The organism is Aequorivita xiaoshiensis (assembly GCF_022008395.1).
GTDB classification, from domain to species: domain Bacteria; phylum Bacteroidota; class Bacteroidia; order Flavobacteriales; family Flavobacteriaceae; genus Aequorivita; species Aequorivita xiaoshiensis.
Genome location: NZ_JAIRBB010000003.1, coordinates 230687 through 274101, shown reverse-complemented (window position 1 = coordinate 274101; position 43415 = coordinate 230687). Strand labels below are relative to the sequence as shown.

The window sequence follows — 43415 nt, the reverse complement described above, 5'->3', positions numbered from 1 at the left end:
GTCTTCTTACTTAGTAGCGGGAACTGGACTTACTTCGACTGCGCTCAGCATAAACTTCTCGTCCTGTTCTGAAAAGATATATTCAAAAAAAAAAAAGACCTCACATTTATAGTGAAGTCTTCTTACTTAGTAGCGGGAACTGGACTCGAACCAGTGACCTTCGGGTTATGAGTTTAGATAACTTTATAACTACAATTTTTCAAGACTGACATTCAGCAACTTAGATTACTTGAATTTACTTAAATATTAAAATCTAGGTACGGTTCTAGGTACTGTTTCAAAGTGTCGAAATTTAAAAATTCTCCAATTAGATGGTTATGATTAAGTGGTCTTGTAATGTTACTTTTCTGCTAATTCAATTTTAATAATATTTAAATTCAATTCCTAGTTATAAATTTTTCACCTTAACAGGCTCCACAAATCATAATTCAACTATCTGACATTACTGTATAACTCTCAAATTTATCAAAATATTTCCTAAATATAATTCCCTCAGCTTGAAAAGGTTTACTAGTTATATCGTTGTAATACCTTTAGAATTTAATTATTCACCTCATATAAATTGTTGTTAAAGTCTTCGAGTATAAAAATTTTGTCAAATTCAGATTTCACACTATATTTTATATTTTTGTCAATTAAATAGGAGCTCCTATGAGAATTGTTTTTGGAATGCTTACCAACAATACAAAACTTCATAATATTAAGCTAGTAGATTATAATGGAGGAGCAATTCCTAACGAACAATTTAGTTATACGTATTATGACGAATTGGGAAGAATAAAAGAAACAGGTGAAGTTTTACCACCTTATCAGGAATTTAATATAACAGAAGAAGGCCGATTACACAAACAAGGTCTTGCTGTTAATGGCTTCCCTGAAACATATTCAAGAAGAGAAGTAACACGCACTCATTATGATAAATATCCATTTTTCAATCCAAACGACCTCTTTTTGGATCATAACCTACTTACTTTAAGAAATCGCGTAAGTGCAATACTGTATTATAATTTAATGGGAGCGTCAGGTGGAGCAGTAGTTTATCCCCTTGACAATGCAATATTTTATAATTATGATATCCATGGAAATGTAAAAGAGTTGGTAAATTATTATGCTGATCTTTATAGTCCAAATAATGATAATAAACATTTAAAAAGGGTAAGTTATGATTATGATCTTATAAGTGGAAACGTTAAAAAAGTCACATTTCAAAAAGATAAAGCAGATCAATTTATACATCGTTATAATTATGATGCAGATAACAGAATAACCGCTGTACAAACATCTAAAGATGGCAACATTTGGGAAAATGACGCATCCTATCAATACTATGAACACGGTCCTTTGTCAAGGATTGAAATTGGCGATAAGAAAGTTCAGGGTATGGATTACGTTTATACCCTTCAAGGATGGTTAAAGTCTGTAAATGGCGAACAAATTAAAAACCCATTAAACGATTTTGGAAAAGATGGTATATCCAGTTCTCTTGTAGCTAGGGACGCTTTTGGATACTCATTGGGATATTTTGAAAACGACTATAAGGCCATAAGTAATAATGTAAATGGAAATTTTCCCATCTCAAATGCAAACCCGTACGGTAAAAACTTATACAATGGTAATATAAAGCAAATGGTCACAGACTTGCGTATTTCTGAAAACTCTATGGCTCGCTCTCAGATTAACAATTATCAGTATGATCAATTGAATAGGATTAAACGAATGACATCCAAGTCACTGGCAAACGAATTTTCAGACCCAAACCAGTCTATACCTAGCTATGCATCAAGTTATAGCTATGATAAAAATAGAAATTTATTACATCTTTCAAGAGATGTTTTAAGTGGAACTGCCCTCGCTCGAATGGATTCATTAGCCTACAACTATAAAGCCATAAATAATCAACTTACTTTAGTTAATGATGATATTTCTAGTAACACATACGCTGTAGATATTGATGATCAAGAAGCTGCGCTTGGTATAAGTTATGATGAAATGAATGAATTAACCCATAACTATATATATGATGAAATTGGACAATTAATAGAAGACAAAACAGAAAACATACGCATCTCTTGGAGAGTAGACGGTAAAGTTAAAAAAATTGAGAAATACGCTCCAACTTCGCAAGATGCATCAGTGGAGACTATCACATTTAATTATGATGGCTTAGGAAATAGAGTTTCTAAAAGTGTTAAGGTTAATGCTTCATCTGAAATTGTCACAACTCGTTATGCTCGTGATGCACAGGGAAATGTACTTAGTGTTTTTGAAACTAAAGCCAACCGAGAACAATATGAAAACAACCGCTTTTATAGTTATCTTACCAAAGAACACCATATTTACGGTAGTAGTAGGTTAGGTATTGAAGAGAAAATAAATCCGAGCTTTGTCCAGGATGCTACATCCTCTCCTGTGGTGCAAACCCCGGCAAATGAATTAGCATTGGAATTAGGAAATAATAAATATGGCGAATGGTCTGTGGGTAGCATTACAGACGAATTTTCTCATACTCCTGTTAATTATGATGTGTCAATGAAAATAAAATTAACAGAGGCTTTAAGTGTTAATGACTCTATAATGGTAAGTCAAATTGCCTTTGTTAATACCGTTGATGATCCTGTAGGACACAGCAATCGTTTAAATAAACTAAAAACATATATAAAAAATCAAGGTGGTAACTATTATCTTTCTTTCTTTTTAAGTAGTATCATCCCAAATGAATCGGAAGAACAAATTAAGATTGATATTGATTCAGGTAATGGTATAAGTCAATCTATAATGAATTCAGAGGGTTTAAATTTACGATTTAATACTGCATTTACACCGTCTGCAGATAATACTTTTATCACAGTAAATGATTCTGTCTTTGATGTATCAAGTGGTGTGAACATTGCACGAACAAACCCCACGCCACCACCTTCGATTGATTTAAATACCCCTTCCATTATAGGTGGAACTTATAGTAAAAGATTTCAATTAAAAGATTTTTCATATAAATTAACTACAAGTCAAAATACCATTGAAGATACTTTTTCAATGCAAGAAGGAACTGGCAACCCAATCTCTAAAGATAGTATTACAATGCCATTAACGGTAAATGAAAATCCTTGGGTTGTTAATGTATTAGATGATGCTTCCATCTCCAGAACTCATTACAGAGATATAGGTAATAGACGTTATGAGTTAACCAATCATCTAGGAAATGTTCTAAGTGTGGTGAGTGACAAAAAAATTCCTATCTTAGCAGGAGGTTCATTAAGTTATTTTAATGCGGACATTAAAGCTTATAACGATTACTACCCCTTCGGCATGTTGCTGCCAGGGCGGCATGCGAACACTGGGGGTTACCGGTATGGATTCAATGGAAAGGAAGCTGATAATGAAATAAAGGGTGAAGGAAACAGTTATGATTTTGGAGCAAGAATGCAAGACCCCAGGAGCGGTAGATGGTTCAGTTTGGACAAGCAGCCTAAAGCTGACCAATCAAATTATGTTTTTTCAAGAAACAACCCTATTATTTTCAAAGATCCTGATGGGAAAGATGACTATTATTTCGATATTTTGACCAAAGCAATTTATATAATTAGAAATGGAGAACCTAACAGATATTTCCTTACAGATTATATATACCAAAGTTTTCCAGGTTCACCCTTATTATTTGGTACTCCTGTTACAACCCAGCATAGTATTAATTCTAAAGAGATTAGGAGCAAAACAATAAATGGGAATAGTGTGTTTATAGATGCACTGAATCATTCTGCAAGCTCAGAGCACCGTAAGAATACATACGATTCATACCAAAGTTTTGACCCAGGCAATGTACTGGTGGGCACCTTGGCAGTTCCCGCGGTCATTATCGGTGCCGCAGTAGCAGCCCCAGCCGTTGTTGGGGAGCTTGCCCTAGTTGCTGAATCGGCCACAATTTGGCAGAGTGCGTTAAGTAGTGGTTTTACAATTAATTCTACCAGCGCAGCCGTAGTAGGTGGTACCTCAAGCTTTTTCGGACAATATATAGGGCACGACTTTAGTCTTGATAATATAGATTATGGAGATGTTGGTTTAAGTACAATATCCGGCGGTTGGGCATCGATTTTTGCGCAAGCCTATACCAATTTTACACTTGAGAATGGACCTACAACAAATAGTGTTCAAACAACTGCTTTAGAAATCACCTTGGGGTCAACTAGAGTTGGCCTTAGCAAAGAACTTAATAATGCCGGAAGTGATTTATTTAATCTATCCCCATCTTTAGGTACTTTTATGGAATCATTAGGCAATACCGCTTTAGAAGCAGGAACTAACGTAGTAGGGCAAGGGATTGAAAATACAAGTGATAACAAAGATGATAGGCCATAATGAATTTGAAATCAGGTAGCCAAAAATACGTAGTGCTAATAGTTTTATTACTGTTTGGGATACTTATGGTTTATAGATATAATTATGTAAATGAAATTAATAAAAACCCTGTAGCAGTTGTAGGTAAAGTTTATAAAATCTCGATCTCAAAATATACTGTTCATAATGTAAAATATATATATTATTATAAAAACCATTCATATGAAGGCTCAAGTAAGGTCGATTCTGAGGGGAATGAAAGATATATAGGTAATTTTTACGAAGTAACAATTTCAAAAGAAGACCCAAAAAAAAATCAAATCAACTTAAATAAACAAATATTCGATACTACAGAAATAACTAAATCAGGTTTTAATGTCAAAAGATAAGCTTAGAAACGAGATAATCGTAGCAATAATTTTAGGAATAGTGATCTATATGATATTGTCATTAGCTTTTAAATAAAACCTGTTAAAAACCTAATCTATCTCGTTTAGCACCCCCATTAGGGTGGCCTTGAACCTGCGTTTTGAGATAAAAGAATCGAGGATGGCAAAGATGGTAGCTTTATCTTTTTCATCAACCTAAAATTTTTCTTGATAAAACCTTACTTTTAACCCCACGTTCTTTCACATAAAAAACACGCTCCCTTCGGCATGTTACAGCCGGGGCGGCATGCGAACACATCTGACTATCGTTATGGGTTTCAGGGGCAGGAGATGGATGATGAGGTAAAGGGAGAAGGAAATTCACTTAATTATACCTATAGAATGCATGATTCGAGGGTTGGAAGGTTCTTTGCTGTTGATCCTTTGTTTAAGGAATATCCTTGGAATTCATCATATGCATTTTCAGAAAACAGAGTAATTGATGGTATAGATTTAGAAGGTTTAGAATTTTATTTCACTTCTAAAGGACAGAAATTAGGAAAATTTGGAAATGATAACACTATAAAGGTTTTAAACGATCATTATGTAGAAAAAAAAGGAATAGATAATATTAGAATGAATATCCAAAAGGATGGTAAGCCTGGTTCTAATTTAAACTACATGCTGGATTTTGAAAGTAAATCATTAATGCTAAACGATAATGAAACAGTATCAAAAGTAGCTACTTCTATATATAAAAAGGAAGGATTAGGAAATAAAATTAAACTATATAATGATCAAATAAGTGTTGAAAGCGAAGTTAAAAATATAGATCATTATAATTATTCTGATAATATGAAGGTAAAAATAGCAAAAAAACCTCATACTGCTCAAGCTTTTGGTGAAATGAATAGTAATACTGGTGCAGTGGGAATTACGAAATATTATAAATATAATAACTATTATGATCTTTTAAGTGATTTATTTCACGAAAATCGTCATCTCGAATATAATGCGAATGGTTATCAAACTTCAGGAGTAAATGAGATAAGTGTTTATATGGATCAGTTTAAACATGATTCTTGGGGAAAAACTACATCAAGTTTTAAATATATTACAAAAAAATCTTTTATATCCTATATTAATATGGGTACAAATTTTATCCAAAGCGCAGATTATATTAATACAATGAAAGGACAATATGAGAAATTATTTGATACGAAATTAGAATTCAATAAGGATTCAGGCAATTGGAATGATCCTAATAATATTCCAGAATGAGAATTTTAAAATATTTTTTTTTACTTATCTTGATAATCTCCTGTGTAGAGAAGGAAAATAAATTAGACTATAGTTTATCTTTACAGTCTTTAGATATTTTTCTATATAACGAAGATTGCAATTTGGCTCATCCTAATCCACTTTTACTTTCATCTTATAGTTTTAACATCAAAGTACTAAATATTACTATGGACTCAATAATTGTAAGTTTTAATAATCCTATAGCTAAATTAATAAACAGTAATAACAATGTCTATGATTTAGAACTTTTTAAAAAAGATAATAATATTGTCATTTATGAAAAAGTGAATAACAGTTTTATTATACCTCCAAATGGATATACAATTCTGCATCTACGAGATAAAAATTCATCAAATTTTAGCTTTATTAAATTTGAAGAAGAAATCAAAAGGAAAAAGATTTTCAAGTCTAAAATTGTATTCAATGAAATTGTTGAGGACAGAGATACGACTTCTGTTTTAAAAGTATCCAATCATTTAAAGATAAATTATTTTATTGATGACTCTCAAGCTTCTAAAAATGATACGATTAAATTTTGCGATTACGCTAAGCATCCTCCAGTTTCTAATAATGATATAAATTAACCTCAACTAAAAAAATAAACTTTAAGAACGTTCTTTCACATAAACACCCCATTCCTTCGGCATGTTACAGCCAGGGCGGCATGCGAACACATCTGACTATCGTTATGGGTTTCAGGGGCAGGAGATGGATGATGAGGTAAAAGGTGAAGGAAATAGCTTAAATTATACTTTTAGGATGCACGGTCCGAGAGTTGGAAGGTTCTTTGCTGTTGACCCACTGGCACACGAATATCCTTGGAATAGTTCCTATGCCTTTAGCGAGAATAGAGTTATTGATGGCGTGGAATTGGAAGGTTTGGAGTTTAAAGTAGTTAAAGAGCAAATACCAGGAACATATAAACACAAAATATCTGTTGTATACGACAAAACAATTGAATTTGGTGTAATAAGAACTTCTGTTTCTAATATGAAAGCTCTCAATTTTGGAGGCTCAACAACGGAACAGTTTGCTTTTAGATTTAATCCTAACAAGAAAGAATCTCAAGTTATGGTTGGACAGTTGTCATCACCATTATTACATAACGGAGTAAATCTAATAAATCCAACAGCATTAAGTGGGGCTTTAAAAACTAGCATAAATAATAAAATGGGTGAGATTTCTGCTGATTTAGATAAAGAAGTAGGAGTTTTAAAAACAAATATAAAAGAAGAGACTATATCAGCTAGAGGTAAAAAAGGAATACTTGGTATGGATTTTTCTGCTACTGTTGAAGTTAAAAATCAAGAGATGCTTGAAAGTTATTCTTTTGAGGTTATAGTAACTATTGAAGCGGAAAACATTGATACTGATTTTATTAATGATTTAGTAGAAAAACTACCTTCAAATTATAAAGTTGATTATATTCAAAACGCACCCGAACAGACTTTAGGGACTTTTAAAGTCGATAGGGAGAATAATCCAAGTGGCATAAAAATTGATTATGATGTTCAACCAGTTAAAAAAGTCAATATAGTTAAATCTGAAAGGACTTTAAAATCTGTGACAGATGAGACCAATGATGTGACTGTTGAAAAACCAAAGGAATAATGATAAGTAATATTAAATTAATTTGTTTTTTGTTTTTATTGAGTTTTGGTAATGCTAGTTGTCAAAATTCAATGAATGGTGATGAGATGGCAGGATTTAATAGTTACTTTAAATCATTAAAAAAACCTTTACTCATAGATGATATTGCCGTTAAGTACTCAAAAAATAAGGTAATAGCGTATAGCGTATTAAAGAAATATATAAAAGATTCTAGTGGCCAACCACTTATTACGATTGATAATGAGAAATATCATCTTTTTCAAGCAATAGGAACAAAAAAAATTAACGATAGTATTAGTTGCTATTTCTTTTCTCATAGAACTAACGTGAATAATGATTACGATGCTTATATTGCCGTTTTCAATAAGAACAATCTAACAGATTTTAGGAGTGTATATTCTAATTCCACGGATGGTTTTGGGTCAATTTTTATCGATACAAAATATTCTTTATTCAAAGCTAACGATTCAACTTTTTATGATTACTATAAAATAAATAATCAAGGGTTTATATTTGAAGATGAAAAAAAAACAAAAGTTGAAAACATTGATTTTGTAAGAGAAAACCCTTATATTTTAAAGTTAAATGCCAAGTTTTACAGAGACGGTAAAGTGCTTTTAAAGGTCAACCAAATTAAAGGTGAAAAAACTAAACAAGCTTTAAGAAATATTGCAGAAAAAGACTTGATATTAAAGCAAAGTTTTTTTATTGATAGTACTTGGAAGGATGAAGTAACGGAATTAATCTACTTAAATTTATTGAGTTCCAAAGACGAAATAAGTTTTAAGAATGTATATGAAGTTATCGAGGATAAGTACAGTAATAATAAGTGGATAGAGAATATACCTCTTTCAGAATATTTTATAATGCCAAATGGCAAAGAGGTTGTAAAGGAATATACTCTAAAAAATTAGTTTTTTCTTAAAAACCAAAACTTCTAAATATTATTGGATTGACAAGAATGGATAAAACGTTGATGAAATTAAAAAAAAGCTACCGTAAAAAGTAGCTTTTTTTGCGTTCAGGAGTTCACAAGATTCTGCGAATTATCCTTCATTTTCTTCTTTGAGACAAGCGAATCAATAAGTATATAATTGACTTCTTCTCGTTATTGCTTAGTCCATCCATCCCCTGGCAGTTATGCAAAGCGAGCTTATTTTTTCATCTTAATTAAAAAAATCATATCTTTCAGTCAAGTTCTTTCACATAAAAACACACTCCCTTCGGCATGTAACAGCCAGGGCGGCATGCGAACACTCCGGACTACCGCTACGGCTTCCAGGGACAGGAGATGGACGATGAGATCAAGGGGGAGGGGAACAGCCTGAACTATACCTTTAGGATGCACGATCCGAGGGTGGGGAGGTTCTTATCAATAGACCCTTTAGACTCAAGCTATCCTTGGAACAGTCCTTATGCTTTTTCTGAAAATAGAGTTATTGACGGTATTGATTTAGAGGGCAGAGAATTTTATTTTACTGCGGACGGTGTCTTGATAGGTCGAGTAAACAAGTCTTCGGAAATGAGAGTTATTGAATCATATTATTTGGAAGAAAAAATGATTTCAAAAGTTAGAGATGAAATTGATCAAGTTAATGCTGGAGCTGATGATGGTCAATTGTATTTTTATGGATCATATTCTACACAGAGAGCATCAGATGAAGTTTTTGGAAATATTGCCACAACGGTTTATACCCAGAATCAAACTTTAAATTTAGGATCGCAACTACCGCCTCTTTTTAATAATAAGATATCAGTAAATGGTAATAATGTTTACGAAGGTTATAAAGCCCAGGGAGCAGCAGTTGCAGAAGCTAGTCTTTATGAAGACAAGAATGGAAACAAATCAACATTTATAAATTTTTATGATAAAACCGGAAACTATTATGAACTATACAATACCCTTCTTCATGAACGAACCCATCCTCTTGATAAATTGAAAGGAATAGAAACAGGAAGTGCGATTAGACATTTTGAAATTCATAAAATGGAAGTGCTTGATAAAAGTTGGAAACATACATCAGAGGGCTATAAATTGAATTCAAAATCCGCTTTATTAAAATACATCAATTATATGTCAGAAAATGTAACTGGGGAATATGCTAATCATTATCGTAAAATCCAAAATGAATCAATTGATTGGTATGAAAGTTTCTTTGACACAAATTTAGAGTTTGATTCAACTTCATTGAATTATAAAGAAGAAGAATGATGAAAACATATGCTCTCCTTTTTCTTTTAATATGTGTTCAGTGCAAAAATAAAAATGATTGTAAGGAAGGAATTGGTAATAAATCATTTGAGATCTCTAAAATATATTTTATAAGGGATAGTATTTTTGTTGATAATGATTCAAAAATCAAATTTATTTTATCCACAAAAAATGATTTCTTAAACGAATATGTTAAAAACAATAGTCCTTTAAGAATTAATATTGTTCTATCAGGAAAAAAACTCGAACTTAACCAATTAGGAAGAATTCGGTACAGCGAGAACGACGGATATATAGAAATAGTTACGACTGCACCTCTTTATCGAAAAAACAATGATGATTTCTTTTCAGATAATAAAAAAATATTTCAATCTATAGAATGTCTTAGTTTTATTATGGGAACCAAGAACTATCCGTTAAGAAGAGTAAAATCAATGGAATATTTGAATTTTGAACAAGGAATAGAAAGAGATAAGAAATCAAATTAAAGGTTTTTTATTTTGATAATCTCCTAGTGAAGAAGTATAAAAAGAGATTATCATACCGGGTGGGCGACCGCGCTATGAATTGAGCATCCACTTGGGCAATATCTGAGCGTGTAAGCGATAAAAAAATCCCTACCTTAGCCTTAGTTCTTTGAGTTATTTTAATGCGGATATTAAGGCGTATAATGATTATTACCCCTTCGGAATGCTTCTGCCGGGGCGGCATGCAAACACTCCCGATTACCGCTACGGCTTCCAAGGGCAGGAGATGGATGATGAGATTAAAGGTGTTCCGGGAAGCTCTTTAAACTATACTTTTAGGATGCACGATCCTAGGGTAGGGAGGTTTTTAAGCCTAGATCCTTTATCTGCGCAATATCCTTATAATAGTCCATTTGCCTTTGCAGAAAATAGGGTTATTGACGGGACAGAACTTGAAGGTCTTGAATTTTATGATTCTGATGAAGCGCTAGTTGAAATTAAGTATGGAATAAATCAGATAAGAGTTCAAAATCTTTCTGGGTCTGGAAGATTGATGTTGTCCGATCCTGTATACGATAAACAAGGCATTCCTACAGGTGAAAGAACATGGAAAGGTGATGTTATTCTGGGAAATAGTATTTCAATAAGTACACAATCAACAGACTCTTATAATAGTTTACTTGCATCAAATCAACTCCGTAAGACTTTTGCTGGTTTGCAGCCAGGATCTCAGTCGTCGGATTTACGCTCAATAGCAGCAAGTACCAATATGCCAGATTTGAGACAAACCACAAGGAAGAATGTTGGTGGCGGACTTCAGACTGGTGGTTCTGCTAAAGGCGCAGTAGCTGTATTAATAGTTGAAGCTACAAATTTCACTTTACAGAAACTAAATAATTACTATGCTCAGAATGATTTAGATTTAATTAAATTACATCATGAAACTCTAATGGATAAGGTTTTGCCAGCAATCAAAGCTGCTCTTAGTAAAGAAAATCAAACATACATTGCGCCACATTTAGTAAATATATCTGATTTATCTAAAATTGCTAATGTTATATTGTTTGGAGGAGATGGTACTTTTGAAGAAGATGAAATAATGCAAGCAGGAATGAGAATATACTATGAACTTACAGAAGAAGGACAGCGGGATAAAATGAAACTGGATAATTTAAAAAATAAGGCTCCTATCAATGAAATTGAAAATGGAAACAAGGAAAAAGATAATACCAACATAGAAAATGAAAAACCTTAATAGTATTTTGATGAAATCGACATTTATTTTATTAATCTTTATCTTATTAGTTGGGTGTAGTAGTAATAAAAGAAATTTAACGAATAAATTTTATGGTCAGTGGGCAATTGAGGATATGATTTATAATAACAATAGTTTTAAGGAAAAATTAAATATAAATTTCATGGTATTTAATAAAGAAAATAAAATATCACTTCCAGAATCCGAGAAAGGAAAAAAAGATACAAATTCCAAATGGTCTATAATTGAGAAAGACCAAACAAGAAATATGTTGCTCATAGAAACTGGTAATAAACCTTTTCAAGGATTATATAAAGTAAATTTTATTAAGGATAAAAAAAAGAAACTTGTCGGTATCGAATTAATCTCGGATAGTACATATATTAAAGCATTTAAGTTTTTTCAAAATTTTGATGAAGTTGAAAGGAATTGGTGATAAATAGAGTTCTTACTTTACTCTCTCAAAATTTTCAAATTATATTCTTGATTTATTTTTTTTTATTTCGATCATTGACATAAAATGCTATCCCTTCGGCATGCTCCTGCCTGGAAGGCATGCGAACACTGGGGATTACCGTTACGGCTTTCAGGGGCAGGAGATGGATGATGAGATAAAAGGCGAGGGAAATTCCCTGAACTATACCTTTAGGATGCACGACCCACGTGTGGGCAGGTTTTTTGCTACAGATCCATTGGCTAAAATGTATTCATTTAACAGTCCATATGCATTTAGCGAGAACTCTACAATTGCCTATTTAGAATTGGAAGGATTGGAGAAGATTAGCTATACTGCCTATAAGATACAGAGTGGGGACACATTTATTGGCTTAGAAAATGAGTATTCATTACCAAGTGGTTTATTGTCAGAAATCAATCCTAACTTAAACCCCTCCTATCTTCAGGTTGGTCAAACAATAGAATTCGGCACTAATATGGGGAGTATGGTTATGGTCGGTAATAATACCCCAATTAGTGAGGGGAGTTTGGCACCACCACCAAGAGAGACAAATAATATTCGAGAAATAAGACAATTACAAGCGGAGGCATTTTCGGCTGAATTTGATTTAGGGGCTCAATCGATAGCTCCAGGAAGCACTAGTGACTTTTGGCTCAACGATGCACCATTGACTATGGCTTTTCCAATGATAGCTTCAAATCCAGGAGGTGTAATATATAGCTCTCAGAGTCTTTGGGCAATAGGAGGAAAAAGTGTGATTAGTGGTGCAGCCCAAGCTGTTTTTAATGATGGTACAATAAATACTTATTCACTTCTTGGAGATGCTCTGATGACACCTGGTGCGGGTTCTTTATTTGGGAGCTCCTTTGAATCTAATTACAGTCTGTCAGAGTTTGAATATTTAGGGGGGAGAAGTATTTTAGATGGTTCTAAATCATTAGACCAAGTCAGCAGAGAAACACTTACGGGCACTCTTTTCGGGAGCAAAACGAATCTTTTCTCAAAATATTTATCAGATCCCACTAGCAAGACTTTAGGGGAAATGACTCTTGAGTTTTCAAATCAAATGGGAAGTTATGGTTCCCAAAAAGCCTTAAACGAGAATGCGGAAAAACAATAATATATATAAGATAATTATTCTAATGGTTATTGTTAGTGTTTTGCTCTACTATTTTATAGGCGCAAATCTTCGACAAAATAGTTTGAAAGCTGAAAATGTTAATTTTACAATTGCAGAAATAAAAGATGTTGAATATGGAGCTCGTGTAGCGCCTTGGTTTAATTTTCAATTTTATGCAAATGATAATAAAATTATTGAAGGCAAATATCACTTATCTAAGAACAAACAATTGAGTGTTCAGGATTATGATTCTTTAAAAAGATACATAGGAAAGAAGTATATCGTTAAATACAGCAAAAAAAACCCGTCTTTTAATGAAATATACCTACAGAAACAAGTGCCGGATAGTCTATATAATTGTGTAGGGTGTCAATGGGATAAGATGCCTTATTAGCTAATGCAGTTTTTTAAATTTCCCGTTTTATCATTCGTAGAGCTAACACAAAAACTGTCTTAAAGAATGGTGTTTGCTATTTAAGAAGCATATGCCTTCTGTGTCTTATAATCCCTTACATAAGCATCAATAACCTTTAGCAGAGCTTGTTTTACAGTATCAGGCATACTGTCAATATCCTTAAAGTATTTTAGCAGCATCATCCTTAAAGGCGTTGCTGCCCTCCCCGTCCAAAAGAAAGTCGGTAGAGACCATCAAAGTATTTACAATCTTGGAATCGGTTTAAAAAAAATTATATCACTTCAATTTATTTAGGAACTTTTATTTATAAGTCCTTACCTTTAACCCACGTTCTTTCACATAATAACACGCTCCCTTCGGCATGTTGCAGCCCGGGCGGCATGCGAACACCTCTGACTATCGCTATGGCTTCCAGGGCCAGGAGATGGATGATGAGATAAAGGGTGATGGGAATTCCCTGAACTATACATTCAGGATGCACGACCCGAGGGTGGGTAGGTTTTTTGCGGTTGATCCATTGACAAAGAAGTATCCTGATTATTCCCCATATAGTTTTAGTGGTAACAAGGTTATTGCATATACTGAACTTGAAGGGGAAGAAGAAGTGTCCTATGTAGAAAAACTTGACTATAACGGAGATGCTTTTGATTACTTAATTGCCGTACCAAATGCAGCCATAACAATAAATAATTCAGTAAACGTTATTTGGAACAGTGGGGTCGCGACGGTCAAGAAGATCTATCACGATGGGATTTTTGGTTATGGGGAAGCTGTTGTACAAGAAGCTGTAGCTACTGGGGAAGGTATTACTGATTCTACAGGGATACTGTACGACTATACCGTAAACACGCCAGCCAAACAACAATTGAAGGATTTAGGAGAAAAAGTTTCAAGCCCTGAATTTTTTGAAGGTAGTCTGGCCTTTATAGGAGAGGCCTATGTGGGATCCAAATTTATCGGTCCAAAATTGCCCGTAAAGAACACGTCCCCTGAGATTTCTTCGATTGATGACATCCCTCAGATTATTAAAAATAAGTCTGCTGGTGATGCAGCTAGAGATAATATAGCAAAGCGATATCCGGGGAGTAAAATAGAACAATTTAGACCTACAAATGATGGGGCAAGATTTTTTGATGTCCTTACACCCGATGGTATTGCAATTGAGTCCAAAGTGGGCAGAACTGGTTTGACCACGGGTAAAGATGGCACATTGAGACAGTTGCTAAAAGACAAAGAACTTTTGGATACCGGTATAGTTCCAGAGGTTTGGTGGAAATTTTCTAGGAGCTCAACCACTGGTAAAATTGGACCAACTCCTAAATTGAAAGTTGCCTTAGAAGACGCAGGTATAAAAATAGTGATAAATGAATAGTAGATTTTTTGATAATTACGAAATTTTTGACCCTAAGATAAATGCACCTTTAGAAACCCTAAGTCGTAGGGAAGCCGAATGTCATTTCAAGCTTTACGTAGAGAGTTGGCAAAGTCGATTAGTAGAATTACAAAAGGTTTTAAACCATTTTAGTATTAATTTAGATTATAGTCTTAGATCTATTGAAGAAATAGACAAAGTTTTTGCAAGCTTGATAGCTGTAGATGATTTGACTGGTAATTCTATAACACCCGAATCTTTTTCCATTTGTAATGATTTAAGTCTTTATTTTGCAGGTTTTTTGCTAAAAAATTGTAATAAGTTGAAGTGGGAACTAAATACTGATTTAAAGGACTGGTCATATCACAGACCCGTTTTAAGGGGTTTTAATGTAAAGAATAAAAAATACTATATTGACTTCGATCTTATGCTTTGTCAGTATGCACATTACTTAATTAAAAACGGAATAAAGAAGGGACAGATTTTAAGAATGGTAGAATCTGCCTTGAATAATTGTAATTAAGTATATATAAAAATAACTCAACTATTGGGAAAGAAAACAAAAAAGGGAAAGGCTGATAGGCTTTTTTATTGCGCCAGTTTTTGCGTAAGGTCAGCTTTGAGGACAAAGGCAGAAAGGAAATCCTTAACGGTTTCCTTTTGTTTTTTAGAGAGTTTTTGAGCCTTGTTGAACAAGGTAAGCAAGTCCGTATCTTAAAATGGCATCTAGAGTATTTCATTTTGCCAATAACCAATCTGTCCAGAGAAATCTTCAGCACTTCCGCCATACGCTTGGCAACTTCAAGGGGCGGAATCGAAAGATTGCGCTCGTACTTGGAAAGGTTGGTAACATGGACAGAAATCTTACCTGCAAATATTTTCTACGCAAAACCTTTTTCACTTTTTAATATAGAACCGAAATCGCTCATAGTTATTAAACTTGTTAACACGTCCAAAAATGATTAAACGCCGTACAAATTACAAATTTTAGCGATTGCATTGTTTTTTCCGTTTTTTTTGGTAGTACTTACTTTGTTGTCATATTACCCAAATTTTAGATTAAACAATATTTGAGCAGAAACCAAACGGAAGATAAAATTTTGGCTCAAAAGTAAACGAAATAAATAGAGAGGACGAACGGTTTAAGCCGTAGTCTTTTTATAGGAATATTTTACGATTTTATATTTCGGTAATATTGTATGATAATAAACTCTCTATTACGCAAAACTGATGACTATAACTTCTTAAAATTTATTAAAACGATTAAAATAATAGGGGTTAAAATCAGATGTAGGTAATCTTCATCAATTAAAATGAAATTTTTAAAATCAAACTATTCTGTACTTATTCTGTACTATACTAAACAAAAAAGCCCTCACATTTCTGTGAAGGCTTGTCTTTACTAGTAGCGGGAACAGGACTCGAACCTGTGACCTTCGGGTTATGAGCCCGACGAGCTACCTACTGCTCTATCCCGCGATATGGGTTTTCAATATTTCATCTTTAGCTTTTAACTTTCGGTTCATAATGCCGACTGAAATATTGGACTGCAAAGATACAAACCTTTTACTAGTTTGCAAATAAAATTCCGAAGAAAATTAAAGTATTTTACATCCGCCTGCTAAATAGCTTATTTTGACTGGTGTTGACGAATAAAATCAGGAATAAAATAAGAAAGAGGGATTATCGCGAAGCTAAAAGCATCCCAATACACCCACTGCTCCCCAACAGCAGGTGTAATCGGTAGCTTAATTATGGTAAAAAAACCAAAATCTAAACGTTAACAAGTTAAAATATTATCAACTATATAATGACATTGCAAATATAGCGTCAATATTTTATTGATTTCGACCTAATGTATAAACGTATCTAAAAATTGGATAAACGTAGAATCAGAGAAAAAGAGTGACAGTTGTCCCAGACTCTGTATGCTCTATTTTGAGATCAGAATCTAAATTATAATTTAAAAAGTGTAATCGTTCTTTAATAAGTGAAATACCTTTTGAAGAACGTTGTGTAGGATTAGATACCTTTTTACTCCCTATTCCATTATCAGAAATTACACATTTTAGTTTATTGTCGTGCATTTGACTAATAGTAAGCGATAGTGTTGGGTTTTTTATAATGTTAGGAAATGCGTGAACAAAAGCATTTTCTAAGAAAGGTTGCAGAATTAAATTTGGAACTTCTGTATCACCAATATCAATTTTCGGATCCACTATAAAGTTTATAGTAATACGATTATCGTGACGTTCATTCTCTATCTCACAATACGTTCTTAGATAGTCTAATTCCTCTTTTAGGCTTATAAACGTACGACTAGAATTGTTTAAATTGGCTCTTACCAATTTTGAAAACTTAATCAAATAGGCCGAAGCCTTATCGTTTTCACCTATAACTACTAAATGTTGAATACTGTTTAAAGCATTGAATATGAAATGCGGATTCATTCGCGCTAATAAGGCTTCAGCTTTTAGTCTTTCAATGCGTTTATTAGTTGCAATTTCTTTTGCTGTTATTATTTGATGTTGTTTTCTTTTACGATTAAAATAAAGTGAAGTAACAAAGACTATTGCAGTAGCCACCAATAACCTAAACCACCACTGTTCATAAAAAGGAGGACTAATCGTAAATTCTAAAACAGACTTTTCAAACCACTGTCCAGTATATGTGTCATTAACTCGTACTCTTAGGTTATATTTTGCAGGCTCTAGAAAACTTAAATTTATCTCTGGCAAATCCAATTTTGTCCAATCTGAGTTATCTTTCATTTTATAACAAAACTCTAGCTTATTAGGGTATGGGTGAGAATTGGTTGAAACACTAATTTCAAGATTATTTTGTTTTGAATTTAAGACAACAGGTTGTTTCCCATATGCATAAAGAGTATTATTAACCTTTATTTGTTCTACAAATAAATCATTAATCCTGTTTCTAGAATTAACCAGATTTTTCATATCCACTTGATATTCTCCTCCATCAGAACCAAGATACAGCACATCATTATGCACATTTATTGCATGAATATTCTTTGTTATCCCCTGATCTTCATTGATAAATATTTGCTTTTCATCATTATAAAAAAGAACTCCTCCTTCCGTTACAATTATTAGCCAATCCTTGTAGGAATCTAACAACAAAATCGAATTTCCTTTAATTTCGGATCTATCAATCTTTTTTATTATTTCAAATCCCTTCTTGAAATCTACTATAAAAACATCCCCAAATTCATTTCCTATAGCTACATAATCGTTAAAAATAGCATGGTGTCTTAGTTTTTTTTCTTTCCAAATCCCGGTATCTAAAAACGACTTAAAACTTTTATCATAAGAAAAAAGACCGCTAAAAACTGAAAGAAAATAAGTGGTTGAATCTCTTCTAAATGTTCCAACAATATTTGTAGGAGTACTGGGTAGTTCTTCGTTGTAATATCTATACCTTAACGGATATTCACTTTCATAAACTCTTACTCCACGATAGGGATTAGTTTCAATTAAGTTATTATCCGATGTAAAATCAAACTCTAGCGTGTGTAAAGGCAAATACGATTCAAAGGCTCCATTTGGACGAAACTTATACAACCCAATATTTGTGTTAATCCACACGTGAGTCTGTGATTTTTTAATAGTGTAAAAAATTATATCAGTTTCAGGAGTATCATAATTTAACTCATAAAAAAAATCTTCGTGTTTAGGCAAATTGTTTTTATTGGCTTTCACAAAGGCAACTTCCTGTTGTTTAAAAAAGCTAGCATCGTAATGTTTGTTTGCTATATCTACACCATCATTGTATAAACTAATTTTATTTTGATTAAAATAATCTATTGCAATAGTTTTTTTATGACTAGATGGATAATATTGAACCATTGGATTTATGGATATCTGAAATAGTCCATTGTCTAAAGTTCCTGCGTATAATAATTCTAAAATTGGATTGTACTCGAGCACAACAAGATTTTTACTGTCTACACCATGAACCTTTTCATAAGAATTCCCATCTTCAGAAAACTTTAATAATCCTCCGTTTTCTTCAAAAACTCCCCAGGCAGCACCATAAACAGTTTTATCATTAGTAACAGCATAATCCCAAATTATAGGAAAGCCTTCCCTTTTCTTACCCACAGGTACCTGTTCGTTCAGCAAATCGGGTATAGCAAATACAGAAACGGCTCCCTTATTACTGGCAAACAAGGAGTCACCAATTCTCTCTGAATCGTAAATAAATTTATGATCACTTATTTTTTCAAGAAAGTACTCGTCATTTTCATTTGAAATTTTATAAATCCCAGTATTATAGGTAGTAGTAAACACTGTGTTATTAAACTCGAAGAATCCTGAAATACGCATTAAGGAACTTTCCTCATGGTTTAATGAAGCAACAACAGATTTTTCAGCAATATTAATTACAGAAACCCCACCACTTGTACCTACATATAAAAAGTTTCCGAATACATTTAAATGAGTAATATAGTTATTAATTAACCCTTCATCGGTATTAATAATTGTAAAATTAGATCCGTCGAAATGCGCAATTCCATTCCCATAACTTCCTACCCAAATATCTCTATTTGCATCTTCGGTTATTGCCCATATATTATTAAGTGGTAATCCGTCCTCCTCAAAATAGGTTGTTATTTTGTTATTGAGTTTTTTTACTAAACCATTATCTGTACCAACCCATAAAACACCATTTTTAGAAAGATGCAGACTTCTTACTGTATTATGGGGTAAAAAGTTTTTTGTGGAAAAATGCGTAACCGGTGGTGTTTGCGCATTACACACTAATAAATTCGTTATCAAATAAATGATAAATAAGCTATACTTTTTCAAGAACTTTATTTAAAAAATCATTTTCACGCCTATAGGAGACTTCAAGCGTGCTTCCATCGGTTAGTTTTACGGTTTTTTCTTTTTTATCATAGCTTATAACTGCGGTAAGTGCAACTATATAACTTTTATGAGTTCTAAAAAATAATGATTGTGGCAAGCGTTTCTCTACAGTCCTTAACGATTGAGAAACAACTATTTTTTTATCACCCTCAATATGAACTTCACTGTAATTTCCATCGGCTTTGATAAAGAGAATATCATTTACATATGTTAACTCAAAACCTGTAAGAGTATTGAAAAATATTCTTTTCTTCCCTTCTTCTGCCTGATCAACATAACTTCTAAGTAATGCTATTTGCTCTTTCAGAGCATTAGAATTTGATTTCTCTACAAGGTACCTCTGCATGGTTTCATACAATACCGACTCGTCTATAGGTTTTAATATATAATCGAATGCGCTATATTTAAAAGCTTGTATTGCATACCTATCATAGGCTGTGGTAAAAATAACATCGAATGTGGGGGTGGCGAAATAATTAAATAAGGCAAACCCATTTTCTTCAGGCATGTGAATGTCTAAAAAAACGAGATCTATTGAGTTATTAACAATTAAACTACATGCTTCTTTTATAGATTGAGCCGTGCCTACTACTGTAATGACATTAGAGAATTCTTTCTCAATCAATACTTTAAGTAATGAATTTGCGTGAGGCTCATCGTCTACGAGGATAATTTTTATCATAAATTCAATTTATATCTCCGAAAATATCTTTTACAAATAATCCAAAAGAAATTCGAACTTTCCTTATCTTTAGAAAAATGAATAAGGCCTTAAAGTACACAATATACGTCATTCTTGCTATTGGAGCTATAGTATTAGCATCAAATATTTATGTAAATCACTTTTTAAAAAATAAACTTCAAGATTTTATTGAAGAGCGATTACCAGAAAATATGGTTAGAGCTTATGAAAGCATTACGGTTGAAACTATTAGCGGCTCTCTCTCTATTACCAACGCGTCACTTATAATCAACAATAAAAAGGACAGTGTACAACACACTTTTGTGAATGTTGAAAAGCTCAAAATTTCTGACATCAGCTACTGGGATTATTTATTTAATGATGAAATTCACGTTGAATCCATTTCATTGGAAAACCCCATTATAGCCTACTACCAGGACAGGCAAATACCTGTAACCGACACAGTGCGAAAACCCGTCGCTAAAATTTACAAACCAATACTTATAGATCAAGTTAAAATTAACAACACCAAGTTCGTGATTTTTGAAGATGGAAAAGATTCTACAAAAGTTTACACAAACGGTTTAAGTGTAAAAGTTAGCGGAATAAGGATAGACAATAAAACAGTAACTCGTAAAATACCGCTTGATTACGAAAGTTTTGAAGCAAAAGGCGATACAGCATTTGTAAAAGTTAGTGCTTACGAAAACTTAACAGTAGAAAAATTTTTAGTTAAAAACCGCAAGGCAACTCTTAATAATATTAAGCTTAAAACAAAATATTCTAAAAGAGAACTCTCAAGAATAATTCATAAAGAACGTGATCATTTTGACCTATCATTAAATTCATTATCAATTGACAGTTTTGATTTTGGATTTAACAACAATGACTTTTTTGCTAAGAGCAAGCTTATCACACTCGACACCCCTATTTTAGAAGTTTTTAGAGACAAATTGGTTGCAGACGATCTTAAGGTTAAGCCGCTCTATAGTAAGATGATTCGCGAATTACCTTTTGAGCTGACTGTGGATTCGGTTAACATTAAAAATGCAAATATTAAATATGAAGAAAGGCAGCATATAAAAAACATGGGAGGTTCTATCAACTTCAAGAACCTAAATGCAGAAATTTCAAATGTTAGTAATACATACAAGAGTCCGGTAAAAACTAATTTATACATTTCCGCAGATTTTATGGACAACACCCCTTTTACAGCAGAATGGAGTTTTGATGTTCAGAATCTAGAAGATAGATTTTTATTTAAAGCACAAGTAGGGTCACTAGTAGCCGATAGGATGAACAGCTTTACTGAACCTAATTTAAATGTGCGTTTGAAAGGTCAAACCCATAAAACTTATTTTACTATTGATGGGAATAGTGAAACTTCAAATACCGATTTAAAAATTAATTATTCAAATTTCTCTGTTACAGTGCTTAAAAAAGATGGTAGCACAAAAAACAAATTTCTATCTGCTGTTGCTAATATTTTTGTTTCTACCAACAGTAATAAAACCAATGACAATTACCGTGAAGGCGCTGCAGAAGCAACTCGAGATAAAACAAAATCCATATTTAATTTTTTATGGGTTAGTTTGAAGAATGCTCTAGCAAAAGCAATGACAGGGAGTGGCAAGAAATAGCTCAAGATTTATTGTGATATACTTACAGCGGTAAACTCAATTAACGCTCCATCTTCAAATCTTACTTCTAATTCTAATGGATTACAGCAAATTTCACAGTCTTCTATATATTTTTGATGCCTCACGGAAGAATCCAACAGCATCGATATGCTTTCCCAGCAATGTGGACATTGAAAAAAGTGTTCGTACATAATTGGGGATTTTTAGGGTTTTATATCACTCGCTAATTTAAAAGATCATTTTCTGCTAACTCCTTCTCTATCGTTTCTTTTACGAATTTATAACCCGCATTTTTTGCGTAGAAAAAGTTTGCTAAAAACGAAAGAAACCTATTTTTAAGGAGATATTTTACAATTAAGCCTATTCTTCTTTTAATCTTAGACTTATAACGATTTTCAAATTCTGAAAAGGACATTTTTGGGAAGGGTAAGTTTTGAATATCTGCATCTTCACCGTAGGTTTCGGTATCAAATTTATTATTAAAATTTCTTAGCACTCGCATATCTGGAATTATCGGAAATAGCTTATCACCCTTTACGTCCATGGGAGGTACCGAAAACTCAAACCTCTCTTTTATTTCTGCTTTGGGCTTAATGCTTAAGCGTGTTTCTATTTCTTCGGAAGGAATTGCAAAATAATACCTTAAAAATGCTTGACAGTTTTTTCTACCTAGTTGGAAGTCATGCGCCCGAAAATCACGGCTTAGAAATCCTGCAAAACCACCTATAGGAGCAGAGGCTAAATCATTTTTACTTCTAATCCATTTTCCATTTTTCTTAATCTTTCTTACAGGTTCTATTAAAAACTTTGTACGGTCGCTTAAATCTAAAGCATCCAAAATTCCCTCTTGATTAAACATCACCTGATTTCGAAGTGACCTTAGAAGACCTTTTGCAATACTTGAAATACTTTTCCCACTTTTAGAAACGTCTTTATCCTTATTGGGGAATGGGTCTACCATAATTACCCCATACCTGCAAGCTTCAATACTTTTAGGATTCTTTTCTTTAAGTACTTTTAGGGCAATCCCATAGGGTTCGTTATTTATAACTCCACCATCAACAGAGTTAAAAGTGTAGATATCTCCTTCAGGTAGCAAGGGCTCTATCCCTTTGGATTTTTTAAATAAATATTTAGGATATCGTTTAATGTATTCTGACGATATAGCCACTTCTCTAGACCGTAAACCAATGGGAAATGCTGCAGTACTTAACGTTGCCTCTTTTAAATATTGAAGATGTTTTTTCTTTGAAACATCAAGCACGTAATACAATTCATCTTCACTTACAGGAATGCCCGATTTGTATTTATCATTTTTCAGTTTATACCTAAAAAAGCCACCGTGATTTGTTATAACCGTACCTTTTGAAGAATCTCTACTGCCGTCAAAATTCACCAAAAAGTTTATTCCGCGTAAATTGGTTGTCGTTAAGATAACATCTAAACTGTCGGAAGCGTATTTAGGAATTTTGCGCTGTTCTCGTATTCGTATTGCTTCATCGGCAATATCATCTATAGCTTTAGTATTTAACAACGAACGAACTTCTCCAAATTCTTTTAAGTCATTATCCCCTAGAAGTTTGTCTATAGTACTACTTTCTTTAGTATCCGCCATTTCTACCCAACTCCTATAAAAGATATTATCTATACCATTTGGGTTGTCTTTATTTATGCTTTTATAATTTTTATCGGCTAAAGCAAGTAGCGTGAGCGAACCCGATATACCACCCGCTGAAGAACCGCTCATTACATCAATTTCAACATGATGCATAGGTATGGAATGATCGTAATCTGGGTGATTAATACCACGGCTTCTATTTATAACTTTCGCCCTTTCCCAAAGCTCAAGAGTTTCTAATAAATAATCTATTACACCTGCAGTATATGCCCCAGCCGATACAGCACCCGCCATTGTGAGGCATAATTTGAATGTTTTCTCATTTTCCATAAGCTCGTGATTAATAAATAACTAGCTAACAAACAACAAGTTAAGACAATTAATCCAAAGAACTTATGAGTTATGTGATTTTTACGACAGGGATTCTAAGGTTTCTTGAAGCACTTCCCACTCTTCCATCAATTTTTTAAGCGACTTCTTCTTCTCTTGATACTTGTCGAAAAAGTGAGGTTTAGCAATAGTTTCTTCGTAATTAATAAGTAGTTCGGTGTCTATAGCAGCAATTTCTTTTTCTAAGGATGTTATTTTAGATTCAACATTACTTAATTTGTTTTTTGCAGATTTTAATTTCTTCTGAATTTCGTATTCTTCACCTGCCGTACGTTTCTCCTTAACTTCAGTAACAACCGTTTTCTTTTCGGCTTCTCGTAAGTTTTCTAGGTTTCTTTGCTCTAAGAAAAAATCAATATCCCCTAAATATTCTTTAATGTGTTGATCTTTAAATTCGTAAACCTTATTGGTTAAACCTTGTAAAAAGTCACGATCGTGAGAAACTAAAATTAAAGTCCCCTCAAAATTCTTTAAAGCGTCCTTTAAAACGTTTTTAGATTTAATATCAAGGTGGTTGGTAGGCTCATCCATTACCAAGACATTAAAAGGCTGTAGCATTAGTTTGGCAAGGGCTAAGCGATTTCGCTCTCCTCCGCTTAATACACGCACATATTTTTCTACTTCATCTCCTCTAAAAAGGAAAGAGCCCAAAATATCTCGAACTTTACTTCGGTTTTTCTCGTTTGCAGCATCAATCATTGTATCTAGTACAGTTTTAGTACCGTCTAAATAATCAGCTTGATTTTGAGCGAAATATCCTATCTGTACATTATGACCTAAATTAAGCTTCCCACTGTATTCGATTTCTCCTACAATAATTTTTGCAAGAGTAGATTTTCCTTGACCATTTTGACCTACAAAAGCAATTTTACTGTCTCTTTCTACTAACAAATCAATAGCGTTGAGAACCTTCTTCTCTCCATAGTTTTTTGTTATTCCTTCCGCTTCTATTACTACTTTCCCCGGGGTAACCGATATTGGAAAATGTAACGTCATTACACTATTATCATCTTCATCTACTTCTATGCGGTCTATTTTGTCTAACTTTTTAATAAGCGATTGCGCCATTGTAGCTTTACTAGCTTTAGCTCTAAACTTATCAATTAGTTTTTCTGTTTGTTCAATTTGCTTTTGCTGATTTTTCTGGGAGGCTAATTGTTGTTCTCTTAATTCATTGCGAAGAACTAAATACTGAGTGTACGGCTTGTTAAAATCGTAAATCTTTCCAAGTGAAATTTCTATGGTACGATTAGTAACATTATCCAAAAACATTTTATCGTGCGATACAATCACTACTGCCCCAGCATATCCCTTTAAAAAATCTTCTAACCATAAAATAGATTCAATATCTAGGTGGTTTGTAGGCTCATCTAACAGCAGTATATCGTTATTTTGAAGTAGTAGTTTTGCTAATTCAATACGCATTCTCCATCCACCAGAGAAGGTTTCTGTTAGCTTACCAAAATCTTCACGTTGGAAACCTAATCCTTGTAAAATACGTTCTGTTTCCCCTTGATAGTTGTACCCACCATGTATTTCATATTGATGCTGAATATCATTCAAATCTACCATTAACTGGTGATAGCCGTCACTCTCGTAATCTGTGCGTTCAGCTAATTGGGTGTTAATTTGTTCTAATCGTTTTTCTAACTTTTTAATTTCAATAAAAGCTTCATATGATTCTTCAAGAACTGTGCGACCTTTCTCAAAATCGATATCTTGTTTTAAAAAGCCTATTGAGATTTCTTTGTCAGTTGCAATCTGGCCTGTATCATATTCTTGTTCACCTGCGATAATCTTTAGCAGGGTAGATTTTCCCGCACCGTTCTTCCCAACTAACCCAACTCGATCGCCAGGTTTTAATTGAAAGGTTATTTTTTCGAACAGATAGTCTCCTTGAAAGGAAACAGAAAGATTATGAATGTTGATCATTATGTCAAAAGTGAATTAAGATATCAGGATTGTAAAATACCACTGGTAATTGTTGCAAAGATGCTTAAATTTGCGGTTCTAAAAAAACACTCATGCAATTCTTAAAAGGTTCTAAGCTTTATAGTATTTTCACAAGCAAATGTCCTGTTTGTCATAAAGGTGATATGTATATTGAAAACAATCCCTACAAGGTTATGAAGATTATGAAAATGCACGAGCACTGTAGTCATTGTGGTAAGAAGTTTAAAATAGAACCATCTTTCTTTTTTGGAGCCATGTATGTAAGTTATGCTGTTGGGGTTGCAATTGCGGTAGCTGCATTTATCATAGCATATTTTTTTATTGGACTAGATAGAAATTATGCCTTTTTAACTATCATTATAAGTTTAGCTGTTTTATTCCCAGTTATAGTAAGGGTGTCTAGAAACATTTGGATTAACCTCTTCGTGGATTACGATAAAGCCGCCGCAGAGACAAAGAATGTTAATAAATAATTATACCTTCCAATTTTTAGTCCGTCCAATATAAATTTCTTCGGTTAGGGGCTCCCCATCTTCTAAATGTTTATACAATATTTCTGAAAGTAATGGTGCCATTAAAAACCCTCTCGAACCAAGCCCGTTAAAAAATACTAAGTTTGGATTTTCTTCTAAACTTCCAAGTAGCGGTCTGTGATCTTTTGTAGTTGGCCTAACACCAGCTTCTTGACTTATTACTTCGAAGGGACAATTAATAAAAGATTTTAGTTTTGATAGTATTTCATCTTTAGCCTCTTCGGTGAGGTTTATACTATAATCATCGCGTCGGTAAGTTGATCCAACTTTGTATTTATCTTCTCCCATAGGAATTACATAGATAGGTCCTTTCAAAAGGGATGTAAGCTTTAAATCTGCAGCTTTGATAACAATATACTCTCCTTTATTCCCTATTAAAGATTTCTTAAGAAAAAAGGGATTCTCTACTACTTTTGAACCCTCTGCAAAGATTATTTTTTTGGCTAAGATGTTTTTATAAACAACGCAATTATCTTTTTGATGAAGTTGTTCGTATTCAAAATTTTCTGTAATTAATTTTTCTTTGCTTTTTAAGTATTCACGATATCCAGTAAGCAAACTTTCCGTATGAATTTGTGCGGTTCCTAATACTTCTCCAAAGCCCAAAGGAGCATCTATAGCTGGATTACTATTTTTAATAAAGGTAGAAGACAGAAATCCATCCAAATCTATTTTATCACTAGCTACAGTCCAATTATTTTGCTCTTCAATACTCTTAAAAATACGTCTAATCGATTTTTCTTCAAAAAAGTCAATTTGTATTTTTTGCGACAGCGATTCGTAAAAATTATAAGCATATGGATGAAACTCAGAGGCGTTCCAAGCAGCTGTAAAGCGCTTTAATACTGTTGGATTAAAAACACCACCAGACTTTGCAGTAGAACCCCCTATACCGCTATCTATGAGCATAAAGCTTTTGTCGTGTCGAAGAAGTTGTTCGCAAAAACAAATTCCTGCAATTCCTAATCCTACTACTATATAATCTTTTTCAACCATTCACTATTACCGATTTATATAAAATTTTGATTACCTATTAAATAATAAACCCTTCAAATTCTATATTAGAAAATGAAGGGTTTTATTAAGACTTGATAATTATAGAATTAATAATTCCACATATCTAATTCAATATTTCGAATTTGTTCTTTTATTCTATTAGATTCCATTAACTGCATAAGTGCATTATCGTTAATATAATCTTTAACATCTCTATCACCTTGAATATTATCTTCTCTATAGATTACCGCACTAAAGCGTCTTGAGTTTAACAGATGGTCAAAAGTTATTGGTTGAGAAGTATTACTTCTATTAAAGGTTCTAGCATTGTGAAGTACTTCACGAGCTCCTGGGAACCACACCCAAAATAGTTCAACTTTTGAATCTACGCCATCATCAGGAAATGCTTTAGAGCGCGCTTCATTGGCAACCGGGCAAAGACCTAACAAACGGTACTTTAATTCCCCTTGACGTTTGTCTACATACCAATAACCTCTAATTCGCCATTCTTCAATATCTCCAGCATCTAAGGTAAATCGACGAACATACTGTGGATCTACTACACCTTCAGCATTGTATTGCTCAATACCTAAATCGGTAGTATCACTATAAACTAAAGAAGTTTCTAAATCGTCTAACGTTCGTTTCTCAGTAAAATATGAATCCGCATAAACAGCATCAATTTTACCGTTTTTAATGTTTTTTACTAAAACATCGTAAAGAGAACGTCTGTCAGACCCAATGTTGTTTGTATCGATAGGATAGTACAATGGAAAGTTTACTCTCTCATTAAGATCAATAATTTCCCAAGTGGTTTTCGCCCATAATACATCACGACTATCTGTATAGCCATAAGGCAACGGCCCATCATTGTCGTAAGCGATTTGGGCTTCGGTCTTTTGACCTATTTCCTCTGGAGTTTTAGCGTTCAGAATGTTCAACTGCGCATGAGCACTAGTTGCCATTCCAAGACCTAAAACACATAAAACAACATTTCTCAAAGTCATAAAACTTATTATTTAATTTTTAATTTGTCAATTCGATAATTACAGGAGCAGTTTTCTTAAGCATCACACCACTACCCGAAACTTTAGCATTAATATCGAAAATCTGAACAGTCTCACCTCTTCCAGCTTTTCTAATTGCACTTTTAGCTGCACCATTCAGTTTCGTTCCATTTACTCGTACTGTAGGTTGTCCAGGAACTTTTAAACTAAAGCCTGAAACTCTTAGGTTAATGTCAAAATCAAAATCTTCTAATACTGCCGAAACAGATGAAATTTCTAATCCTTGACGTTGCATTCTCACTAACCCAGTTTCACCTCTAATAGCTCCAACTGGTGCAGGAATATCTTTGATTCTAAACTCAGCAGGCGTTTTAACACCTGTTCCATCAGGTAAAGTACCACTAGCAGTAATTGTTACTGTTCTTCCAGATCCTGGACGCATAACATATTTACTACCTGAAACTTTAGATAGACCTGGAGCAGAAGCGTTTACTTTATTATTTGGAATACCTGGAATAGAAACCGTCATTGGGTTGTCTACACCGCGATATACTACATTCATTTTATCTGCAGCAATTACCGCAGCATTAGGCTTTGAGATTGTTGAGAATCCTAAATCAACAGCAACCTTAGTTTCTTCACCATCTTCTAAGAAGATTAAATCTCCTTCAATTTTATGATCACCGGGAGAACCTGCAGTAATATTAAGCATTACTTTACCATTTTGGATAGAGTATTGATCTTCACTTAACGGTTTTCCATCTAGGGTAAGTTTAACGTCATTTGGCTTAGTGTTTGGATCCTTACGACCTAATACAATACTACCCTCAAACTTTTCACCTGCATAATATGCTGATTTACTAGTTTCTAACAATGTATTGTACTGAGAAAAAGATAATGCCGCAGCTTGTTGACCTGCCAACATATTTGATAAAATCTCGTTTTCAGTAGTTTTAATATCACTTTGCATTTGCGTTAGCTTAGTTCTGGAAGCCACCATAGGGAATCCTTCAAAATGATAATTTAGCCAAGGTAGTGTTACACCGTCTCCACGTTTTACAGGTTCGGTGGCAAATTTCTTAGAAACATCGGCTGCAATACTAGCATATCTCTCATTGTTACCAATAACCGAAAGAATACTATTTTTATAGTTATTTATCTGATCTAAAAACTCTTGTCCAGCTTTTGTATACTTATCACCGTTAAAAAGCTTTTGATCTAAAAAGTCCGATCTATCTTGCATTTCGTAGCTTTCAACATCTTCAGGCTTAATAGTACTCATCATCTCACTTTTAAGACCTTCTATGTAAGCATCAAACTCATCAGATATTTGACTAATCTGTTCAGCTTTTGCTTTTACTTCACCGTATTGTTCTGGTTGTTCAACAGCTTTTGACGCTAAGTTCTCCATAAAAGCATTGTTACGTGCTTCTGCTGCAGTATTAGACTCTGTTAAACGTTCATTTAATAATCCAAAAGCCGAAAGCACTTCTTTTGACATGTTCAACGCCATCATCGCGATGAATATCAAATACATCATGTTAATCATTCGTTGCCTTGGGGATAGTTTTCCTCCTGCCATTTTTATTCTATTTAAAGATTAATAATTAAGGTGAAAACCTATTAGTTTTTTGTTGACATAGCAGAAAGCATACCTCCGTAAACACCGTTTAAAGATGATAGGTTGGTGGCTAGATTCTGCATTTGCTGCTTTAGCTGTTCAGCATTTTCAGCAATTTCTTTATTTGCGTCTGTTTGACGGCTTGTTGATTCTATCTGTACTTTATAAAGACTGTTTAATGAATCCATTTGAGCAGCAGCAAGGGCCATTTCTTCACTGTATTTTTTAGTAGAGCTCATCGCTTCAGCAGTTGGTGCGATACCTTTTGCAGCGCCTTCGAAAGAACGGATGCTAGAAGACAAACTACTCATTAATTCTGAATCAATTTTTGCTTCTTTTAGCATATCATCTAATTTCTTAGACAACATTCCCTGAGTTTCCTCTGGTTGTTGGCCAACAGCTCTTCTACCTGATGTTCCAGCGGCACCACCTGCCAATTCAGGATATACTAAAGACCAATCCAATTCATCATCAACTGGTTCAAAAGCAGAAATAGCAAAAATAATTGCCTCAGTAACCAAACCAATAGTTAATAATAAGTTACCTCCAATACCAGCAATTTCAAAGTGGGTAATTTTGAAAAGCGCACCTATAATTACAACTGATGCACCAAGCCCGTAGGCCATGTTAAATAGTTTTTTGGATGATTTTGATTTTGCCATAATACTTAAGATTTAGTTGAGGGTTTTTGTTAATAATTGTGTTAGTTGTTATGTTTAATTAGCGAGCGTCGCCAAAATTTTGATTTAATACTACGTCTGTACCCATATAATCCTGTACAGTTCTGAATCCAATATAACTACGTGCAGAATCTGCATATTCGTAATCTCTAGTACTCACTTGTAGGAAGTATGCTACATCTTTCCAAGAACCACCACGAACAACTTTACGCATGTTTTTTGGGTCGTTTACATTAGGGTTCATTGTAGAGCTAAAGTCATAAGAAGAAGGGTCGTAAGAAGAAGCTACCCATTCTGCAACGTTTCCAGCCATATTATATAGGTTGAAGTCATTAGCTTCATAAGCATCTGCTTCTACGGTATAAAGCGCTTGGTCTGCAGCGTAATCACCTCGCAAAGGCTTAAAGTTAGCCATAAAACAACCTCTATCGTTTTTAGTGTAAGGTCCTCCCCAAGGGTATGTAGCCGATTCTAGACCTCCTCTAGCCGCATATTCCCATTCAGCTTCCCCTGGAAGACGGAATGAATTTACGTGGTTTTTCTTTTTAGATTTTTGATATGCATTCTTATACAAAGTTCTCCAAGCACAGAAAGCTTTTGCTTGCTTCCAGTTTACACCAACTACAGGGTAGTTTCCATAAGCTTCGTGCCAGAAATAATCGTTGTGCATTGGTTCATTGTAAGAATAATTAAAATCACGAATCCAAACAGTTGTATCGGGATAGATATTTAATTCTTCTTTTATAATAAAATCTTTTCTTCTCTTACTTCTATCTCTAGCAGCTGCTTCAATATCCATATAAGTATATTGGAAGTTAAGCTTACTTACATCGATAGTACGTTGTCCGTTGTAAGCTTCCTCTGAAGGAATATACATAGTATCCATAACTTCACTATAGAATTCGTCTGGATATTCAGCAGTATCCCAAATAAGATCTACTTTATTATTGATTTTTCTACCTGCATAGAAATCCTCTCCCATCCCAAAGTAGTTATCGTACATATACTGGTCATACGGAGTCATTTCTTCATTTTCTTGATCTAAAAATGCAAATTCTCCAATTCCACCATCACCAGGAGTTGCTCCCATTTCATCTGCCATAATAGCTAAACGAAGGCGAACAGTAGAATCACGTACCCAGTTTACAAATTGCCTGTACTCTGAATTAGTAATTTCAGTTTCATCCATATAAAAAGAACGAACAGTTACAGTTTTCGGCGGTGCATCATTAACGGCAACAAAATCATCATCACTTTTTCCCATGATGAAAGACCCACCTGGAACAAGTGTCATACCGTGAGGTTTTAGTGGATACCATTTTTTACCTTTTACCCCAACCAATTCTCCTCTATCTCCGGAGTTACAACTGAATAAAAAGGCAACGATCGCAGTTAATGCAATAAATTTCTTCATAGGTATTTTGGTTAAATTTCAATTTTAAAGGGCGTAAACCTATTTATAAAATTTTTAATAAACAATTTTTTTTTTACAAAACCCTCTATAATCTATAATGTGTTGATTAATTATACTTCATTTTTATGGCGGGCTTTCAACCACCTTTCCGGAATCTCCTGATTACATGCACTCAAATAATCGCTGTAAGTGCAAGGTAATAACGTTTGGCTTTTTAATTTATTATTAACATTTGAAATAAATGGTAAAACAATCCACCATCTCTCTGTTTTATTACTCTTTTTGAACTCCAATATTTCATCGTCAATCAGTACCTTATACGAGGTGTAAAGCCTCTCATTATCAAAGTCATCATCAGCAATTCTGAAGTTAAATCCTTCAACAAAATACCACAATACTTGCGCGATAAGCATTGCACTACTTTTTCCATAAACAGCATTGCTCAACTCGTAAATTCCAAATGATTTAACTTTATTACTAATTCCTGCATAACGAGCTATCGTACAAATCTCTCGACCATCAAATCCGTTAGGACTCTTATTAGTTTTATAACTTAATTCTGAGTTTTTTATTGCAGTTACATCCAAAGCCACCATATCTGCATCTCTTAATATTGGCTCAATCACAGTTGTATCTGCACAAACCTCGCCCAATCTATACGCATCAAAATACAACTTATCCATTAAAGCTATCTCCTGCGGAGCGTTAAAAAATGATTGATATCCTAACACGCTATAATTAAATAGGTTGTAAGGTTTATCCACCACCATTTTCCCAACATATGATTTATTTGATATCGGGAGGTCGGCATTCCCAAGGTCAAAACGATTGTCAATATTAACAACATTTACCATAGCCCCAAGATTATCATACGCGCGATATTGCGCATAAGCCATATCTTGACTTCCACCCAAAATTAGTGGAACTATTTTCTTTAGCAGAAGCGCAGTAACAACCTCCTTAACGGCAAATCTTGAATCTTCAACAGAATTTCCTTTTTCAATATCTCCAAGATCAATAATCCTATGCTTCCAGTTTCCTGGATATAACGAATAAAACGCTTTTCGATAGTCATCAAAACACAGTTCTTCGCCAATATAATTAACATCCGCACGATTTTCTTTAACACCAAAAATCGCAAACGTAACGTTTTTTAAATCAGGTAAATCGCCAAATTCGGCGTGTACTTCTATTTGCTTCCCTAACGTTCCTAGCGGCAGTAATTCTCTATCCGCCAAAACCTTTTTAGAAACAGGGGTTAAAAATTCAATCATTATTTTTTCTTGGCTGAAGCTTTTTTCTTAGTAGTAGTCTTTTTCTTAGCAGCTGCTTTCTTCTTTTTAGGAGCTTTTTTTGCTAACATTTCCTGAGCTTCTTCTAACGTTATTTTATCTGCCTCAGTTCCTTTCGGCAATTCCACCTTCACTTTTCCTTTAATAACATTAAAACGCCCCCAACGAGCTTTCTCGATTCTAATTTTCTCTTCTGGCCACTCGTTAATTAGCTTATCAATCTCCTTTTGCTTCTTATCTTCAATTAACTGAATGATATCTTCATCAGAAAGATTATCGAAATCATACTTTTTATTCACATTGATAAACATCCCGTTCCATTTGATATATGGGCCAAAACGACCTACACCTTTTTGAACTGGTAAATCTTCATAAGTATATATTGGAGCATCTGCTTTTTTCTTCTCTTCAATAAGCTCTTTTGCAAAAGCCATATCAACATCTAATGGATCCATTCCTTTTGGAAGAGAAATAAATGTTTTACCAAAGCGAACATAAGGACCAAAACGACCATTGTTAACCTCAACTTCCTCATTGTCGTAAACACCCAAGGTTTTTGGAAGTTTAAAAAGATCCATCACCTCTTCAAAGGTAACCAAATGCAACTGTTGATCTGGACGTAAACTTGCAAACTTTTTGTCTTCATCGTCAGGAGCACCAATTTGAGCGATCGGCCCATATTTACCCAAACGAACCAATACAGTACGCCCACTTTCTGGGTCCTCCCCTAAAATACGCTCTCCACTTTCACGATCGGCATTTTTCTCAACATCTTCTACGCGTGGGTGAAACTTTTCATAGAATTCCTTCATCATCTTCGTCCACTCCTCTTTCCCTTCAGCAATATCATCAAAGTCTTGCTCTACTTTAGCAGTAAAGTTATAATCTAAGATATTTTCAAAATGCTCTACCAAAAAGTCATTTACTATCATTCCAATATCAGTTGGAACAAGCTTGCCTTTATCCGACCCTACTGTTTCAGTTAAGGTTTTATCTTTAATATTTTTATTTTCAAGAGTAAGCTGAAGGTATTTACGTTCAACCCCTTCTACAGTACCTTTTTCAACATAGTTTCTACTAATAATAGTTGAAATAGTTGGCGCATAGGTAGACGGTCTACCAATACCGAGCTCTTCTAATTGCTTAACTAACGAGGCTTCTGTAAAACGATATGGAGCACGAGTAAACCGCTCTGTGGCTGTTATGTAATTATTTTCAAGCGAATCGCCTTCTTTCATATTTGGCAACATACCATCTTGTTCTTCCTCTTCATAATCGGTTCCTTCCAAATAAACCTTAAGGAAACCGTCAAACTTTATCATTTCACCATTTGCAGTAAAATTCTCTGATACTTTTTCTGTGGAAAGCACATCAATCTTAACATTGGTTCGCTCTAATTGCGCATTGCTCATTTGTGAAGCCAAAGTTCTTTTCCAAATCAAATCGTATAAACGCGCTTGATCATGGTCACCAGTAATAGAATGCTGGCTCATATCGGTAGGGCGAATAGCTTCGTGAGCTTCCTGAGCTCCTTTGCTTTTCCCTTTATAGTCACGAGGTTTACTATACTCTTTCCCGTAGGATTTAATAATTTCTTTTTGAGCGGCGTTTTTTGCGTCCTTAGAAAGGTTAACACTATCGGTACGCATATACGTTATAAGTCCAGCCTCATAAAGACGTTGAGCGATAGTCATTGTTTTTCCAACTGAGAAATACAATTTACGCGCCGCCTCCTGCTGTAATGTTGAAGTAGTAAATGGCGCTGCCGGCGATTTGCTTGCGGGCTTTTTAGTTAGATCTGAAATTTTATAACTTGCCTCTAAATTCTTTCTAAGAAATTCACGAGCTTCAGCTTCAGTTTCAAAGTTTTTTGGAAGTTTTGCTTTAAACTTACTACCATCTAATGTGGTAAATTCTGCATCAATTCTATACGATCCTACAGGGTTAAACGATTCAATCTCACGCTCACGCTCAACAATTAAACGCACTGCAACCGATTGCACACGACCGGCAGAAAGTCCACCTTTTACTTTTTTCCAAAGTACCGGTGACAGCTCATAACCCACCAATCGATCTAAAACGCGACGCGCTTGTTGAGCATTTACCAAATCGTAATTAATTTGGCGTGGGTTTTCTATTGCATTTAAAATTGCTGATTTTGTAATTTCGTGAAAAACAATACGCTTAGTCTTGTCTTTATCTAGTTTCAACTCCTCAGCCAAATGCCAAGCAATCGCTTCTCCTTCACGATCCTCATCACTTGCTAGCCAAACCATTTCAGCTTTTTTAGAAAGTGCTTTCAACTCCGTTACCAACTTTTTCTTATCGCTACTTACTATATATTTAGGTGTGAAATCTCCTTCCACATCTACTCCTAATTCCTTTGAAGGAAGATCTGCAATGTGCCCAAAACTCGAGGACACTTTGAAGTCTTTCCCAAGAAATTTTTCGATGGTTTTTGCTTTTGCAGGGGACTCAACGATCACTAAATTCTTTGCCATATCCTATTTTATTTAAGACTGCAAAAGTATATGATTTTTTTAATACGAAAGATTTTGCCTGCAATAATTGAATACAAACCACATTATTTCAGTTTAAAAAACATGATTATCAACAGTGATTTGTGAAAAAAAACTAGTTAATAAATTCAGCCAACAAGCACCAACAAACAAAAACTTCATAACTATACCTATATATTTATTCCTTCTTTTAAATTTCAAATAAAATTAAATAAAAAGCAATCTGCCACTTTGTCACCGCAAGCATTTAATTGTATCTTTGCAGGAATTACATTACGGACTGTTTTGTATTGAAGTTTGATTTTTTATGGAAAAGACAATAGACGAAAAAGCACAAGGGAACACCTTAATTTTAGAAGCAAAAAAGGAAAATTCTAAAAAATTATATTTAGAAAGTTACGGCTGCGCTATGAATTTTAGCGATAGTGAAATTGTAGCATCTATTCTTGCCGATCAAGGATATAACACCACAAATTTGATGGAAGAAGCAGATTTGGTCTTAGTGAACACCTGTTCAATTCGCGACAAAGCAGAGCAAACTATCCGTAAGCGATTAGAAAAATACAATGCTGTAAAACGCAGCAGTAATCCGAAAATGAAAGTTGGTGTGCTAGGTTGTATGGCCGAGCGCTTGAAGGAAAAACTTCTGGAAGAAGAAAAAATTGTTGATCTAGTTGTTGGTCCAGATGCATACAAAGACATTCCAAACCTTTTACAAGAAGTAGAGGAAGGACGAGAAGCTGTAAATGTTATTCTTTCAAAAGAAGAAACCTATGGCGATATCTCGCCTGTACGTTTAGGAGGAAATGGAATTACCGCATTTGTAAGTATTACTCGTGGTTGCGACAATATGTGTACTTTTTGCGTAGTGCCATTTACACGTGGACGAGAACGCAGTCGTGATCCTCACAGTATTTTAAATGAAATAAACGATTTAGCCGAAAGAGGATATAAAGAAATAACGCTTCTAGGTCAAAATGTTGATAGTTACTTATGGTATGGTGGTGGATTGAAAAAAGATTTCAAAAACGCATCAGAAATGCAAAAAGTTACTGCTACAGATTTTGCTCAACTATTAGATTTAGTTGCTACTGCGCAACCTAAAATGAGAATTCGCTTTTCAACAAGTAATCCGCAGGACATGTGTGAAGATGTGCTACATGTTGTGGCAAAACATAAAAATATCTGTAACCATATTCATCTTCCAGTGCAAAGTGGAAGCACGCGAATTCTAAAAGAAATGAACCGTCAACACACTCGTGAAGAGTATATAAAGCTAATTGACAAAATCCTGGAAATTATTCCAGATTGTATCATTTCACAGGATATGATTATTGGGTTTCCAACTGAAACTGAAGCAGATCATCAAGATACGTTAAGCCTAATGGAATATGTTAAGTACGGCTTTGGTTATATGTATAAATATTCCGAAAGACCTGGAACATTAGCAGCTCGTAAATTGGAAGACGATGTTCCTGAAGAAATAAAAAGTAGAAGATTAACAGAAGTAGTAAATCTCCAACAAAAACATAGTGCTTTTCGCACAGAATCTTTTTTAGGTAAAACGGTAACAGTTTTAATTGAAAAAGAATCGAAAAAAAATGTGGATGAATGGAGCGGAAGAACAGAACATAATAATGTGGCAGTCTTCCCTAAGAGAAATTACAAGCCTGGGGATTTTGTAAAAGTTAAAGTAAATGATTGTACTACAGCAACTTTGATTGGGGAGGCTGTGGGATATTCTTAAAACCTAATAAATTATGATACGTAAATTATTTATTCTCGCAATGTGTTTTTCAGTATTGGCTTGTTCCGATGATGAAAACCAGCAAGATGATGATCAGATTACATTTAAAATAAAAAAGCTTACAAAAACCTTTTACGAAGAAAATGGAACCTCACAAGCATATAAGTTAGAATATTTATATGATGAATCCGGTAAAAGAAGAAAAGTCCTCAGTGAAAGTTTTTTAAATGGTCAAAAAACGCAACAAGATTTTAGTTATAATGAACGCAACCAAATATTAGAATCTAAAACAACTGACATTACTCAAAACCGTGTAATTAGAACTGTTTCTTATTTATATAATAATTCTAATAAAATTTCCACTGTAAAATTCGAGTCTTCAGATGGATCTGTAATTACTTCAAATTTCACATACATAAATAACAGTGTTTTTATTGAAGATAATATAGGGGCAAATAAAGAATTGATTTTTAATGATGCAGGAAAGTTGTTAAAAACCATTACTTTCATTAGCAACCCAGTGCCGAACACAATTACTGAAACAATAAATTATTCTGGGAATTTAATCACATCAATTAATTATGAATATTCTAGAGGCTCAATTACTTCTCAAGAGTATATTTATGAGTATGATAACAAAACAAACCCATTTTATGAACATTTTAATGAAAATATTAGCAATTTCATTTATAACTTCACAGGAACAATGAAAAGCTATAAAACTGAGTTCTCAGCAAAAAATTTCACAAAAGTTACATACACTTCTTCTGTCGCAGTTTCAGATTATACAGATGTTTTCACCACAAAATATAACGAGCAAGGATTTCCAACAAATGCAGAAGTAAAAAGAAATGGAGTTCTTTTTGAAGAATTGACTTATGAGTATTATTAATAACAAAATAACTATTAACCAATAACTTTTTAACTCAAAAAGTGGAAAACATACAAGCAACAAAACAACGATTCGGAATAATAGGTAACGACCCAAAACTAAACCGTGCCATAGAAAAAGCAATACAAGTTGCTCCTACTGATATTTCGGTATTAGTTACTGGCGAAAGCGGTGTGGGTAAAGAAAGTATCCCAAAAATAATTCATTCGCTTTCACACCGAAAACACGCTAAATACATAGCTGTAAATTGCGGTGCTATTCCTGAAGGAACGATAGACAGCGAACTTTTTGGGCACGAAAAAGGAGCGTTTACGGGAGCTACCGCTACCCGAAGTGGTTACTTTGAGGTAGCCGATGGCGGTACAATTTTTCTAGATGAAGTGGGCGAATTACCGTTACCAACCCAGGTGCGCTTATTAAGAGTTTTAGAAAACGGTGAGTTTTTAAAAGTAGGATCATCAAAAACCCAAAAAACCGATGTACGCATCGTAGCTGCCACAAATGTAAAAATGGTAGAAGCCATTGAAAAGGGAAAATTTAGAGAAGACCTATATTATAGGTTAAGCACAGTAGAAATAAATTTACCACCGCTTCGTGAAAGAAAAGAAGATATCCACTTACTTTTCAGAAAATTTGCTTCAGATTTTGCGCAGAAATATAAAATGCCAACCATAAGATTGGGCGAGCAAGCAACCGATTTATTATTACAATATCGCTGGAGTGGAAACATCCGTCAGCTTCGTAACGTTGCTGAACAAATTTCGGTATTAGAAAAAGACCGAGAAGTATCATACGAAACCTTAAAGCATTATTTGCCAGATATGGGCGGTAATCTTCCTGCACTTGTAAGTAATAAAAAGGCTGAAAGCGATTTTAGTAGTGAACGCGAAATACTTTACAAAGTGCTTTTTGATATGAAACGCGATGTAAACGACCTTAAAAAACTAACTTTGGAATTAATGAAAAGTGGAAACGCTGCCAAAGTTAAAGAAGAGCAATCATCCTTAATTAACAAAATATATTCAGGCGAAACGGAAGCTGAAGAAGAGTTAGCATCTATTATTGAAGAAGAGAATATCGCTACGGAAACCAACGTTGAAGTATTTAGCATTCCTGAACACGCTTCAGAACCAGAAAAAAAGGATAAATACGAATATGCTGAAGATATTGAAGAAGAGGAAAACTTATCACTTCAGCAAAAAGAATTAGAACTTATTAAAAAATCACTCGAGAAGTATGGTGGAAAACGAAAAGATGCTGCAGAAGAGTTAGGTATTTCGGAAAGAACACTTTATCGAAAGATTAAACAGTATAATTTATAATTGGTTGTTGGTCGTAATATTATTTTAAATTAGATGTCAAGAATATTTTCAGTTTTAGTTTGTTTGGTTGTGGCTATTTCACTACAAAGTTGTGGTCCTTATTCATTTACTGGTGCCGATATAAACTATAACACTACAAAAACGGTTCAAGTAAATTATTTTCAAAATAATGCACCTATTGTAGAGCCAGGAATAAACCGTGATTTCACACAAAAATTACAGGATTTATTATTAAATCAGACAAGTTTAGACCTTGTAAATAACAATGGGGATTTAGTGTATGAAGGTGAAATCACACAGTATTACATCTCCCCTATTACGGCAACATCAAATAGTACAGCTGCGCAAAACAGATTGACCATTTCGGTGAGTGTGAGATTTTACAACACAAAAGAACCTTTAAAAGATTTTGAACAATCTTTTAGTTTCTACTTTGATTATGACGGTCAGACACAATTAACAGGATCGAAGTTGGATGCTGCCATCGACATAATTTTTGAAAGAATAACACAAGATATTTTTAATAAGTCGCTCGCAAATTGGTAAACCTAAAATTTTGAATATTTCGAACTTTACATATCTACTTGCAAATCCACAGAATTTAACTTCTGAGGATCTTGCTGCTTTAGATTTATTAATTAGAAAATATCCTTATTTCCAAAGTGCTCGTGCTTTACAATTAAAAGGTTTAAAAAATCAAGATAGCTTTCTTTATAATGATGCATTAAAGTTAACGGCTGCACACACTACCGATAGAGATATCCTTTTTGAATATATAACTTCAGAGAAGTTTATACAAAATGAAATTTCACAAACTATTCTTCAACACGATGATTCTGTAAACGAAATAAATGTTGTTTCCGAAAACATCAACGATGAAGTTAAAGAAGAAAACGAACGTCTTTTAAAAGCTGAAATTAAAAAAGCTGAGGATATTCTAAATCCAAAATTATTTCAAAGAAAAGCCCAAGATGTAACTGAAACACCTCAAGAAAAGGAAGAAAGTCCTGAAAATATATTAAAAACTGATAAGCCTTTAGAGTTTACAAAAAGTGACACCCATTCTTTTTCCGAATGGTTAAAATTGACAAAGGCAAAACCAATTGAACGAAAGGAGGCTTCTAAAGATCTACATTCTGAAAACGCCAAAGAAGATGATTCTTTAATAGAATCAAACAATGAGGGAACATTCAATCAAGAAGAAAAAGAGCGCAAATTTCAACTTATTGAAAAATTTATTCAGGAACGACCAAAAATAATTCCTTCTGCCGATTCAGATAAATCTTCACAATCTGGAACTAGTATTCCTGACAATCCTAGCAATAAAGCGTTACTAACAGATTTTACACAGAGTTCGGATTCACTAATGACCGAAACTTTGGCTAAAGTTTATTTACAACAAAAGAACTATAAAAAGGCAATTCAAGCATATAAAATATTAATTTTGAAAAATCCCGAAAAAAGTGGTTTCTTTGCAGACCAAATTCGAGCGATAGAAAAATTGACTAATACAGAATAATCATGAGCACGTTTACAATATTCCTAATTTTAATAATGATAGTGGCCTTTTTATTGGTCGTAGTTATAATGGTACAAAACCCAAAAGGTGGTGGACTTTCATCTTCCTTTGGAGGTGGCGGTGGTGCACAAATTGGTGGTGTACAGAAAACAAGTGACTTTTTAGATAAAAGTACTTGGACGCTTGCAACAATTATGTTGGCTTTGATTTTGTTTTCGAACATCTTTATCATGGGTAGCAACACTATGCAATCAAAAACTTTTGACGAAAGTGCTCTTCCAGCAGTTCCAACTACAGAAGTACCTGCGCCAGCAACTACAGAATAATTTTTGTTAAATATATATCGTAAAATGCCACCTCATAGAGAGGTGGCATTTTTTTATTATTATTATTATCGTATCTTTATTAGTAAAGAAAACCACAATGAAGGCTAGAAACATCATTCTACTCGTAATATCTAGCGTCTTACTCCTTTCCTGTTACGGAGACGGAACGGGTTTAAAAAGAACGTGCGAAAATTTATATGGTTTAGATCCGAAAAAAGACTTGATTCTTACCACTCAAGATCAAGTAGATCAAGTTTTCACTCAAACTCACGTATCAGGAAACGTTTATATTGGCCAGTGTCCAGACAAAAATTTTTCGAGAATTACAAATCTTACCGGATTACGAAATTTGACAAAAATTGATGGCAGCTTATTAATTTTTGAAACAGATATTTCGGTAATAGATGGATTAGATAACCTTCAAGAAATTGGAGGTGTTTTAAGTATTTATATGAATTCTTCTTTAAAGGAAATAAAAAATTTAAATGCCCTTAAAACTGTCAATGAATTGAATGTTTTCGGGAATGATAAATTACTACACATTAATGGTTTTAATAGCCTAACGAGTTGCAACACAACCCTCACCATTAATGTAAATGCCAACTTAGAAACAATTGAAGGTTTTAATAACCTAACTTATATAGGCGAAGATTTATCCATTATGTCGAGTAATAAACTTGTAAAAGTACATGGCTTTGAATCATTAACCCAGGTAGGGAAAAATCTTTTGTTCGGAAGCAACATCCTTATAAACAATGTAGAAGCATTCAACAACCTTGAAACTATTGGAGGAGACCTAGATTTTCGGTACAATTGGAGCTTAGAAGGTCTAGACATTTTTCAGAATCTAAAAACCATTCAAGGACGTTTGATCATTGAAAACCACAAAGAGCTAGAATCTATTTATGGTTTAAGCAATTTAACTTTTGTTGGAAATCAATTATATATTGGAGAAAATTCTAAACTATCAGATTATTGTGGTCTAACGCCCTTAATGCAAACAGAAGGAGGACTCCAAGAAGGTGATAGCGGCCCACCATACAACGTTCCATATTTCGTAATTGTCAATAATTTATACAATCCTACGCGTCAAGATTTACGTGACGGGAATTGTTCTCAATAAAAAACACGGATCTCATATTACCAAAAATGCCAGTCTCTGACAAGCTGGCATTTTTGTATTATATAATGTCAGTTTATAGGCAGTGGCATAGTTTCTGCCAATAAAGAATCACAACATAAAAACATAAGTTTAACAACTATAAAAAATAATAAAAAATGGCATTAAAAATTCAACCACTTGCAGACCGTGTATTGGTTCAGCCAGAAGAAGCAGAAACTAAAACCGCATCTGGACTTTACATTCCAGATTCTGCAAAAGAAAAACCACAACAAGGAAAAGTAGTAGCTGTTGGTAAAGGAAAAGAAGATCACAAAATGACAGTTAAAGTTGGTGATACTGTT

At 33.8% G+C, this 43415-nt stretch carries 36 protein-coding genes, 1 tRNA gene and 1 pseudogene (1 of these 38 cut by a window edge); 24 read left to right on the top strand and 14 right to left on the bottom strand.

Features of this window, described 5'->3' with window-relative positions:
* Positions 1-651 precede the first annotated feature (651 nt).
* From K8344_RS06540 to K8344_RS06475, 14 genes and pseudogenes are all read left to right on the top strand, one after another.
* Positions 652-4353: an RHS repeat domain-containing protein gene (locus K8344_RS06540; RefSeq protein WP_237607933.1), complete on the top strand. Its 3702-nt coding sequence runs from the start codon at positions 652-654 to the stop codon at positions 4351-4353.
* Positions 4353-4721 carry a hypothetical protein gene (locus K8344_RS06535; protein WP_237607932.1) on the top strand — a complete coding sequence of 123 codons (369 nt, stop codon included), beginning with the start codon at positions 4353-4355 and terminating at the stop codon, positions 4719-4721. Before K8344_RS06540 ends, K8344_RS06535 begins: the two co-directional genes overlap by 1 nt.
* A gap of 267 nt (positions 4722-4988) precedes the next feature.
* Positions 4989-5981, top strand: coding sequence for an RHS repeat-associated core domain-containing protein (locus K8344_RS06530; RefSeq protein ID WP_237607931.1), 993 nt, complete (start codon positions 4989-4991; stop codon positions 5979-5981).
* On the top strand, positions 5978-6586 hold the full coding sequence (locus K8344_RS06525) for a hypothetical protein (RefSeq protein ID WP_237607930.1): 609 nt from the start codon (positions 5978-5980) through the stop codon (positions 6584-6586). Before K8344_RS06530 ends, K8344_RS06525 begins: the two co-directional genes overlap by 4 nt.
* A 61-nt stretch (positions 6587-6647) precedes the next feature.
* Positions 6648-7613 (top strand): hypothetical protein, encoded by a 966-nt coding sequence (locus K8344_RS06520; protein WP_237607929.1) that lies wholly within the window; start codon positions 6648-6650, stop codon positions 7611-7613.
* Entirely contained in the window at positions 7613-8527 is a 915-nt protein-coding gene (locus K8344_RS06515; RefSeq protein ID WP_237607928.1) for a hypothetical protein, read from the top strand. Before K8344_RS06520 ends, K8344_RS06515 begins: the two co-directional genes overlap by 1 nt.
* Before the next feature lie 356 nt (positions 8528-8883).
* A pseudogene (locus K8344_RS06510) lies at positions 8884-9825 on the top strand (RHS repeat-associated core domain-containing protein); the annotation flags it as partial.
* Complete coding sequence (locus K8344_RS06505; RefSeq protein ID WP_185099670.1) at positions 9822-10313, top strand: hypothetical protein; 492 nt, start codon at positions 9822-9824, stop codon at positions 10311-10313. The pseudogene K8344_RS06510 and the gene K8344_RS06505, both read left to right, overlap by 4 nt.
* A gap of 148 nt (positions 10314-10461) precedes the next feature.
* A complete protein-coding gene (locus K8344_RS06500) occupies positions 10462-11547 on the top strand; it encodes an RHS repeat domain-containing protein (RefSeq protein ID WP_237607926.1) in 1086 nt (361 codons plus the stop codon).
* Entirely contained in the window at positions 11534-11983 is a 450-nt protein-coding gene (locus K8344_RS06495; RefSeq protein ID WP_185099672.1) for a hypothetical protein, read from the top strand. Before K8344_RS06500 ends, K8344_RS06495 begins: the two co-directional genes overlap by 14 nt.
* Positions 11984-12083: 100 nt before the next feature.
* Complete coding sequence (locus K8344_RS06490) at positions 12084-13124, top strand: RHS repeat-associated core domain-containing protein (protein WP_237607925.1); 1041 nt, start codon at positions 12084-12086, stop codon at positions 13122-13124.
* On the top strand, positions 13108-13518 hold the full coding sequence (locus tag K8344_RS06485; protein WP_237607924.1) for a hypothetical protein: 411 nt from the start codon (positions 13108-13110) through the stop codon (positions 13516-13518). The genes K8344_RS06490 and K8344_RS06485 overlap by 17 nt, the downstream gene beginning before the upstream one ends.
* Positions 13519-13900: 382 nt before the next feature.
* Positions 13901-14911 (top strand): RHS repeat-associated core domain-containing protein, encoded by a 1011-nt coding sequence (locus K8344_RS06480; protein ID WP_237607923.1) that lies wholly within the window; start codon positions 13901-13903, stop codon positions 14909-14911.
* Positions 14904-15434: a hypothetical protein gene (locus tag K8344_RS06475; protein ID WP_237607922.1), complete on the top strand. Its 531-nt coding sequence runs from the start codon at positions 14904-14906 to the stop codon at positions 15432-15434. The genes K8344_RS06480 and K8344_RS06475 overlap by 8 nt, the downstream gene beginning before the upstream one ends.
* On the opposite strand, the gene K8344_RS14290 is transcribed toward K8344_RS06475, so the two are convergent.
* From K8344_RS14290 to K8344_RS06460, 4 genes are all read right to left on the bottom strand, one after another.
* The gene (locus K8344_RS14290; RefSeq protein ID WP_420908347.1) at positions 15367-15774 is read right to left on the bottom strand and encodes a helix-turn-helix domain-containing protein; all 408 of its coding nucleotides are present in this window, start codon (positions 15772-15774) and stop codon (positions 15367-15369) included. The two genes, K8344_RS06475 and K8344_RS14290, sit on opposite strands and share 68 nt — an antisense overlap.
* Positions 15775-16317: 543 nt before the next feature.
* Positions 16318-16390 (bottom strand) — tRNA-Met (locus tag K8344_RS06470).
* 413 nt (positions 16391-16803) lie between these two features.
* Positions 16804-19710: a sensor histidine kinase gene (locus K8344_RS06465; RefSeq protein WP_237607921.1), complete on the bottom strand. Its 2907-nt coding sequence runs from the start codon at positions 19708-19710 to the stop codon at positions 16804-16806.
* Between the two features lie 16 nt (positions 19711-19726).
* On the bottom strand, positions 19727-20482 hold the full coding sequence (locus K8344_RS06460) for a LytR/AlgR family response regulator transcription factor (protein ID WP_237607920.1): 756 nt from the start codon (positions 20480-20482) through the stop codon (positions 19727-19729).
* 77 nt (positions 20483-20559) lie between these two features.
* Here K8344_RS06460 and K8344_RS06455 point away from each other — a divergent pair, with 77 nt between their 5' ends.
* The gene (locus K8344_RS06455) at positions 20560-22122 is read left to right on the top strand and encodes an AsmA family protein (RefSeq protein WP_237607919.1); all 1563 of its coding nucleotides are present in this window, start codon (positions 20560-20562) and stop codon (positions 22120-22122) included.
* 8 nt (positions 22123-22130) lie between these two features.
* Here K8344_RS06455 and K8344_RS06450 read toward each other — a convergent pair whose 3' ends face one another.
* The 3 genes from K8344_RS06450 to K8344_RS06440 form a co-directional block, all read right to left on the bottom strand.
* Positions 22131-22313 carry a CPXCG motif-containing cysteine-rich protein gene (locus K8344_RS06450; protein ID WP_237607918.1) on the bottom strand — a complete coding sequence of 61 codons (183 nt, stop codon included), beginning with the start codon at positions 22311-22313 and terminating at the stop codon, positions 22131-22133.
* Positions 22314-22345: 32 nt separating this feature from the next.
* Positions 22346-24070, bottom strand: coding sequence for a patatin-like phospholipase family protein (locus tag K8344_RS06445; RefSeq protein WP_237607917.1), 1725 nt, complete (start codon positions 24068-24070; stop codon positions 22346-22348).
* An 81-nt stretch (positions 24071-24151) separates the two neighbouring features.
* The gene (locus K8344_RS06440; RefSeq protein WP_237607916.1) at positions 24152-26062 is read right to left on the bottom strand and encodes an ABC-F family ATP-binding cassette domain-containing protein; all 1911 of its coding nucleotides are present in this window, start codon (positions 26060-26062) and stop codon (positions 24152-24154) included.
* A 92-nt stretch (positions 26063-26154) separates the two neighbouring features.
* On the opposite strand from K8344_RS06440, the gene K8344_RS06435 reads away from it, so the two are divergent.
* Positions 26155-26556 carry a DUF983 domain-containing protein gene (locus K8344_RS06435; protein ID WP_237607915.1) on the top strand — a complete coding sequence of 134 codons (402 nt, stop codon included), beginning with the start codon at positions 26155-26157 and terminating at the stop codon, positions 26554-26556.
* Here the strand turns inward: K8344_RS06435 and K8344_RS06430 are convergent, their stop codons facing one another.
* From K8344_RS06430 to topA, 7 genes are all read right to left on the bottom strand, one after another.
* On the bottom strand, positions 26557-27612 hold the full coding sequence (locus K8344_RS06430) for an NAD(P)/FAD-dependent oxidoreductase (protein ID WP_237607914.1): 1056 nt from the start codon (positions 27610-27612) through the stop codon (positions 26557-26559).
* Positions 27613-27719: 107 nt separating this feature from the next.
* Entirely contained in the window at positions 27720-28619 is a 900-nt protein-coding gene (gene porN / locus K8344_RS06425) for a type IX secretion system ring subunit PorN/GldN (RefSeq protein ID WP_237607913.1), read from the bottom strand.
* Positions 28620-28638: 19 nt separating this feature from the next.
* On the bottom strand, positions 28639-30201 hold the full coding sequence (porM, locus tag K8344_RS06420) for a type IX secretion system motor protein PorM/GldM (RefSeq protein ID WP_237607912.1): 1563 nt from the start codon (positions 30199-30201) through the stop codon (positions 28639-28641).
* Between the two features lie 41 nt (positions 30202-30242).
* Entirely contained in the window at positions 30243-30902 is a 660-nt protein-coding gene (gene porL, locus K8344_RS06415) for a type IX secretion system motor protein PorL/GldL (RefSeq protein WP_237607911.1), read from the bottom strand.
* A 58-nt stretch (positions 30903-30960) separates the two neighbouring features.
* Positions 30961-32334 carry a T9SS ring complex lipoprotein PorK/GldK gene (gene porK / locus K8344_RS06410; protein WP_237607910.1) on the bottom strand — a complete coding sequence of 458 codons (1374 nt, stop codon included), beginning with the start codon at positions 32332-32334 and terminating at the stop codon, positions 30961-30963.
* A gap of 110 nt (positions 32335-32444) precedes the next feature.
* Positions 32445-33608 (bottom strand): formimidoylglutamase, encoded by a 1164-nt coding sequence (locus tag K8344_RS06405; protein ID WP_237607909.1) that lies wholly within the window; start codon positions 33606-33608, stop codon positions 32445-32447.
* A complete protein-coding gene (topA, locus tag K8344_RS06400; protein WP_237607908.1) occupies positions 33608-36127 on the bottom strand; it encodes a type I DNA topoisomerase in 2520 nt (839 codons plus the stop codon). Before topA ends, K8344_RS06405 begins: the two co-directional genes overlap by 1 nt.
* A 325-nt stretch (positions 36128-36452) precedes the next feature.
* Here topA and miaB point away from each other — a divergent pair, with 325 nt between their 5' ends.
* The 8 genes from miaB to K8344_RS06360 all read left to right on the top strand — a co-directional run.
* Positions 36453-37892, top strand: coding sequence for a tRNA (N6-isopentenyl adenosine(37)-C2)-methylthiotransferase MiaB (gene miaB / locus K8344_RS06395; RefSeq protein WP_237607907.1), 1440 nt, complete (start codon positions 36453-36455; stop codon positions 37890-37892).
* A gap of 13 nt (positions 37893-37905) precedes the next feature.
* Positions 37906-38784, top strand: coding sequence for a hypothetical protein (locus K8344_RS06390; RefSeq protein WP_237607906.1), 879 nt, complete (start codon positions 37906-37908; stop codon positions 38782-38784).
* Positions 38785-38825: 41 nt separating this feature from the next.
* Positions 38826-40106 carry a sigma-54 interaction domain-containing protein gene (locus K8344_RS06385; protein WP_237607905.1) on the top strand — a complete coding sequence of 427 codons (1281 nt, stop codon included), beginning with the start codon at positions 38826-38828 and terminating at the stop codon, positions 40104-40106.
* A 33-nt stretch (positions 40107-40139) separates the two neighbouring features.
* Positions 40140-40652 (top strand): LptE family protein, encoded by a 513-nt coding sequence (locus tag K8344_RS06380; RefSeq protein WP_237607904.1) that lies wholly within the window; start codon positions 40140-40142, stop codon positions 40650-40652.
* Between the two features lie 10 nt (positions 40653-40662).
* On the top strand, positions 40663-41625 hold the full coding sequence (locus K8344_RS06375) for a hypothetical protein (protein WP_237607903.1): 963 nt from the start codon (positions 40663-40665) through the stop codon (positions 41623-41625).
* A gap of 2 nt (positions 41626-41627) precedes the next feature.
* Positions 41628-41951, top strand: coding sequence for a preprotein translocase subunit SecG (secG, locus tag K8344_RS06370; protein ID WP_237607902.1), 324 nt, complete (start codon positions 41628-41630; stop codon positions 41949-41951).
* A gap of 97 nt (positions 41952-42048) precedes the next feature.
* A complete protein-coding gene (locus tag K8344_RS06365; protein ID WP_237607901.1) occupies positions 42049-43074 on the top strand; it encodes a receptor L domain-containing protein in 1026 nt (341 codons plus the stop codon).
* A 155-nt stretch (positions 43075-43229) separates the two neighbouring features.
* Positions 43230-43415, top strand: partial view of a co-chaperone GroES gene (locus K8344_RS06360; protein ID WP_237607900.1) — the 5' portion only. 90 nt of this gene lie beyond the right edge of the window; 186 of the gene's 276 nt are visible here — the first part of the coding sequence; the start codon lies at positions 43230-43232; its stop codon lies off the right edge, out of view.

Coding starts and splice junctions, on each gene's coding strand:
- K8344_RS06435 (WP_237607915.1), top strand. CDS start 26,155: ATGCAATTCTTAAAAGGTTCTAAGCTTTATAGTATTTTCACAAGCAAA.
- K8344_RS06515 (WP_237607928.1), top strand. CDS start 7,613: ATGATAAGTAATATTAAATTAATTTGTTTTTTGTTTTTATTGAGTTTT.
- porM (WP_237607912.1), bottom strand. CDS start 30,201: ATGGCAGGAGGAAAACTATCCCCAAGGCAACGAATGATTAACATGATG.
- K8344_RS06540 (WP_237607933.1), top strand. CDS start 652: ATGAGAATTGTTTTTGGAATGCTTACCAACAATACAAAACTTCATAAT.
- K8344_RS06455 (WP_237607919.1), top strand. CDS start 20,560: ATGAATAAGGCCTTAAAGTACACAATATACGTCATTCTTGCTATTGGA.
- miaB (WP_237607907.1), top strand. CDS start 36,453: ATGGAAAAGACAATAGACGAAAAAGCACAAGGGAACACCTTAATTTTA.
- K8344_RS06530 (WP_237607931.1), top strand. CDS start 4,989: ATGTTACAGCCGGGGCGGCATGCGAACACATCTGACTATCGTTATGGG.
- K8344_RS06430 (WP_237607914.1), bottom strand. CDS start 27,612: ATGGTTGAAAAAGATTATATAGTAGTAGGATTAGGAATTGCAGGAATT.
- K8344_RS06405 (WP_237607909.1), bottom strand. CDS start 33,608: ATGATTGAATTTTTAACCCCTGTTTCTAAAAAGGTTTTGGCGGATAGA.
- porK (WP_237607910.1), bottom strand. CDS start 32,334: ATGAAGAAATTTATTGCATTAACTGCGATCGTTGCCTTTTTATTCAGT.
- K8344_RS06365 (WP_237607901.1), top strand. CDS start 42,049: ATGAAGGCTAGAAACATCATTCTACTCGTAATATCTAGCGTCTTACTC.
- K8344_RS06390 (WP_237607906.1), top strand. CDS start 37,906: ATGATACGTAAATTATTTATTCTCGCAATGTGTTTTTCAGTATTGGCT.
- topA (WP_237607908.1), bottom strand. CDS start 36,127: ATGGCAAAGAATTTAGTGATCGTTGAGTCCCCTGCAAAAGCAAAAACC.
- K8344_RS06535 (WP_237607932.1), top strand. CDS start 4,353: ATGAATTTGAAATCAGGTAGCCAAAAATACGTAGTGCTAATAGTTTTA.
- K8344_RS06460 (WP_237607920.1), bottom strand. CDS start 20,482: ATGATAAAAATTATCCTCGTAGACGATGAGCCTCACGCAAATTCATTA.
- K8344_RS06490 (WP_237607925.1), top strand. CDS start 12,084: ATGCTCCTGCCTGGAAGGCATGCGAACACTGGGGATTACCGTTACGGC.
- porL (WP_237607911.1), bottom strand. CDS start 30,902: ATGGCAAAATCAAAATCATCCAAAAAACTATTTAACATGGCCTACGGG.
- K8344_RS06480 (WP_237607923.1), top strand. CDS start 13,901: ATGTTGCAGCCCGGGCGGCATGCGAACACCTCTGACTATCGCTATGGC.
- K8344_RS06440 (WP_237607916.1), bottom strand. CDS start 26,062: ATGATCAACATTCATAATCTTTCTGTTTCCTTTCAAGGAGACTATCTG.
- K8344_RS06525 (WP_237607930.1), top strand. CDS start 5,978: ATGAGAATTTTAAAATATTTTTTTTTACTTATCTTGATAATCTCCTGT.
- K8344_RS06520 (WP_237607929.1), top strand. CDS start 6,648: ATGTTACAGCCAGGGCGGCATGCGAACACATCTGACTATCGTTATGGG.
- K8344_RS06475 (WP_237607922.1), top strand. CDS start 14,904: ATGAATAGTAGATTTTTTGATAATTACGAAATTTTTGACCCTAAGATA.
- K8344_RS06495 (WP_185099672.1), top strand. CDS start 11,534: ATGAAAAACCTTAATAGTATTTTGATGAAATCGACATTTATTTTATTA.
- K8344_RS06450 (WP_237607918.1), bottom strand. CDS start 22,313: ATGTACGAACACTTTTTTCAATGTCCACATTGCTGGGAAAGCATATCG.
- K8344_RS06485 (WP_237607924.1), top strand. CDS start 13,108: ATGCGGAAAAACAATAATATATATAAGATAATTATTCTAATGGTTATT.
- K8344_RS06445 (WP_237607917.1), bottom strand. CDS start 24,070: ATGGAAAATGAGAAAACATTCAAATTATGCCTCACAATGGCGGGTGCT.
- K8344_RS06505 (WP_185099670.1), top strand. CDS start 9,822: ATGATGAAAACATATGCTCTCCTTTTTCTTTTAATATGTGTTCAGTGC.
- secG (WP_237607902.1), top strand. CDS start 41,628: ATGAGCACGTTTACAATATTCCTAATTTTAATAATGATAGTGGCCTTT.
- porN (WP_237607913.1), bottom strand. CDS start 28,619: ATGACTTTGAGAAATGTTGTTTTATGTGTTTTAGGTCTTGGAATGGCA.
- K8344_RS06380 (WP_237607904.1), top strand. CDS start 40,140: ATGTCAAGAATATTTTCAGTTTTAGTTTGTTTGGTTGTGGCTATTTCA.